43 protein-coding genes and 1 pseudogene (1 of these 44 cut by a window edge) are annotated in these 52468 nt (G+C 61.3%); 23 read left to right on the top strand and 21 right to left on the bottom strand.

Annotated elements, in window-relative coordinates; all coding sequences use genetic code 11:
• From AB4Y71_RS15685 to purU, 6 genes and pseudogenes are all read left to right on the top strand, one after another.
• Positions 1-249 (top strand): annotated as a pseudogene (locus AB4Y71_RS15685) (serine hydroxymethyltransferase); the annotation flags it as partial.
• A gap of 2 nt (positions 250-251) precedes the next feature.
• Positions 252-1469, top strand: a complete 1218-nt coding sequence (locus AB4Y71_RS15680; protein WP_013350045.1) for a sarcosine oxidase subunit beta family protein — start codon at positions 252-254, stop codon at positions 1467-1469.
• 11 nt (positions 1470-1480) lie between these two features.
• Complete coding sequence (locus AB4Y71_RS15675) at positions 1481-1780, top strand: sarcosine oxidase subunit delta (protein ID WP_013350044.1); 300 nt, start codon at positions 1481-1483, stop codon at positions 1778-1780.
• Complete coding sequence (locus AB4Y71_RS15670; RefSeq protein WP_441721788.1) at positions 1777-4674, top strand: sarcosine oxidase subunit alpha family protein; 2898 nt, start codon at positions 1777-1779, stop codon at positions 4672-4674. Before AB4Y71_RS15675 ends, AB4Y71_RS15670 begins: the two co-directional genes overlap by 4 nt.
• Positions 4667-5275, top strand: coding sequence for a sarcosine oxidase subunit gamma (locus AB4Y71_RS15665; RefSeq protein WP_441721785.1), 609 nt, complete (start codon positions 4667-4669; stop codon positions 5273-5275). Before AB4Y71_RS15670 ends, AB4Y71_RS15665 begins: the two co-directional genes overlap by 8 nt.
• A 180-nt stretch (positions 5276-5455) precedes the next feature.
• The gene (gene purU / locus AB4Y71_RS15660) at positions 5456-6316 is read left to right on the top strand and encodes a formyltetrahydrofolate deformylase (protein WP_193057963.1); all 861 of its coding nucleotides are present in this window, start codon (positions 5456-5458) and stop codon (positions 6314-6316) included.
• Here the strand turns inward: purU and AB4Y71_RS15655 are convergent.
• Both AB4Y71_RS15655 and AB4Y71_RS15650 read right to left on the bottom strand, forming a co-directional pair.
• Positions 6313-6546, bottom strand: a complete 234-nt coding sequence (locus AB4Y71_RS15655; RefSeq protein ID WP_134779510.1) for a hypothetical protein — start codon at positions 6544-6546, stop codon at positions 6313-6315. The two genes, purU and AB4Y71_RS15655, sit on opposite strands and share 4 nt — an antisense overlap.
• A gap of 4 nt (positions 6547-6550) precedes the next feature.
• The gene (locus AB4Y71_RS15650; protein ID WP_400289528.1) at positions 6551-7732 is read right to left on the bottom strand and encodes a S8 family serine peptidase; all 1182 of its coding nucleotides are present in this window, start codon (positions 7730-7732) and stop codon (positions 6551-6553) included.
• 257 nt (positions 7733-7989) lie between these two features.
• Here AB4Y71_RS15650 and AB4Y71_RS15645 point away from each other — a divergent pair, with 257 nt between their 5' ends.
• The 3 genes from AB4Y71_RS15645 to AB4Y71_RS15635 all read left to right on the top strand — a co-directional run bounded on the left by AB4Y71_RS15645 (position 7990) and on the right by AB4Y71_RS15635 (position 11702).
• Positions 7990-9873 (top strand): BCCT family transporter, encoded by a 1884-nt coding sequence (locus tag AB4Y71_RS15645; protein WP_441721781.1) that lies wholly within the window; start codon positions 7990-7992, stop codon positions 9871-9873.
• Positions 9874-9993: 120 nt separating this feature from the next.
• Entirely contained in the window at positions 9994-11205 is a 1212-nt protein-coding gene (locus AB4Y71_RS15640; RefSeq protein ID WP_402473519.1) for an NAD(P)/FAD-dependent oxidoreductase, read from the top strand.
• Between the two features lie 47 nt (positions 11206-11252).
• Positions 11253-11702, top strand: a complete 450-nt coding sequence (locus AB4Y71_RS15635; RefSeq protein ID WP_441721778.1) for a universal stress protein — start codon at positions 11253-11255, stop codon at positions 11700-11702.
• Here the strand turns inward: AB4Y71_RS15635 and AB4Y71_RS15630 are convergent.
• Positions 11699-12052, bottom strand: coding sequence for a CHY zinc finger protein (locus tag AB4Y71_RS15630; RefSeq protein WP_441721775.1), 354 nt, complete (start codon positions 12050-12052; stop codon positions 11699-11701). The two genes, AB4Y71_RS15635 and AB4Y71_RS15630, sit on opposite strands and share 4 nt — an antisense overlap.
• Positions 12053-12223: 171 nt before the next feature.
• Between AB4Y71_RS15630 and AB4Y71_RS15625 the strand changes: the two genes are divergently transcribed.
• Both AB4Y71_RS15625 and AB4Y71_RS15620 read left to right on the top strand, forming a co-directional pair.
• Positions 12224-13603: an MFS transporter gene (locus AB4Y71_RS15625; protein WP_441721772.1), complete on the top strand. Its 1380-nt coding sequence runs from the start codon at positions 12224-12226 to the stop codon at positions 13601-13603.
• A gap of 235 nt (positions 13604-13838) precedes the next feature.
• Positions 13839-14381, top strand: a complete 543-nt coding sequence (locus tag AB4Y71_RS15620) for a hypothetical protein (protein ID WP_441721769.1) — start codon at positions 13839-13841, stop codon at positions 14379-14381.
• 7 nt (positions 14382-14388) lie between these two features.
• Here the strand turns inward: AB4Y71_RS15620 and AB4Y71_RS15615 are convergent, their stop codons facing one another.
• Positions 14389-15318, bottom strand: coding sequence for a LysR family transcriptional regulator (locus AB4Y71_RS15615; RefSeq protein ID WP_134779517.1), 930 nt, complete (start codon positions 15316-15318; stop codon positions 14389-14391).
• Between the two features lie 141 nt (positions 15319-15459).
• Here AB4Y71_RS15615 and mmsB point away from each other — a divergent pair, with 141 nt between their 5' ends.
• From mmsB to AB4Y71_RS15590, 5 genes are all read left to right on the top strand, one after another.
• Positions 15460-16404, top strand: a complete 945-nt coding sequence (gene mmsB, locus AB4Y71_RS15610; RefSeq protein WP_441721765.1) for a 3-hydroxyisobutyrate dehydrogenase — start codon at positions 15460-15462, stop codon at positions 16402-16404.
• A gap of 2 nt (positions 16405-16406) precedes the next feature.
• Positions 16407-17504 (top strand): alcohol dehydrogenase catalytic domain-containing protein, encoded by a 1098-nt coding sequence (locus tag AB4Y71_RS15605; protein WP_441721762.1) that lies wholly within the window; start codon positions 16407-16409, stop codon positions 17502-17504.
• Between the two features lie 32 nt (positions 17505-17536).
• A complete protein-coding gene (locus AB4Y71_RS15600) occupies positions 17537-18601 on the top strand; it encodes an ROK family transcriptional regulator (RefSeq protein ID WP_441721759.1) in 1065 nt (354 codons plus the stop codon).
• Between the two features lie 72 nt (positions 18602-18673).
• On the top strand, positions 18674-19483 hold the full coding sequence (ppgK, locus tag AB4Y71_RS15595) for a polyphosphate--glucose phosphotransferase (protein WP_441721757.1): 810 nt from the start codon (positions 18674-18676) through the stop codon (positions 19481-19483).
• 7 nt (positions 19484-19490) lie between these two features.
• Positions 19491-20306 (top strand): HAD family hydrolase, encoded by an 816-nt coding sequence (locus tag AB4Y71_RS15590; RefSeq protein WP_013350027.1) that lies wholly within the window; start codon positions 19491-19493, stop codon positions 20304-20306.
• Positions 20307-20590: 284 nt separating this feature from the next.
• Here the strand turns inward: AB4Y71_RS15590 and AB4Y71_RS15585 are convergent, their stop codons facing one another.
• The 3 genes from AB4Y71_RS15585 to AB4Y71_RS15575 are packed head-to-tail and all read right to left on the bottom strand — an operon-like array spanning position 20591 to position 23286.
• Positions 20591-21799: an amidohydrolase gene (locus tag AB4Y71_RS15585; protein ID WP_441721755.1), complete on the bottom strand. Its 1209-nt coding sequence runs from the start codon at positions 21797-21799 to the stop codon at positions 20591-20593.
• 11 nt (positions 21800-21810) lie between these two features.
• A complete protein-coding gene (locus tag AB4Y71_RS15580; protein WP_013350025.1) occupies positions 21811-22530 on the bottom strand; it encodes a hypothetical protein in 720 nt (239 codons plus the stop codon).
• Between the two features lie 9 nt (positions 22531-22539).
• Positions 22540-23286, bottom strand: a complete 747-nt coding sequence (locus AB4Y71_RS15575; RefSeq protein WP_013350024.1) for a DUF5058 family protein — start codon at positions 23284-23286, stop codon at positions 22540-22542.
• A 241-nt stretch (positions 23287-23527) separates the two neighbouring features.
• Between AB4Y71_RS15575 and AB4Y71_RS15570 the strand changes: the two genes are divergently transcribed.
• Together AB4Y71_RS15570 and AB4Y71_RS15565 are read left to right on the top strand one after the other, a co-directional pair.
• Positions 23528-24481: an Lrp/AsnC family transcriptional regulator gene (locus AB4Y71_RS15570; protein ID WP_441721752.1), complete on the top strand. Its 954-nt coding sequence runs from the start codon at positions 23528-23530 to the stop codon at positions 24479-24481.
• A gap of 245 nt (positions 24482-24726) precedes the next feature.
• Complete coding sequence (locus tag AB4Y71_RS15565) at positions 24727-27459, top strand: aminotransferase class I/II-fold pyridoxal phosphate-dependent enzyme (RefSeq protein WP_441721749.1); 2733 nt, start codon at positions 24727-24729, stop codon at positions 27457-27459.
• Positions 27460-27547: 88 nt separating this feature from the next.
• Here the strand turns inward: AB4Y71_RS15565 and AB4Y71_RS15560 are convergent, their stop codons facing one another.
• The 5 genes from AB4Y71_RS15560 to AB4Y71_RS15540 all read right to left on the bottom strand — a co-directional run bounded on the left by AB4Y71_RS15560 (position 27548) and on the right by AB4Y71_RS15540 (position 34797).
• Positions 27548-28777 (bottom strand): serine hydrolase domain-containing protein, encoded by a 1230-nt coding sequence (locus AB4Y71_RS15560; protein ID WP_441721746.1) that lies wholly within the window; start codon positions 28775-28777, stop codon positions 27548-27550.
• Positions 28767-30392, bottom strand: coding sequence for a biotin carboxylase (locus AB4Y71_RS15555; RefSeq protein WP_441721743.1), 1626 nt, complete (start codon positions 30390-30392; stop codon positions 28767-28769). Before AB4Y71_RS15555 ends, AB4Y71_RS15560 begins: the two co-directional genes overlap by 11 nt.
• Positions 30393-30617: 225 nt before the next feature.
• On the bottom strand, positions 30618-32021 hold the full coding sequence (locus AB4Y71_RS15550; RefSeq protein ID WP_441688066.1) for an epimerase: 1404 nt from the start codon (positions 32019-32021) through the stop codon (positions 30618-30620).
• 172 nt (positions 32022-32193) lie between these two features.
• The gene (putP, locus tag AB4Y71_RS15545) at positions 32194-33699 is read right to left on the bottom strand and encodes a sodium/proline symporter PutP (RefSeq protein WP_441721740.1); all 1506 of its coding nucleotides are present in this window, start codon (positions 33697-33699) and stop codon (positions 32194-32196) included.
• A gap of 123 nt (positions 33700-33822) precedes the next feature.
• Positions 33823-34797 carry a LysR family transcriptional regulator gene (locus AB4Y71_RS15540; protein WP_417367022.1) on the bottom strand — a complete coding sequence of 325 codons (975 nt, stop codon included), beginning with the start codon at positions 34795-34797 and terminating at the stop codon, positions 33823-33825.
• A 235-nt stretch (positions 34798-35032) separates the two neighbouring features.
• Here AB4Y71_RS15540 and AB4Y71_RS15535 point away from each other — a divergent pair, with 235 nt between their 5' ends.
• Positions 35033-38551 (top strand): bifunctional proline dehydrogenase/L-glutamate gamma-semialdehyde dehydrogenase, encoded by a 3519-nt coding sequence (locus AB4Y71_RS15535; protein WP_441721736.1) that lies wholly within the window; start codon positions 35033-35035, stop codon positions 38549-38551.
• Positions 38552-38627: 76 nt separating this feature from the next.
• Here the strand turns inward: AB4Y71_RS15535 and AB4Y71_RS15530 are convergent, their stop codons facing one another.
• The 5 genes from AB4Y71_RS15530 to AB4Y71_RS15510 all read right to left on the bottom strand — a co-directional run bounded on the left by AB4Y71_RS15530 (position 38628) and on the right by AB4Y71_RS15510 (position 43451).
• Complete coding sequence (locus AB4Y71_RS15530) at positions 38628-39227, bottom strand: hypothetical protein (RefSeq protein WP_441721733.1); 600 nt, start codon at positions 39225-39227, stop codon at positions 38628-38630.
• 59 nt (positions 39228-39286) lie between these two features.
• A complete protein-coding gene (locus tag AB4Y71_RS15525; protein WP_134779533.1) occupies positions 39287-40459 on the bottom strand; it encodes an ABC transporter permease in 1173 nt (390 codons plus the stop codon).
• Positions 40456-41292: an ABC transporter ATP-binding protein gene (locus tag AB4Y71_RS15520; protein WP_322786086.1), complete on the bottom strand. Its 837-nt coding sequence runs from the start codon at positions 41290-41292 to the stop codon at positions 40456-40458. The genes AB4Y71_RS15525 and AB4Y71_RS15520 overlap by 4 nt, the downstream gene beginning before the upstream one ends.
• A 126-nt stretch (positions 41293-41418) precedes the next feature.
• Positions 41419-42084 carry a response regulator gene (locus AB4Y71_RS15515; RefSeq protein WP_013350013.1) on the bottom strand — a complete coding sequence of 222 codons (666 nt, stop codon included), beginning with the start codon at positions 42082-42084 and terminating at the stop codon, positions 41419-41421.
• The gene (locus AB4Y71_RS15510; protein ID WP_013350012.1) at positions 42081-43451 is read right to left on the bottom strand and encodes a sensor histidine kinase; all 1371 of its coding nucleotides are present in this window, start codon (positions 43449-43451) and stop codon (positions 42081-42083) included. The genes AB4Y71_RS15515 and AB4Y71_RS15510 overlap by 4 nt, the downstream gene beginning before the upstream one ends.
• Before the next feature lie 150 nt (positions 43452-43601).
• On the opposite strand from AB4Y71_RS15510, the gene AB4Y71_RS15505 reads away from it, so the two are divergent.
• On the top strand, positions 43602-44153 hold the full coding sequence (locus tag AB4Y71_RS15505) for an acyl-CoA thioesterase (RefSeq protein ID WP_134779535.1): 552 nt from the start codon (positions 43602-43604) through the stop codon (positions 44151-44153).
• A gap of 104 nt (positions 44154-44257) precedes the next feature.
• On the opposite strand, the gene AB4Y71_RS15500 is transcribed toward AB4Y71_RS15505, so the two are convergent.
• Both AB4Y71_RS15500 and AB4Y71_RS15495 read right to left on the bottom strand, forming a co-directional pair.
• On the bottom strand, positions 44258-44866 hold the full coding sequence (locus tag AB4Y71_RS15500) for a phosphoribosylanthranilate isomerase (protein WP_417367031.1): 609 nt from the start codon (positions 44864-44866) through the stop codon (positions 44258-44260).
• Positions 44863-45849: an acyl-CoA thioesterase gene (locus tag AB4Y71_RS15495; protein WP_441721728.1), complete on the bottom strand. Its 987-nt coding sequence runs from the start codon at positions 45847-45849 to the stop codon at positions 44863-44865. Before AB4Y71_RS15495 ends, AB4Y71_RS15500 begins: the two co-directional genes overlap by 4 nt.
• A gap of 118 nt (positions 45850-45967) precedes the next feature.
• On the opposite strand from AB4Y71_RS15495, the gene AB4Y71_RS15490 reads away from it, so the two are divergent.
• Genes AB4Y71_RS15490 through AB4Y71_RS15480 form a run of 3 tightly spaced genes read left to right on the top strand, consistent with a single transcriptional unit; the run spans position 45968 to position 51293 of the window.
• Positions 45968-47707 carry an ABC transporter ATP-binding protein/permease gene (locus tag AB4Y71_RS15490; RefSeq protein WP_441721725.1) on the top strand — a complete coding sequence of 580 codons (1740 nt, stop codon included), beginning with the start codon at positions 45968-45970 and terminating at the stop codon, positions 47705-47707.
• Positions 47707-49467: an amino acid ABC transporter ATP-binding/permease protein gene (locus AB4Y71_RS15485; protein WP_441721722.1), complete on the top strand. Its 1761-nt coding sequence runs from the start codon at positions 47707-47709 to the stop codon at positions 49465-49467. Before AB4Y71_RS15490 ends, AB4Y71_RS15485 begins: the two co-directional genes overlap by 1 nt.
• Before the next feature lie 59 nt (positions 49468-49526).
• Entirely contained in the window at positions 49527-51293 is a 1767-nt protein-coding gene (locus tag AB4Y71_RS15480) for an FMN-binding glutamate synthase family protein (protein ID WP_134779540.1), read from the top strand.
• Here the strand turns inward: AB4Y71_RS15480 and AB4Y71_RS15475 are convergent.
• Together AB4Y71_RS15475 and AB4Y71_RS15470 are read right to left on the bottom strand one after the other, a co-directional pair.
• The gene (locus tag AB4Y71_RS15475) at positions 51290-52354 is read right to left on the bottom strand and encodes an enoyl-CoA hydratase/isomerase family protein (protein WP_417367037.1); all 1065 of its coding nucleotides are present in this window, start codon (positions 52352-52354) and stop codon (positions 51290-51292) included. The two genes, AB4Y71_RS15480 and AB4Y71_RS15475, sit on opposite strands and share 4 nt — an antisense overlap.
• Before the next feature lie 59 nt (positions 52355-52413).
• Positions 52414-52468 carry the 3' portion of a LysR family transcriptional regulator gene (locus AB4Y71_RS15470; protein ID WP_441721717.1) on the bottom strand. It continues 851 nt past the right edge of the window, so 55 of the gene's 906 nt are visible here — the last part of the coding sequence; the start codon falls outside the window, past its right edge; it ends in the stop codon at positions 52414-52416.

Raw genomic sequence — 52468 nt, 5'->3', positions numbered from 1 at the left:
AACCGTAATTCGGTGCCGTTTGATCCTCGTCCGCCGATGGTGACTTCGGGTTTGCGTATTGGTACTCCTGCGTTGGCTACTCGTGGTTTCTCTGAGGCTGCGTTTGCTGAGGTTGCGGAGATCATTGCGCAGACGTTGATCGCCGGCGCCCAAGGCAACACCGAAAAACTTCCCGAACTCAAACAGCGCGTACTGGACCTGGCCCAGGCCCATCCGCTCTACCCGAACCTGAAGAAGATTGGAGAATAGCCATGGCTGATCTGCTGCCTGAGCACCCAGAATTCCTCTGGGCAAACCCGGAACCGAAGAAATCCTATGACGCCATCATCGTTGGCGGCGGCGGCCACGGCCTGGCCACCGCATACTTCCTGGCCAAGAACCACGGCATCACTAACGTCGCCGTCTTGGAAAAGGGCTGGCTGGCCGGTGGAAATATGGCCCGCAACACCACCATCATCCGCTCGAACTACCTCTGGGATGAGTCGGCCGGCATCTACGAAAAGTCGCTGAAGCTGTGGGAACAGCTGCCCGAGGACCTGGAATACGACTTCCTGTTCTCCCAGCGCGGCGTGCTGAACCTGGCCCACACCCTGGGAGATGTGCGCGAATCCGTGCGCCGCGTCGAAGCGAACAAGCTCAACGGCGTGGACGCCGAATGGCTGGACCCATCCCAGGTCAAGGAAGCCTGCCCGATCATCAATACCTCCGACGACATCCGCTACCCGGTCATGGGCGCCACCTGGCAGCCACGCGCCGGCATCGCCAAGCACGACCACGTAGCCTGGGCCTTCGCCCGCAAGGCCAACGAAATGGGCGTGGACATCATCCAGAACTGCGAAGTCACCGGCTTCATCAAGGATGGCGAGAAGGTCACCGGCGTGAAGACCACCCGCGGCACCATCCATGCCGGGAAGGTTGCGCTGGCCGGCGCAGGCCACTCCTCGGTGCTGGCAGAAATGGCCGGCTTCGAACTGCCGATCCAGTCCCACCCGCTGCAGGCTCTGGTTTCGGAACTCTTCGAACCGGTGCACCCGACAGTGGTCATGTCCAACCACATCCACGTCTACGTCTCCCAGGCCCACAAGGGTGAGCTGGTCATGGGCGCGGGCATCGACAGCTACAACGGCTACGGCCAGCGCGGTGCCTTCCACGTCATCCAGGAGCAGATGGCCGCGGCCGTGGAACTGTTCCCGATCTTCGCCCGGGCGCACGTGCTGCGCACCTGGGGCGGCATCGTGGACACCACCATGGACGCCTCGCCGATCATCTCCAAGACCCCGATCCAGAACCTGTACGTGAACTGCGGCTGGGGCACCGGCGGATTCAAGGGCACCCCGGGCGCCGGCTTCACCCTGGCGCACACCATCGCGAACGACGAGCCGCACGAGCTGAACAAGCCGTTCAGCCTCGAACGCTTCGAAACCGGCCACCTGATCGACGAACACGGCGCTGCCGCCGTCGCACACTAGGAGCAACCACCATGATGCTGATTGATTGCCCGAACTGCGGGCCACGAAATGAAAACGAATTCAAGTACGGGGGGGAAGCCCACGTGGCCTACCCCGCAGATCCCCACGCGCTGAGCGACAAGCAATGGTCCCGCTACCTGTTCTACCGCCAGAACAAGAAGGGCATCTTCGCCGAACGCTGGGTCCACGCCGCAGGCTGCCGCAAGTGGTTCAACGCCTTGCGCGACACCGTCACCTATGAATTCAAGGCCATCTACCCAGCCGGCGCACCACGTCCGGAAATCCACAGCGCCGAAGGAGGCACCCGATGAGCAAGCCACAACGCCTGAGCGCCGAGCAGAGCTCCCGCGCTCGCATCAACCGCGAGGAAGCACTTTCCCTCACCGTTGACGGGGCCAAGCTTTCCGCCTTCCGCGGCGACACCGTAGCCAGCGCACTGCTGGCCAATGGGGTGCGCAGGGCCGGCAACTCCCTGTACCTGGACCGCCCGCGCGGCATCTTCGCCGCCGGAGTGGAAGAGCCCAACGCGCTGGTTACCGTCAGTGCCCGCCACGAGCAGGACATCGATGAGTCGATGCTGCCAGCGACCACCGTCCCGGTCACCGAAGACTTGAACGCCACCTTGCTTTCCGGCCTGGGCGTACTGGATCCGACCAAGGATCCGGCCTACTACGACCACGTCCACGTGCACACCGATGTGCTCGTGGTCGGCGCCGGCCCGGCAGGCCTGGCCGCGGCCCGCGAAGCCTCGCGTTCCGGAGCCCGGGTGATGCTGCTCGATGAGCGCGCAGAAGCCGGAGGCACCTTGCTGGATACCGCCGGCGAGCAGATCGATGGCATGGACAGCAGCGCGTGGATCGAGCAGGTCACCAGCGAGCTGGCTGAAGCCGAGGAGACCACCCACCTGCAGCGCACCACCGTGTTCGGCTCCTACGATGCGAACTACCTGATCGCCGCGCAGCGCCGCACCGTGCACCTGGATGGCCCATCCGGCCCCGGCGTCTCCCGCGAACGCATCTGGCACATCCGTGCCAAGCAGGTAGTCCTGGCCACCGGCGCCCACGAACGTCCGATCGTCTTCGAGAACAACGACCGCCCGGGCATCATGCTCGCCGGCGCGGTGCGCAGCTATCTGAACCGCTACGGCGTACGTGCCGGAGCGAGGATCGCGGTAGCCACCACCAACGACTCGGCCTACGAGCTGGTGCGTGAACTGGCCGCCACCGGCGGAGTTGTTGCGGTCATCGATGCCCGCTCAAGCATTTCGGCCGCCGCCGCACAGGCTGTGGCTGACGGGGTCCAGGTCATCTCGGGCTCCGTAGTGGTGGACACCGAAGCCGATGAAAACGGCGAACTGTCGGCCATCGTGGTCGCAGAGCTCGATGAAGCACGCGAGCTGGGGGAAACCCAGCGCTTCGAAGCAGACGTGCTGGCCGTGGCCGGCGGCTTCAACCCGGTAGTGCACCTGCACTCCCAGCGCCAGGGCAAGCTGGATTGGGACACCACCATCCACGCCTTCGTCCCAGCCGATGCTGTGGCCAACCAGCACCTGGCCGGTGCGATGACCGGACGCCTGGATACCGCCAGCGCCCTGTCCACCGGCGCAGCTACCGGCGCCGCGGCAGCTACTGCCGCCGGCTTCGCCACCGTGGCCCGCACCCCGCAGGCCTTGGAAACCGCACTGGGCGAAACCCGGCCGGTCTGGCTGGTGCCATCGGTCAGCGGCGATGACGCAGTGAACTACAAGTTCCACTTCGTTGACCTGCAGCGCGACCAAACCGTAGCCGACGTATTGCGCGCCACCGGCGCCGGCATGAAGTCGGTGGAGCACATCAAGCGGTACACCTCGATCTCCACGGCCAATGACCAGGGCAAGACCTCGGGCGTGGCAGCGATCGGCGTGATCGCCGCGGTACTGGGCATCGAGAACCCGGCGGCAATCGGCACCACCACCTTCCGCGCACCATATACGCCGGTGGCCTTCGCAGCCCTGGCCGGACGCAACCGCGGGGACCAGCTGGACCCGGCACGCATCACCGCAATGCACTCCTGGCACCTGTCCCACGGCGCCGAATTCGAAGACGTCGGACAGTGGAAGCGCCCGTGGTACTACCCGCAGGCCGGGGAAACCATGGACCAGGCCGTCTACCGCGAATCCAAGGCCGTACGCGACTCGGTGGGCATGCTCGACGCCACCACGCTGGGCAAGATCGAGATCCGCGGCAAGGACGCGGCAGAGTTCCTGAACCGCATCTACACCAACGGCTACACCAAGCTCAAGGTGGGCATGGGACGCTACGGAGTGATGTGCAAGGCCGACGGCATGATCTTCGATGACGGCGTGACCCTGCGCCTGGCCGAAGACCGCTTCTTGCTGCACACCACCACCGGCGGCGCCGCCGACGTGCTGGACTGGCTGGAGGAATGGCTGCAGACCGAATGGCCTGACCTCGACGTCACCTGCACCTCGGTAACCGAGCAGCTGGCCACCGTAGCCGTGGTGGGACCGCGTTCGCGCGATGTCATCGCCAAGCTGGCCTCCACTGTGGACGTGTCCAACGAGGGCTTCAAGTTCATGGCCTTCAAGGACGTGGTGCTGGACTCCGGAATCGAAGCGCGCATCAGCCGCATTTCCTTCTCCGGCGAACTCGCCTTCGAAATCGCGGTCCCTGCCTGGCACGGGCTGCGCGTCTGGGAAGATGTGTACGCCGCCGGCGAGGAATTCAACATCACCCCGTACGGCACCGAAACCATGCACGTGCTGCGTGCCGAAAAGGGCTTCATCATCGTCGGCCAAGACACCGACGGTACGGTGACCCCGCAGGATGCCGGCATGGAATGGGTTGTTTCCAAGCTCAAGGACTTCATCGGCAACCGCTCCTACTCCCGGGCCGATAACGCCCGCGAGGACCGCAAGCAGCTGGTCTCGGTACTGCCGGTGGACAAGTCCCTGCGATTGCCAGAAGGCGCCGCGCTGGTGGCCTCGGATGCTCTGGCAAGCGAAGGCATCACCCCGATGGAAGGCTGGGTCACCAGCTCCTACGATTCGCCGAATCTGGGCCGCACCTTCGGCCTGGCGCTGATCAAGAACGGGCGCAACCGCATCGGTGAAGTGCTCAAGACCCCGGTCGGCGACCAGCTGGTCGACGTCGTAGTCTCCGAAACCGTCCTCTATGACCCGGAAGGAAGCCGTCGAGATGGCTAACAACACCTTGATTGAAACCCCGCTGCGCCATTCACCAGCAGAACACCTGGATACGGTCATGGACGCAGCCAGCGTAGCCGGACGTGTGGAACTGCGCGAAATCGCGTTCACCACCCAGATCTCGGTGCGTTGCGCACCGGGCACGCAGGCCCATGCGGCATTGGCCGCGGCCACCGGCGCAGGCTTGCCAGCGAAGGTGGGCGAAGTTGCCGGCGAGGCACAAAGCACCGCGGTGCTATGGCTGGCTCCGGATGAATTCCTGGCCACCAGCGCGGAGAACACCGAACTGGGTGGCGTGCTCAGCGCGGCGCTGGGCGATGCACCGGGACAGGTCGTTGACCTCTCGGCTAACCGCAGCGTGCTGGAACTGACCGGACCGGATGCGCCGCTGGTGCTGCGCAAGAGCTGCCCGGCGGATCTGCACCCGCGTGCCTTTGCAGTGAACCAGGCGATTGTCACCTCGGTGGCGAACATCCCGGTATTGCTGTGGCGTACCGGCGAGCAGGCCTGGCGGATCATGCCTCGCGCATCGTTCACCGAGCACACCGTGCATTGGCTGGTTGATGCCATGTCCGAGTTCGCCTCGGAAGCAGTGATCTAGCCCAGCTTCGCTAGAGCACCTTGAGCACAGTTCCGGCCCCGCCCTGATCTTTGGGGCGGGGCCGGAACTGGCCAAGAATGCAAAGGCAGGCTAAGCAATATTCTGTCCAGTTCATGGTGGTAGGCCGCATACTCCGGCACCGTGCTACATAGGCCGTCCACTCACAGAAAAGAAGGACTCATGAGCGAGCAAATCCGTCACGTCTTGACCCTGCAATGCCCCGAAGGAATGGGGATCGTGAATGCGGTCACCGGATTCCTGGTTAAGCATGAACGCACCATCGTGGAACTCAAGCAGTTCGACGACATGAGCGCCGGACGCTTGTTCCTGCGCGTGGAATTCTCTGGGGAGGCCGAAGAGAATCTGCTGGCTGAGCTGCGCGAGGAATTCACCGCCATCGCTGCCAAATTCGAGATGGACTGGCAGCTGCGCGAACGCGGGCAGAAGACCAGGGTACTGATCATGGTCTCCAAGTACGACCACTGCCTCAATGACCTGCTTTTTCGCTCGCGCACCGGCGAACTGCCCATCGAGATCGTTGCGGTGGCCTCGAATCACGAAGACAGCCGCGACCTGGTCCAGTGGCATGGCATCGAATACCACCACATCCCGATCAGCAAGGAAACCAAACCGCAGGCCGAAGCGAAGCTGCTGGAACTGATTTCCCAGACCGGCGCCGAATTGGTAGTCCTGGCCCGCTACATGCAAGTTCTCTCAGACCATCTGGCCACGGAGCTGACCGGCAAGACCATCAACATCCACCACTCGTTCCTGCCCTCCTTCAAGGGCGCCAAGCCGTACCACCAGGCTTGGGAGCGCGGCGTGAAGACCGTGGGCGCGACCGCCCACTACGTGAACTCCGAGCTGGATGAAGGGCCGATCATCGCCCAGCAGGTCGTGGAAGTGGACCACACCTTCGGGCCATCGGAGCTGATCGCCGCCGGACGCGACTCCGAATGCAGGGCGCTGTCCAACGCGGTGCGCTGGCACTGCGAAGGTCGAGTCTTCCTCTACGGAAACCGCACGGTCATCCTGCGCTAGGCATCATCATCCAAGGCCCGGTATTGCTGCTGGGCATCAACTGATTCCACCGCCGATAAGCCGCGCAGCTTCTCGGCAACCTCCTCGCTGCCCTCGCCAATCACCTGGCCGAGGGCGGCGAGCACCTGCTTAACCTGCAATCCGCGGGACTGCAGTTCGCTGACCACCGGTTCCAGCGGGTGCTGGGTGGAAATGGTGATGACATAGACGTGCACTTCGGCGCCGGACATGCCGCTACGCTTCCTGTGAGGCCGGGGCCTGGACCAGCCCGGCTCCGGCATCCATGGCCGGCAGGGAGACATCTCGGGAAGTTGCCACCAGCTTGTCCCACAGCTGCTGGGAGCGCAGGCCGGTGGATTCGGCCAGCAGCGCTGCCACGCCGGCCACATGCGGGGTGGCCATGGATGTTCCGCTGATGGTGTTGTACCGCTTGGCGCCGGGCCACGAAGAGTAGATGCCAACGCCTGGTCCGGCAATATCCACCTCGCCGCCCTCGGTGTCCAACGCCTGGGCCGAGAAGTCCGCCACGGCCAGCTTCGAGTCCAAAGCCGCTACAGCCATGATGTACGGGCTGTTGGCCGGTGCGCCGACGAATCCCGGGTTCCCGGCAGAGCGCTGTGCATTATTTCCGGCGGCCGCCACGATCAAGGAGCCCAGCTCCAAGGCGCGGCGTCCGGCAGTGACATAGGGCGGGTGCACAGTTCTCACATCAGCACCCAGCGACATGGAGATGACCTCGCACTTGTTTTCCAGTGCCCAGTTGATGCCGGCCAGGATCGTGGAGTCCGAACCTGAGCCATCGGCGCCCAGCACCTTTCCAGCGAAGATATTGGCTTCCGAGGCGACCCCGTAGCCCGGACCCTGCTGCGGTTCGCGCGGACCGCAGGCGCTGCCGATGCAGTGGGTTCCATGTCCATGGCCGTCAGTGGCGTCCTCGCCTGCGACAAAGGACTTGGCGGTCACCGTGCGGCCTGCGAAGTCCGGATGCGCACTGTCAAAACCGGTATCCAAGACGGCCACGTTGATGCCCTTGCCGGTGTAGCCCGAAAGCGAAGCGCCTACGGCCTGCAGGCCCCAGGTGAATTGGCCGGTGTCCGCATAGGAGTCCGTGGCGGCCGGGGCATCGGGCAGGATCCGGTAAACCAGCTCGGGTACCACCGAGGCTGGCAGCTTGTGCCCGGCGCAGCGCTGGCGGAAGTCCTCAAGCTGGTCAGCCGAGCTGGTGACCACAGCGATGCCCAGCATCGGGAAGTACTCGGTACTGGAATAGCCCTGTTCAGCCAGTAGCTGCGGAAGTTCTGATTCGCGCTGGGCTGCTGCGATGCCCGGGGCTCCGGATTCCTGCCGGTCGAAGACCAAGACGTAGCGGTTGGGAATTTCGGCGACGGTTGCGTGACGGGTCTGGTTGCTGTACATGACGGGGCTCCTTGCTGGTTCCGAGAGACTTTCATGCCAAGGCCTACGAGGTACCTCGCACTGTACCCGGTGGCATGGACAAACTGCCATGCCTGGCAACAAGCACCTATGCAGCGCACAGCAACCGCGGCGCACTGCCCGGCGATGCCCGACTGGCAGAAAGAAGCCACTATTCTTCGCTGGCCACTTGAATCTTCGCGGCGAAAGAACAAGGGTGGAAGTCCTAGGGCATTTCTCTGAGTGAAGGAGCCTGGACCATGACGAAGAACATTGACGAAGTTGAACCTCCCGAAGCAGATAATGGGCAGCACGCAAATGCTGCGCTGGAAGCATCCCCGCATACCGCGCCGATCCCGGTGCACATGCACATTGCCGAGGACGACACCGACGAGCAGATCACCGCGAAGCTGCGCCGGCAGGGCGTGCGCCTAGGCAAGGGCGGGATCGCCCCTGCGGTCTTCTGGCCGGCGCTGCTGGTGATCCTGGCTGTGGCGGTCTTCGCGATCCTCGCGCCCAACGCGGCGGACACGACTTTCAACGCCGTGCAGAACTGGATCGTAGCCAACCTGGGCTGGTACTACATGCTGATCATCGGCGGCTTTGTGGCGCTGGTGATCGCCATCGGCTTCTCCAAGCTCGGCCGGATCACCTTGGGCAATGACGGAGAGAAACCCGAATTCGGCCTGTTCAGCTGGTTCGCGATGCTCTTCGCCGCCGGCATGGGCATCGGCCTGGTCTTCTACGGGGTCGGCGAACCTCTGATGTACGCCACCGTGGATCCGAAGCCGGGTTGGGAAGGCAGCGAATCGGAGCTGGCCGGACTGGCCATGGCGCAGACCTTCATCCACTGGGGCCTGCACCCGTGGGCCATCTACGCGGTGATCGGCTTGGCTTTGGCCTACGCGATCCACCGCCGCGGCCGCCCGGTGTCCATCCGCTGGGCGCTGGAACCGATCCTGGGAGATCGGGTCAAGGGCTGGCTGGGAGATGTGATTGATGTACTGGCCATCTTCGGCACGGTGTTCGGCGTGGCCACCTCGCTGGGCTTGGGCGTGCAGCAGATCAGCTCGGGCATGAAAGCGATCGGACTGGTCGGTTCGGTGGATAACACGCTGCTGGTCATCCTGATCGTGGTCATCACGTTCCTGGCCACCATGAGCGTGGTCAGCGGCCTGGGCGCCGGGATCAAGTGGCTGTCGAACATCAACCTGTCCATGGCAGGCCTGCTGATGATCAGCGTGCTGCTGCTGGGCCCGACGCTGTTCCTGTTCCAGAATTTCGTGCAGTCCCTGGGCGTGTACCTGGCCAACTTCATGAACATGACCTTCGACGTGGGCGCCTTCCAGCAGGGTGAGGAATCGTCCACCTGGTTCTCCAGTTGGACGGTCTTCTACTGGGGCTGGTGGATCGCCTGGGCACCGTTCGTGGGCATCTTCATTGCCCGCATTTCGCGCGGGCGTACCGTGCGCCAGTTCGTCACCGGCGTGCTGCTGGTGCCGACCATAGTCGGTTTCCTCTGGTTCTCGGTCATGGGCGGGTCGGGGCTGTTCCGCCAGTTCTTCGGCGCCGGGGACATGGTCCAGGACGGGGCGGTCTCCGCGGAGGGCTCGCTGTTCCAGGTGCTTGAAGCCTTGCCGCTGGGTTCGATCCTGTCGGTGGTGGCGATCTTGCTGGTCGCGATCTTCTTCATCACCTCCTCGGACTCCGGCTCGCTGGTGGTCGACATGCTCGCCTCCGGCGGGCACCCGAACCCGCCGACCTGGTCCAGGGTGCTGTGGGCGGTGCTCGAAGGCGTGCTGGCCGCTGCCTTGCTGGTGGCCGGCGGGCTGCAGACGCTGCAGGCCGGTTCGCTGGCCACGGCCTTGCCATTCAGCATCATCATGATCATGATGTCGGTGGCCACGATCAAGGGGTTGCGCCATGAAAGCCGGGCCTTGGAAGTCATCGAGCAGAAGCGCCGGCTGGCGCGGGTCACCGAGCACGTCTCCGATGAGCTGTGGGGCGCCTTGGACGAGCAGCCCGAACTGCGCCGCTACGTCGATGACCGTATCGACTACCGGGTCTCGCGCACGCGCGGGATCTTCGGCAAGCGCGTGGAATCAGAAGCAAAATCCCGGCACGTGAAGCCAAGTGACGACTAGGTCCGGGACCTGACCCCCGATGCCTTGCCAAGCAGGGCATCGGGGTGTGAGGATCAAGGTGACAAGCACTATCCACTGGCCGCGGGCCGTCACCGCGGCGGGAAGCAGAGGGGTTGTTCCATGGACCAGGAGTCGATAGTCATCGTTGGTGCCGGGCTTGCCGCCGCCAGTACGGTGGCAGCACTACGCGAGCGGGGACATGCCGGCCCGATCACCCTGATTGGCGAGGAATCGCACCTGCCCTATGAGCGTCCGCCCCTGTCCAAGGGCTTCTTGCAGGGCAATGACAAGCCAGAAGACTTCACCGTGCATGACGCGCAGTGGTACGCAGCGCAGGAGGTCACCCTCCGGCTGGGAACCGCCGCAATCAGCGTGGAGACCGGCAAGCAGCAGGTGATGCTGGCCGATGGCACCGCCGTGGATTACGGGCAACTGGTGCTGGCCACCGGTTCGCGGGCCAGCGTGGGCGGGGACTCGCCAATGCCCGGTTATGACCTGCCCGGGGTGCATGTGCTGCGCACGCTGGAAGATGCCCAGTCGCTGCGCGAAAAACTGGTCGAGGGTGCCCAAGTGGCCGTGGTCGGCTCGGGCTGGATCGGCATGGAAGTGGCCGCCACAGCCCGCCAACGCGGAGCCCGGGTCACCGTCTATTCACCGTCCGAGGTGCCGTTGGCCAAGGTTTTCGGAGAACGCTTCGGAAACCACCTGCTGGAGCTGCACCAGTCCAATGGAGTGGATGTGCGCACCGCACGCGTGCAGGGCATCGAGCAGGTCGACGGGCACCTGCAAGTGCTTTCGGATGCCGGCTCATCGCGTGCCGATGTGGTGCTGCTGGCTATTGGTGCCAAACCCAATCTGCAACTGGCCGAGACTGCCGGGCTGGCAGTGGATCACGGGGTGGTGGTCGATGCGTCGCTGCGCAGCAGCAACTCCAAGATTCTGGCCATCGGGGATATCGCCCAGGCGTTCAATACCAAGCTGCGCGCCCAATTGCGCGTGGAGCACTGGGACAACGCGATCCGCCAGGGCAAGCTGGCGGCCGCGACGCTCACCGGTGCCGACGCATCCTATGACTGGTTGCCGTATTTCTTCACGGACCAATTCGATCTGGGAATGGAATATGTGGGGCATAATTCCCCAGATGACGTCTCGGTAGTCCGCGGCAGCATGGAAAGCGGAGAATTCTTGTTGTTCTGGCAAGATGGCGAGAAGATCACCGCGGCGGCAAACGTGAATATCTGGGACGTCAATGATCGCCTGCGTGAGCTGGTGGGCAAGACGGTGCCAGCCGCCTCGCTGGCGGATCCGGATATCGACCTCGGTGATTTATAGGATTTTACTAAGCAGCAAGTGACCCTCCAAGAAAGTAGGAATAGCTGATGAGCATCATGGTCATGGGCGTGGAGCCGGGGATGTCCCCGGCAGTATTGGCCGCGGCGGCTTCGCTGGCGCGCGGCCTGGATGCGAAATTGGTGTGCATCCATGCCGACTCCGGACGTTTCGTCACCGACAAGCTTGCCGAAGGAAACCTGCTGGCTTCGGCTGCTCCGCTCTCCGAGGAACTCGCCTGGGAAATCAACTCGGTGATTACCGGTGTCGAGCTTGAAAGCTACACGGTGGCCGGCGACCCGGCCAAGGTGCTCGCTGCCGTTGCCGAACAGCTCGATGCGCAGATGATCGTCGTGGGCACCCGGCGTCCGGGGATCCGCAATAAGATGGCTCAGCTGGTCGAGGGATCAATCGCCGTGGCGCTGGCCCATAAGCAGCACCGCCCGGTCCTGGTGATTCCACAGCAACCTTCCGAAGACAACGAACTGCCCTGGGACTAGGCGGCTGACTTCATCTCGAAGTACAAGTCCAGATGCAGTTTGCAGCCCGGATTGAACAGTGCCTGGCAGTTCGGGCAGGAACTGGTTTCCAGATATTCTGCGGGGCTCAGCTGCGTGCTGCAGACTCCGCAGAGTACCGCCGGTTCATCGAACCTGCCTGCCGGCCACAGCTCTGCCTGGTGATCGGCGAGCTCGGCATGGCAAAGGTGGCAGGGGTAGAAGGTCGCGCAGCAATCGTGCTTCAGCGCGATCACATCGAAGAGCGAGTGGTAGTGGGCGCACCGAGTTTGCCCATCCATGCGCACGCCTCGCAATGCTGCAGGGTGCGCCGGGTTTCCCCATTTCTTCATATGGATCCTTTCAGATAACCGTGATCGGGTGTGCAAATATGCACGCCGAATGTGCACAATCCGTGTCCCACTATGCCTCGTTTTGCCTATCTTTCGCGATGTGATCTAGGCCATACTCGCTGATGAAGCTGGTTCCAAAGGGGGTACTGGCGTGGGCGGAAGGAACGCACAGTGGCAAGCGAAACGTCATCGAAGGCCGAGCGCAAGGGATTGCGCCGGGTCGTAGCAGCCTCCATGGCTGGCACCGTCGTCGAATGGTATGAATTCTTCCTCTACGCGACGGCGGCGACGCTGGTCTTCAACAAGATCTTCTTCCCGGATACGGGCAACGATCTGGATAACATCATCAAGGCCTTCCTGACCTACGCGGTCGGATTCATCGCCCGCCCGATCGGCGGCATCGTCTTCGGCCACTTCGGTGACAAGTACGGACGCAAGCACCTATTGCAGGTTGCCATCGTTCTCGTTGGCGCAACCACGTTCCTGATGGGCTGCCTGCCCACCTTCGACTCCATCGGCTACGCCGCGCCGGTACTGCTGATCGTGCTGCGCTTCGCCCAGGGCTTCGCGGTAGGCGGGGAATGGGGCGGCGCGGTGCTGCTGGTTGCAGAGCACGCACCAAACAAGGAACGCGGATTCTGGTCTTCCTGGCCGCAGGCAGCAGTGCCGGTGGGCAACCTGCTGGCCACCGTGGTGCTGCTGGTGCTTTCGGCGACGCTCAGCGACGCTGCCTTCCTGGCCTGGGGCTGGCGCATCGGCTTCTGGCTCTCGGTGGTCATTGTGGTGGTTGGCTACTATATCCGCACCCGGGTTTCTGATGCACCGATCTTCAAGGAAGCCAAGGCCGAGCTGGAGCAGAATGCCGCTGCCGGATACGGCGTAGGCGAAGTCTTCAAGCGCTACCCACGCGGCGTGTTCACCGCGATGGGCCTGCGCTTTGGCGAGAACATCATGTACTACATGGTGGTGACCTTCTCCATCACCTACATGGCCACCCAGCTGAAGATGGACACCTCCACCATCCTGGGCCTGATGCTCATTGCACACGTCTTCCACGCCATCATGGTTCCAATCATCGGGCGCTTCACAGACAGCCGCGGACGCCGTCCGGTTTACGCCACGGGCGTGGTGCTCATGGCCGTATGGGGCGTGGCGGCCTTCCCGATGTTCAACACCGGCAACGATGCCGTCATCCTGCCCACCATCATGCTGGGACTGTTCGTCCACGGCCTGATGTACGCCGGACAGCCGGCCATCATGGCAGAGATGTTCCCGACGCGCATGCGCTACTCCGGCGTCTCGCTGGGCTACCAGGTCACCTCGATCGTGGCCGGTTCGATGGCTCCGATCATCGCCACCTTCCTGCTCAAGGTCTACGGATCCTGGGTTCCAGTGGCCGGCTACATCGTGTTCGCCGCGCTGGTCACCCTGGTGGCCGTGTACTTCATGAAGGAAACCAAGGGCGTTGACCTGGGAGCCATCGACGAGGCCGACCGTTTGGCCACCAGCGGCGAGGCAGCCGTTGCCAACAGGCTGAAGGTCCGGAAGTAGCCGCAGGGCTTCCTGGCAACGCCAAGGCCGGCTCCGTGGTCCGGAGCCGGCCTTCGGCGTGCGCCCTTCGCACGCAGCAGGGCGCGTTCGCCCAGGACGGTGGCGTCCTTGCAACATGTACACCGCGCACTGCAGGTGGAATCCTTCTAAGCAGCAGGGGAGGCCATCGACCATTTGCTGCCGGTGGCATGGGGTCGATGCCTGGCCCGCGAAGCGAGGAGGGGGAGTACCGGCGATGCAACCATGCCGACTGCAGATCTTCGGTGCCAGCGGGAGCGGCACCACCACCCTCGCGCGTGCCGTTGCCGACGCCTGGTCGGTGCCGCATGCCGATAGCGATGACTACTTCTGGATCCCGACCGATCCTCCCTACTCCAAGCAGCGTGCGCCAGCTGACCGGAGCAGGCTCATGAACGAGGTCTTTGTTCCGCGCAAGGCCTGGGTGCTGTCCGGATCAATCCAGGGCTGGGGAGACGACGTACTGGCCCACGTCGACGCTTTCGTTTTCCTGACACTGGATCCCGAAGTGCGCATGCGCCGGCTTGCAGAGCGCGAGACGCTGCGCTTATCCAGAGATTATTTGGAACCCGGAGCCATGGACGAGTTCATGGCTTGGGCCGGTGGCTACGACGACCCGGAATTCAGCGGACGCAGCCGTGCCGGGCATGAGAAGTGGCTGAAGACAGAAGAGCGTCCGGTGCTCCGCCTGGACAGCGCTCAGCCGATGGCGCAAATGTGCCAGGCCATCGTGGACTGGGAGCCGTCCTGGCTGAGGTGAATGGCACCTAGCCTCGGGACAGGTCATACGCCGGGAAAGGCGGGATGAACCAGTCGCCTGTGGTGGCCGCGTCGTTCAACGCACGCACAGTTTCCTGCACGGCGCGGCTGCGCAAGGCTTCTTCCCGGCCCACCAGCCAGTATTCGGAGTGGTAGGTGAACTGGTCATGGAGCACCGGAATCATATTCGGGTAATGCTCCGAGAGGAACGTGGGGAGCAACCCGATGCCTGCATGGTTCATGGTGGCCGCATATTGCACCGCGATGCTCGTTGACGAGATCGCGCGTTGCATCGGGGGCAAGACGCTGGTGGCCTCATCGAGCTTGTCCACCGTCAACGCGGTGTCGATGTAGTAGTTCAGGCGGTGCCCGGCCAGGTCCTCAAGCGCAACTGGCGTGCCGTGGGCTTCGAGGTATTCGGCTGTGGCATAAAGCCGCAACTCGTAATCCATGAGTTTCGTAGAGGCGGCCTTGCGGACATTGGGCTCGCCAATGACGATTTCCAGATCCATGCCGGTACGCGTCTGCCGGGCACGGGTGGTTTCCGAAACGATCTCGAACACCAGCTGCGGATGCTTCGCCTGCAACTTGGCCAAAGCCGGAGCCGCCAGATGCGCGCTGAAGGCATCCGGCGCGGCCACCCGCACATGCCCGGACAGGGTGCCGGAGTCCTCCTCGGAGCCGATGGCCGCGACCGCCTGCTCGATCGCTTCGGCACTGGCCATGGCCCGCCGGCCCAGATCGGTCAGTTCCCAGCCATTGGGGGAGCGCGTGAGCAGGTGGCCTCCCATGGCTTTTTGCAGCGCATCGATGCGCCGGGAAATGGTCGAGTGGTTCACCCCGAGGACATTCGCCGCAGCGGTGTAGCGGCCCAAGCGTGCAACAGTCAGCAAGGCTATGAGGGATTCGAGATGGCGGTAATCGATCTGGCGCTCCATAGAACACAGTCTGCCATGAGCAGTGTGCGCTAGCGCACACTAGCCCTGCGCAATTAGCGTGCCGAAGTGCATTGAGTCTGCCGCGCCGGGCACCCTACGCTGGCCTGAGAAGGACAATACTCAACGATGAGGGGTGTGCACATGAGCACGTACGCATGGATTGGCCTAGGCAACATGGGCGGACCGATGACCGCGAACCTGGTGGCCGCCGGGCACACCGTGCGCGGCTACGACCTGGACGCAGAAGCCTGCAAGACAGCAGCAACCGACGGGGTGCAGATTGCCGGCTCGATCGCCGAAGCCATGGACCAGGCCGATGCAGTGTTCACCATGCTGCCCAAGGGCGAGCACGTGCGTTCGGTCTATGAAGCCGACGACGGAATCTGGGCCAACGCGACCAACCACATGCTGCTGGCAGATTCCTCCACCGTGGACATCGAAACCTCCCGGGCCATCCACGCAGGTTCCCAAGAACGCGGACTGAACTTCATCGACGCCCCGGTCTCCGGCGGCATCTCCGGTGCCGCAGCTGGAACCCTGGCCTTCATGCTCGGCGGAGCACCGGAGCTGATGGAACGGGCCACCGAATTCATCGCACCGATGAGCGGCAAGACCATCGTTGCCGGGGGCCCCTCCATGGGCATCGCCGCCAAGATCTGCAACAACATGATGCTGTTCATCGACCTGATGGCCAGCGCCGAAGGCTCCCAGCTGGCTGAAGCACTGGGCCTGGACCCCGAGGTGTTCTGGCAGATCGCCTCGGTATCCTCGGGACGCTCCTGGGCGCAGCAGACCTGGTACCCGGTGCCCGGCATCATCGACACTGCGGCGGCGAACAACAACTTCGAGGCAACCTTCCGCACCGATCTTGCCCGCAAAGACATCGGACTGGCACTGGATGCCGGGCAAAGCACCGGCGTGCAGCTGCCAGCAGCCAGCTTGGCTCGCGAGCACTTCGACGAGCTGATCAGACAAGGGCTGGGGGATAAGGACTGCTCGCTGATCGTGAAGAACCTGTTGCCAGATGGCGTGGTGCGCGGCTGGAACCCGAAGGAAACCGAGTCCGCTCCGAGCGCTGCGAGCTGATCATGCGCCAGATCCAAGCCGCAGTGCTTGAGCACGCACAGAACCAGAAACCCTACGCCGAGCACCAGCCGCTGGTGATCCGCCAGCTGCAGCTGGAGGAACCCGGGCCTGGCGAAGTGCTGGTTCGCATCACCGCGGCTGGCCTGTGCCATTCTGACCTGTCGGTCATCGACGGGAACCGTCCGCGGCCCCTGCCGATGGTTCTGGGCCACGAATCAGCCGGGATCGTTGAACAGGTGGGCCGGGGCGTGGATCTGGCAATCGGCCAGCAAGTGATCTCCGTCTTCCTGCCGCGCTGCGAAAAATGCGATGCCTGCGCCACCGGCGGCAAGCTGCCGTGCAGCGCCGGAAGCCAGTCCAATGCCGAGGGCACACTGCTAGGTGGCGCTCGCCGGCTGTTTCTGGACGGAACCCCGGTGCACCACCACCTCGGTGTTTCCGCCTTCGCCAGCCATGCGGTGATGGATGCGCGCAGCCTCATCCCGGTAGGAGCAGACGTTCCTGCTCCGGTAGCGGCCGTGCTGGGCTGTGCCGTGCTGACCGGAGGAGGAGCGTTGCGCAACGCCGCGAAGGCAACCGGTGACCAGGACATTGCCATCGTTGGCCTTGGTGGAGTGGGCATGGCCGCCTTGCTGGTAGCTGCGGGCCAGCGAACCACCGGGAAGATCTTGGCAATCGACGCCAATGAAGAAAAACTGGCCATCGCCAGGGAACTTGGCGCCGATGATGCCCGCACCCCGCAGCAAGCAGAAGGACGCACCGCGCAGATTGTCATCGAAGCAGCCGGTCACCCGCGGGCCTTCGAAACCGCAATGCAGGTCAGTGCCGTGGGGTCCACCGTGGTGACCGTGGGGTTGCCAGCTCCCGGGGCGATGAGCAGCATCGAGCCATTGGCGCTGACCGCGGGGGCGCGTACGGTGATCGGCAGCTATATGGGTTCGGCCTTGCCGGCGCGGGACATTCCCTATTATGAGCAGCTTTGGCGTGAAGGCAAGCTTCCACTGGAAAAGCTCGTGAAGACCAGAGCGCTGGCTGAAATCAATCAGGCGCTGGATGAGTTGGCGGAAGGCCGTTCGGTGCGCCAGGTGCTTTTGGCCTGAAGAAAAGGGCGGAAAGACAGTAGAGTTGAGCAGTGACTGATTCCACTGCGGGGCCTCGTGCCCTGGCTACCCTGACCGACATCCGGGTATTCGACTACCTGTGCCAAGCTCCAGCGACGCGTACTCGGATTGCAGCGGAGCTGGGCATTTCCAAGCCCACCGCATCGCAGGCCATTTCCCGCCTTCAGGAGAACGGGCTGGCCGTATCCATTGAACGGGCTAACGAGCCCAAGCGCGGACGCGTGCCCGAGCACTATGCGTTGGACAGCAGCTTCGGCCACCTGCTTGCACTGTGCTTGCAGGCCGAATACCTGCAGGTGCGCGCCACCGATTTGAGCGGCAAGACCTTGGTAGACCGCCTGTACCCGCTCACTGCGCACACCAGTGCAACCGAAGTGGAGCAGATGGCAGCGCGCGAAGTAGCCCGCGTAGCCGGCGAACTCAAATCCCCTCTGCTGGCCGGTGCGGTCAGCCAGTCGGCCCCGGTGCTTCGCGAGGGGAATCCGCGCGTACGCCCCACCCCGATTTTCCCTTCCTCCGGCGCGAACCTCGCGGGGGCCTTCCCCGGCGGGATTGAAGTACTGCTGGACAATGACGTGAACTGGATGGCGGTGGCCGAAGCCGGCCAGAGCAACCAGTCGCTGATGATGCTCTACATCGGTTCGGGCCTCGGTGCCGGACTGGTGATCGACGGACAGCTGCACAGGGGCAAGCACGGCACCGCCGGCGAATTGGAAACCCAGCTGATAGGCGATTCGAACCTGCGTGAGGCGCTGGGTGCGGCAGGCATGTTCCAGACCCGCGTGCTCTGGGAGAAGCTGGCCGACAAGCGCAACTGGCCAGACTTTTTCGCCCCGCTAAGCCAGGTGCTCTCGAACCTCATTGGGTTTGTGGATCCCGAACGCGTGGTGGCCATCGGCCCGGGTCTGACCCCTGAAATGTGCCTTGACTTGGAGCGTGAACTGAACCAGAAACTCTTGGAGCCCGTGCAGATCCAGCTTTCCACGCTGGGTACCGACGCCGCGGCGCGCGGAGCGTTGGCCGGTGCCCGAGAATTGGCGTTGGATCACTTGTGGGAAAACTACCGGGTACGTTGACCAAAGTGACCTGAGTTATATATTGTAAAGAGTCCTTAAAATTTTTATTTGTTATCACCGGGGAGAACTCTGATGGCATTATCCGACGCATCGGCATCCACGTCGCAGTTCGCTGCCATCGGCCTTGATCTAGGTGGATCGTCGATTAAATACGGTTTGATCGGCACCGGCGGAAAGCTTGTCGAAGAGACCTTCAGCCAGGCCACCACCCCAGAAGGCGCACATCCAGATGATGTTGCGCAGGTAATGGCCCGGATCATTTCCCAGCTGCAGCAGCTTACCGGTGATGAACTGGCAGATATTCCTGTGGGCATCACCGTGCCGGGTATTGTCATTGACGGCGTGGTGCACTCGGCAGCAAATATCGACAAGGCCTGGGTCGGGTTGGATGCCACCGCCAAATTCAGCGCGCTGCTGGGCCGCGAAGTCTCTGTGCTCAATGATGCTGACGCGGCGGGCGTAGCAGAAGTCTATGCAGGGGCCGGCGCCGTGAACGGACAGCCGATCAAAGGCAGCACCATGCTGCTGACCCTGGGCACCGGCATCGGGTCGGCGTTCTTCCGCGATGGCGTGCTCTTCCCGAATGTTGAATTCGGCCACCTGGAGATCGACGGCTTCAACGCAGAAAGCAAAGCAGCCGCCCGCGTCATGCGCGAAGAGAACCTGACCTGGGAGCAATACATCGCCCGGTTGCAACGCTACCTGTCCCATGTGGAATTCCTCTGCAGCCCGGATTTGATCATCATCGGCGGGGCGATCTCCGAAGACCACGAAAAGTTCCTGCCACAGCTGGACCTGCGTGCCAAGATCGTTCCTGCCAAATTCAACAACGCCGCCGGAGTCCTGGGTGCCGCACAGCGCGCCCTGCATCCTGGCAATTAGGAACCACATGCACACGATTGACCCGAACGCCCAGATCAAGCTCGTCGCCGTAGATATGGACGGTACCTTCCTGGACGGCCAGGGCAAGATCCCAGAAGCAGCATGGGCTCTGATCGACCAGCTTCAAGCTCGCGGGATCAAGTTCGTGCCGGCATCGGGACGCCAATTCGCTACCCTGCGCGAGCAGTTCGCGCAGTTGGGAGACATTGCCATCATTGCCGAAAACGGCACCGTGGTGATGAACGGCGAAAAAGAGATCTACTCGAACATCATTGATCCGGCAGCGGTAGCCTCGGTCATCCAAGCGGTGCAAGGGCAATCCTCGCTTGATGCAGGGCTGGTGCTGTGCGGACGACGCACCGCATATGTGGAGCGCAGCGATGAAGCCTTCACCGCAGCAGTTGCTCCGTACTACCGTGCCGTGCAGGTAGTTGAGGACCTGTCCCAGGTTGAGGACGAGATCATCAAAATGGCCATCAACGTGGGAACTGGTGCGGTCAAGGAGATGGCAGCAGCGTTGGATGTGCCATTGCAAGTGGTCATTTCCGGCAGCCACTGGGTCGATGCCATGAACCATGGCGTGCACAAGGGCTTGGCTTTGAATGCTTTGCAGGAGAAGCTGGGCATCACTGCCGATGAAACGGCAGTCTTCGGCGATTACCCCAATGATCTGGAAATGATCAAGGCCGCAACCTACTCATTTGCGATGGCCAATGCGCATCCGGTGGTTGCTGAAGCCGCGAACTTCACTGCCCCATCTAACCTCGAGCACGGCGTGCTGCAGGTGCTGGGCGCTTATCTCGACGGGCGCGAACAGCTCTAGCGCAACGGAGCAAGATCCCTCCTCAGGTCGATGCGGGGGCTCAAAGAGCGTTGGTACGCTTCGAATATCCAGCGGGCCATCCAGGCTCCATGCCGATACGGAGGGATCAATTTTGGAATCGTCAGCAGCCATCATGGGCTCCGTGATCGTGCTCGTAGCCTTGATCGGTTGCGGAATCTTTGGTCGCAAGTCCAAGCGGTAGATCCCGGCAGCCACGGCAAATGCTTCAGGGCCTGGGTGGAAGAAAAATTCTTCCACCCAGGCCCTGGGCCTACCTGCCGGGTCTAGGCGCCCAAGTAATGGCGGATCCCGGCCAACGCGGCGCGTACGCCGGAATCCAGCGCACCGCGGTATTCAGGCAGGAAGAACGGGGAGTGGTTCCCTGCCGGTGCCGGATCTTCAGGATCCGCTCCGCCGAACATCCAGAACACATTGGGCACGCCGATGGCATCGCCCAAGGCACCGAAGTCTTCCGAGCCCATCAGCGGCGGCATCAGTCGAACCTGTTCCGCGCCGAACTCTTCACTTAGTGCCCCGAAGACATTGTTTGTCTGTTCCGGGTCGTTGTACAGGCGCGGGAAGCGGTACAACTCGGTGATCTTCGGTGCCGGTGCGCCCGAAGCGACTGCCTCGGCATCGATGATCCGGGTGATCGCCTTGAGCACCTGGTCTCGGACCGGTTCGGTCAGGGTCCGCACGTTCAGCGTGAATACGGCGGTGTCCGGAATGATGTTTTCCTTCAGCCCCGAGTGGAACGAACCGCAGGTCACTACGGCTGAATCCAGCGGGTGCAGTTCACGCGAGGTGATGGTCTGCAACCGGGTGATGATGTTGGCACCCAACACGATCGGGTCAATGGAATCCTGGGGCTGGGATCCATGGGCCTGCTTGCCATAGAGGGTGACCTCCAGCGAGTTGGCCATTGCCATGGCCGATTCCGGGGTGAGGTGGATATTGCCGGTGGCGAAGGGGAAAACATGCTGGCCCAGGACCACGGTGGGCCGCGGCGCCTGGTCCCACAGTCCATCAGCCACCATGGAGGCTGCCCCGGCGCTGGTCTCCTCGCCGGGCTGGAAGATGAATACCACCGTGCCGGCCCATGACTCGGTGCTGCGTGCCAAAACCCGAGCCGCACCCAAGGCGCTGGCCACGTGGGTGTCGTGGCCGCAACCATGCATCACCGGAACTTCGGTGCCGTCGGCGAGCACGCCTCGGGCGGTGGAAGCATAGTCCACCTTGGTGTCTTCAGCGATTGGCAGGCCGTCGCTGTCGGCGCGGAAGGCCACGGTGGGCCCCTGGCCATTGCGCAGGATGCCCACCACTCCGGTGCCGCCGCAACGGAAATGCTCGATGCCCAGCTCGCTGAGCTTGGATTCGATGAAGGCCGCGGTGTTGTGCTCCTGCATGGACAGCTCCGGATTGCGGTGCAGATGCAGGTAGTCCTCGTGAAGGGACTGGGTTTCGGTATCGGTCAGCCCGAAGGTGGTAGGCATGGAATGATCCTCTAGCTTTCTGCTGTGTAGATTTTCTTGCGGTCTCGCAGGACCCAGGAGAAGACGATGGAGCTGATGACGACGATCGCAGTTGCGAACATGCCCAGGTTCGGTGCCACTGGCATGACCACGAAGTTCATGATCAAGGCCAGAACCAGTGCGATAACCGTTGGCCGCAGTGACTTCATGGCCACGATGCTCTGTACCAATACCGCGCCCATCAGCGAAGGCAGGATGTACAGGCGGGCTACCTCGATGACCTCCAGGGGAATCATCGAAACCAGCCACGTGCCCAGCACGCCGACGAACAGCAGCAGGCTGGTCAGGTGGACGGTCGCCGCGCCGCAGATGGCCATGACCGCTGCGAGGTCCCCGCGCTTGGTGCCGGGCTTCGCGCCGATGGTGGACTGCGCGACGATCGCTGCAGGCAGGAGCTTGTTGGAGATGTTGCCGATCATGAAGGCCTGGTACATGGCCGCGGAACCAAGGATCGGGAAGTAGGTCAGCGGTTCAACGAGCCACAGCACGCCGAAGGTCGCACCCACTGCGATGAATGCCACCCAGATCATCGACGGGTCGATATCCAGGCCGCTGAAGAACGCGATGTAGATCGGGCCAATCAGCGAGAACGCCAGGCCAATGCTCATGGTGATCGAACCATAGCGTGAAGTCTGCTTCTCGAATCGCGCCATTGACGCATCGGCGCCGGTCAGTTGAGGTGTCGTAGTCATGAGAGGTCCTTAGGCGGTGTGCAGGAAGTAGGCGGCGACAATGGAGACGATGATGGAAATGCCCAACGCCCATTCCTTGAGCCATTTCAGATTCAAGGTCTTGGACAGCAGCAGGCACAAGCCCATGCAGGCTGCCGAAATGCCCACCAGAATTGCGTGGATGCTCGACTTAGGCAGTTCGGCAACGGTCAGTGCGGCGAATGCGCCGAGCAGGGCTGCGGTGGGGATCAGTGCCATCATTGCCGGGTTGCGCTTGGACATCGAGGCGCCGCCCTTTTTCATCAGCGGGGTCAAGATCAAGGTGGAGATCATCCACATCGCCCCGGACAGGCTCATTGCCATGAAGGCCACGCCAAAGACCTGCTGGGTGTAGGTGTCTCCGCCAAGTTCGGCACCCATGGTGCTTGCGGCGATGCTCGCTGATCCGGTTTCTGCTGCGGCAGAACCAATCAGGCCAATGCGGACCAATACAGCTGGTGTGCCGAACAGAGCCAGAAGAGCGATGGCTACGAGGACCACGGCCAGGGACGGTCCGACCGAGGCGACCATGCCAGCGCGGAAGGATTCCTTGACTTCGTTCAACGGCATATCTACGTGCGGTGCGGCTTTCTTCGCTGCACGCGAGTACAAGACGCACTGCACGAAGATGACGGCGAAGACGCCAAGAGCACAGATCCAAAGAACTGGGGAATTGGCCAGGGCCCAGATATCAGTTGAATTAGGATCACCCGCTGCCATGATGATTTGGGGATTCATGTGTGCTCCTAGCGCCGAAATGAATGATTGTGAGGTGGGTCTCTTTCATGTTCAACGATCCGTGATTACACTGTCTCTGGCAAGATATGGATTGATTAGACATATTTCTGGCCAAATCCTCCAAATGGACCGATGAAAGCACCTCGTAATCGAGGATCTGGTCGAAATAATCTGAACTTTTTCCATATAGATCACAGGAGCACCGGCGGCCGATGGTGATTATGGCCTGAAAGCGGGAATAATGTCCGATTTAAACACCCTCAGTGACCTGGAACGGCAAATTATCGTCGCATTGCAGGTTGACGGTCGTGCGACTTGGCGCAAGATTGCCCGGGTGATTGGTGAACCGGAGCGCACCGTTGCCCGCTACGGCTCCGCGCTGCTTGAACAAGGCAAAGTGAAGATCGCGGCGATCGTCCATCGTACGGGAGCAGTGATCGCGTCGGTGAGCTGCGCTCCGGGAACGATCCCAGTAGCCAGCCAAGCGCTGTCCGCGCGAACAGACACCAGCTTCACTTACATGGTCACCGGCGAAAGTGACGTCGTCAGCGAACTGCACTACGACGGCGGGTTGCAGGACATCCTGACGCTGCAGCTTCCGGCCACCCCAGGCCTGAGCAATATCCAGATCTACCCGATCCTCAAATACTTCAAGACCATTCGCGCCTGGCGTGGCGGGGAACTGAGCGAAGCGCAGGAAACGGCACTGGCGCCCAGTGCCGGAGGAGAGCTGACGACCTGGAACCCCGCCGGGGAGCTAGGGGAGAGCGACCATCTCATTATCGAGGTGCTGCGCAAGGACGGCAGGGCAAGTATTGGGACCATTTCGCGCCAAGTGCGGATGAGCGAAACCTCGGTGTCCCGCCGGCTTGACGGACTGCTGCGCGGCGAACACATCAGTATTCGTGCGTTGGTTGACCCGGCGCTGATGGGGTTCAAGGTTGAAGCACTGCTCTGGGTCCAAGTCTCGCCAGCCCACGTGGACGCATTGGGAACCTTGCTCTCCAGCTTGCCGCAGGTGAGGTATGTGGCCGCCGTGGCCGGCGATGCCCAATTGCTCGTGGACGTCACCGTGCCGTCCCAGCGGGATCTTTACGAATTCATCGCCAAGACGAACTGGGGCGAAATGGTCCAGCTGCGCACCTCAATGGTGCTCGGAGCCCGCAAGCGTGGTGGGCAGCCGGCCGGGGATTGAACAAGTCGCCAGACAAAGAATTCAGTAACAATTCACCGGATCCAGGTAACCCGTACCGGTTGATGCCCGCGTAGGTAAACGGCGGGTGAAAACTTGCCTACGGTACCAAAATAATGCGTAATATCGAGAAAATGGTTCGGCGCAACCTGCGAAGTGGCATAGTCTCACGGTACCGAGCGGAGTTCTGTGCGCTCATGCTGTTAACAATCGGTTAACGCTGCAGGGTGAAAGGAATACCGGCAACCGTGAGCAAGAGGTTGACCTTTGGGACGAACCAAGGAACAGCTACGCCTGAAAGTGCGTGGCGTAAACGCAAAGACGCGTGGGAACACTTGGGTTATGTGCTCAGCGAGATTTCTTCGGAGTACCAAGAAGAGAATCGGCGTCAAGAGCATGAGCTGGAGGCAGGACGGTTACTAGGCCTGCTGGCGGCCATTGAACCGTACTGGGCGAATCCCGGCATTGAATACTTCAACGAAGTATCCAGGCTGATGTCCGGCGGACAGTACGAAGACGCCATGAAGCTGGTGTACCAAGCGAACCAGACCTTCAGGACACTGACCCAATACGTAGATCTTGAGGGACACGAAGGAGCTGAAACGGACTCGTTGGAGTCCGGAGCAGCCAGCGTATCCAAGGGCAAGCCCTATATCCCCATGGTTGAAATCCTCTTGGTGGATAACGGGCCGACTGAAGAGATTGAGCGTTTCAAGGAAGAAATCGCTGAACAACGCCAGCACACTGATCCCTTCCACTACAACTTCGTGGTGGTGCCCAGCGTGGAAGATGCGCTGGCAGCCATCCTGATCAACCCGAGCATCCAGGCAGTGGTGCTCACCGCCCGCTTCGATACCTGCACGCGCAGGCGCCTGTCCTCGACACTGAAGAATTTCATTGCCCGCCGCATGAATGGCTTCTTCGGATCCACCAAGCAGATCCAAGGCTTGCTGGATCTGGAGAACATCCTCGATGACCTGCGCCCAGAAATACCGGTGTACCTGATCGCCGGGGTGGCGCTGGAATCCATTGCCCACGAAATCACCGGACGCTTCCGCCGGATCTTCTCGCGCAACGACCGGATGGATCTGCACCTGTCCATTGTGTCCGAGGTGCTCGAACGCTACCAGACACCGTTCTTCAACGCGTTGCAGAAGTACGCCAAGCGCCCCGGCGGGGTCTTCCACGCCATGCCGATTTCCCGGGCCGGGTCGGTGCAGAACTCGCCGTGGGCCCGGGATCTGGTGGACTTCTACGGCAAGAACCTGCTGCTGGCCGAAACCTCGGCCACCTCCGGCGGGCTCGACTCGCTGCTCGATCCGCAAAGCTCCATCAAGAAGGCCCACGAACTGGCCGCCCGCGGTTTCGGAAGCCACCGCACCTACTTCGTCACCAATGGCACCTCCACGGCCAACAAGATCGTGCACCAGTCGATCCTGGCCCCAGGGGATATCGTGCTGGTGGACCGCAACTGCCACAAGTCCCACCACTATTCCCTGGTGATGGCCGGAGCGAACGTGAGCTACCTGGAAGCCTACCCGCTCAACGAGCACTCCATGTACGGTGCGGTGCCTCTGGAAGAGATCAAGGGGCGGCTGCTGCAACTGCGCCGCGAAGGCCTGCTGCACAAGGTCAAGATGCTCACCTTGACCAATTGCACCTTCGACGGAATCATCTACGACCCGCGCCGGGTGATGGAAGAATGCCTGGCCATCAAGCCGGATCTGGTCTTTTTGTGGGATGAGGCATGGTTTGCGTTCGCCGGCTTCCACCCGGTCTACCGCCAGCGCACCGCCATGACGGTGGCCGCAAGGTTGGAAGAAGAACTGGAAAACGAAGAATACGCCCAGCGCTACGCAGCCCAGAAGGCCGCACTGCCTGAACCGGGAACCGCGGATCAACCGGAAAATGACCAGGCGTGGCTGGAGACCAGGTTGCTTCCAGACCCGGAGAAGGTCCGGTTGCGGGTGTACTCCACCCAATCCACGCACAAGACCCTGACCTCCTTGCGCCAGGGATCGATGATCCACATCTATGACCAGGACTTCGCGTTGCGCAACCTCAATGCTTTCCGCGAGGCCTACATGACCCACACCTCCACCTCGCCGAACTACCAGATCCTGGCTTCCTTGGATATCGGACGCCGCCAGGCTGAACTTGAAGGCTATGCTCTGGTGCAGCGCCAGGTGGACCTGGCCCAATCGGTGTGCCGGGCCATGGCCCGCAACGAGCTGCTGGGCAAGTACTTCAAGATCTTGAATTCGGATGAGCTCATTCCAAGCAAATACCGCGAATCCACGTCGGCGAATCCGGTGCGCGATGGACTGGCGGCCTGGGATGAAGCCTGGCAGAACGATGAGTTCGTGGTGGACCCATCGCGGCTGACACTGGACATCAGCCGGACCGGTGTGGACGGGGATACCTTCAAGCACGAGTACCTGATGGACGGGCATTCGATCCAGGTCAACAAGACCAGCCGCACCTCGGTGCTGCTGATGACCAATATCGGAACCACCCGTTCGGCAGTGGCGCACCTGATAGAGGTGCTGGTGAAGATCGCCGAGGAGCTGGAGCGCAAGCGCCGGCTTGATGGACGCGTGCTGGCCATGGGCAAGAAGAGCGCAAAAGAACTGATCCCCTTGCCGGACTTCAGTTCCTTCGCTCCGGAATTCTCTGGCGGTGGAGGCAGCGGAGACATGCATGCGGCGTACTACCTGACCTATCAGGACCCGGCCACGCACTTCCTGTCCTCTGCGCAGATCCGCTCCGAGCTGATGGAGGGTCAGCGGATCGTCTCGGCCGTGTTCGTCACCCCTTACCCGCCAGGCTTCCCGGTGCTGGTCCCCGGGCAGCTGGTGACCTTGGGCATCTTGGATTACATGGATCGCCTGGACACGCGTGAGATCCACGGCTACCACCAGGATCTGGGTTACCAGGTCTTCACGCATGAGGCGATGGCTCAGCTGCAGCCGCGCAAGTAGCGGCCCTAAGCCGCCAAAAACTAACGCCCTGGCTGGACCATCGTGGTCCTGCCAGGGCGTTTGCCGTGCAGCGTGCGCTGCGCTGCTGCTATTTCGTGGCCAAGTAGGCGGAAACCGCTTCAAAAGCACGGATAGTCGGGAACAGCTTGGAAGCATCCTGCGGCAGCGGCCAGCTCGAAAGCTTGACCGCCACCATCTTGGTGGCCGGATCCATGTAGATCATCTGGCCATGGATCCCCAAGGCCACCGCGGCATTGGTGGCGGGGTTCGGGAACCAGATCTGGTTGCGGTAGCGCCCGCCGGGCATCATGTTATCCCCGGGGGACTGGGCGAAGGCCTGGGCCAGCAGCGGGTCGGCGCCGAAGGTCTGCGCAACCCAATCCTCGGAGAGCACCTGCTTGCCCGTCAGCGCCCGGCCGCCGTTGACATACATGTGCCCGAAGCGCGCCAGATCGCGCAGGCAGGCGTTGAAGCCGCCATCGAACATGCCGGTGCCGAACTGGTCCACACCCATCACCAGGTCCTGCTGCGCCCCGATCTTTGACCAGATGTACTTGGAGAGCAGCTCCTGCATGGGAGCGCCCCCGGCCGATTCCAGCACCCAGCCCAGCGCATCGGTTTCACACGAACGGTATTCGAAGGGTCCGCCGTGCGGACCTTTGGCCTGCAAGGTCAAGAGGAACTCGTACATGCCGATCGGTCCGATCGCTCCGCGCGCCGGCGCCCACCCGATGGCTTCTTCCATCAGGCGCACTTCCGCGGTGGGATCCAGATACTCCTCGGAGAACTTGATGCCAGAGCGCATGTCCAGCAGGTCGCGTACCCGTGCTCCGGCGTAGCCGCTGCGGGCCAGCGCCGGGACGTAGGAGTCGACCGGGCATTCGACGTCGAGCAGCCCGGCATCGCACAGCGCGCCGGCCACCGAGCCGACCAGGGTCTTGCTGACGGACATCAGCAGATGGTCGGTCAGCGAAGTCATGGTGTTGTTGTACTTTTCCCAGAGGATTCGTCCGTTGTGCATGACCAGCACAGCGTCGGTGTTCGTCGCATGCATGACCCCGCGCACGGTCAACGCCGGGTCGGTGATGCTCGCTTTGGCCACTTCCAGCTTGCCCAGCTTCTCTTCGGCCAGGTGGAGCTTGACGATGGGCCCATCGCCTCGGGAAACCTTGATGGTGGGGTGGATCCGGGCAATGTTCTGGAAAGAGCGCTTGATGTTCTGCGGGTACTGCCAGGTGGCGATGTTCAGCGCGTTGCTGGCAGTTGGCGCAGTTCGTGCCGCGGTGGTTCCGGCGGCATCGGTGGCCTCAGTTGCCATGCTCTGCTGGAGGAACGTCAATTCCCTTGTATTGGGAGCGGATGGAGGAGATGAAGTGCTTGGCGTCGATGCTGAGCTTGGTCTTCTTCTTGCCCTCGTACTGAAGCTTGGATTTGGTGACCAGGACCCCAAGATCAGCTCCCTTCCATCGGTAGTCTTCTACCCCGTAAATGCGCAGGAAGAATGCTTCCTTGTGGTTCTGCAGCTGGTGCCAGTCCAAGGCGGAGCGGGAGAACTGCAACTTCCCGCGTGAGTCCAAGAAGTACTTGCCCGTGCGCGGGGCGTGGGTGATGTACTGGAGGATGTCATCGGTTTCCTTGATGATCATATGGCTCCAGATATCGGCCCCGCTCATCTCCTCCCAGCGGGCGTTGATCTCGTCAACGTCCAGTTCGAATTCCACGTCAAGGAATTCGAGCAGGTGGAAGAGGAACAGTGGTACATCGGCATAGGCGCCGGCGGTGACGTTGGTGATGGCGCTGGCCCCGGAGATTCGGGGGTTCAGCTCGCCCAGATAGACTTCGTCGGTGTCGGTATCCACCAGCACGTCCACTTCGAAGAAGCCACGGTAACCGGTGTTCTCCAATCCGTTGCCCACCTTGCGGACCAGGTCGATAGCGCGCGAACGCTGTGAATCGGTGAGTACATCCGGGTGCATTTCGTTGCCGCACCAGCCGCCCTTGTAGGGGGTCAGTTCCTTGTAGCCGGCCAGTTCGGTCAGGATCGGGCCCACGACGGTGCCGCATCCGGTCAACACTGCTTCTACCGCTACATGCTGGTTGTTGATGCGTTTCATGATCTTCAGCTGTTCGCCGATGATGTTCTTCGAGTGGGCCTTGAATCCGGCCTTGGAATCGATGAAGAACGTGGTCTTCCCCGAATCGCCGTACGGGGTCTGCACCACTAGGTCATCGCCCAGGCCAGCTTCATTGGCCAGTTCCATCAGCTCGTCGTAGCTGTCGGCGGTGCCAAGTACGTTGGGCACCGAAGGGGCGCCGGCGGCGTTGCCCAGCTGGGTGGTGACAATCTTTGAATCCAGCTCATTGCGCAGGGCGGCCGAGGGCAAGATCAGGTCGTAGCCCAGTTCCTCGCAGATCGCTTCGGTTTCCTCGTCGAAGAAGACCATGGCAATTTTCGGGCGCGGACCGCCGGGGGTGCACTGGGAATCGATGTATTCGCGGACTTCGGGGTTTTCCAGCAGCCAGTTGTTGATTTCTTCGGCGCTCTGAAAATCGACGTAGGGCTTTTCAGCCGGGGTGAAGACCCGCGGGTGGTGCCCATCCCAACCGTCGTAGTAGGTGATGTAGCTGAATTTCCGGACCCATCGGTCCAATCCCAAGAGGTTGACCGGGGTGGCGCCGAGGAAGAAGATCGAGGTTTTGTTGGTGCGGAAGAAATGGCGTACTTCGCTCATGTTCTTCAGCTTGCGTTCGAAGGGCAGGATCTTGGAAGAGACTTCGTCGGGCAGCTGCTCGTTGTAGGCGGCATCAACGGCGACGTTGGCGCTGAGCTGGTCGGTGGGGGTGTGCGCCTTGCGGCGGAGCTTGTCCAAGTCGCTGGGCTTGGGCATGCGGTGGCGAGAAGCCGGGGCGTGGGCTTCAAGAAGGTTGGCCATGATGTGGTGATGTCCTTTGAAACTGTCCGAGGATGAGTATGGGCACGGCACAAGGCGTGACAGTTTCATGCTCAGCGTTCAGTGTAAGCACCAGGGCTCTTTGCGATTAATGCACGGTGAACATTGCACCTGGCCCCGCCGCATATGCCTGTGACGTGGCATAAACGACGGGGTCTGGGATTCAAGGTAAATCAAAGGTTACCGACTGTTGCGTTGTAAGTACCGCTAGCTGGAGACCGTGGAGGCGAAATCCACCTCATGGAATTCAAATCCGGCCTGCTCCAGCACCTGGCTGGTGACCTTCCGGCCGGTCAACGCAACACGGGCATTGGAACCCATGAAGGCGGCACCGATCTTGGGCAGGACCGAACCGGTGGGCAGACCTGGCAGCCCGGCGATGGAACGCAGCGCCGACATGACCTCGGAGTTGCGCAACGGGTTCGGGCTGGTCGCGTGCACCAGCCCTGCAGGAATTTTCGGCTCTTCGAAGCCCAGCAGGCAGCGGACCAGGCGCAGCCAGTCTTCCAAGCCGATCCAGCTGAACCATTGCTTGCCATCACCCATCGCGCCGCCCATGCCGGTATTCACCAGTAGGTTCAGTGGTCCGAGCAGCGGAGCATCCGGGTGCATGACCAGCGAGGTGCGCAGCAGGTAGCGCTGTGCGGCGTTGACCTCGGCTTCGGTGAAGGCCTGCTCCCAGGCGGCGGCCACACCGGTCATTTCGGGCAGGGCCCGGTGGTCGGTGGGGATCGGGCTGGATTCGGTCAGTTCCGCTTCGCCGGCATCGCCGAAGATCGCGGTGGTGCTGGCCTGGATCCAGGTCGCCAGTTGCGGGGCGCCGGCCGCGGCTTCTGCCAAGGTCTGGGTGGAGGTCACGCGCGAATCGGTGAGCGCGGCGATATTCTCCGGGGTGTTGCGCTTGTCCACGCGTTCACCGGCCAGGTTGATCAGGTGTACCGGGTGTTCGCTGGCCAGTGCGCTAGCCCATGGGCCCTGATGCACGCCGTCCCAGGAGAACTGTTCCGCCGGGAAATCCGTTTCGGGGGAGCGGGTGAGCACTGCGACCGAAATGCCGCGGCAGACCAGGTCCGCCACCAGATTGCGGCCCAGGAAGCCGCGCCCGCCGGAAATGACCACATGGGCATCGCGCTTGTGGTGGGCGGTGGGAGCGATGATCTTGTAGAGCCGGGCGGCTGCCAGCGCGAAGTCCTTGCACAGGGCATTGGCCACAGTGAACTTGAACGCGGCGGTACCTGGCCCGTGCAGCTCTACGGTGAAGTGCAGCAGCGAGCCTTGCTGGTGCTCATCGACCTGCCAGCGCAGAACCATTTCACCGGCTGGCTGCGGCTGGGTGAATTCGACCATGCGGGTGGCCTGGTTGCGGCGGGTGATGGACCCAGAGGGCGCCGTGTTGCGGTGCAGGGCCCCGAAGAGCTTGCCCGGCGGCAGCAGATCCACCTTGGTGCCCACCCCTCGCTGGTCATCGTGCACCACGAAGCCATCGAAGCTCTTCATCCATTCACCGGTCTGCGACAAGTTGCCGACGATGGAGTAGACCGCCTTGGGGTCTGCGGCGAGGAACTGGGATTCGGTGCGCTGCCAGTGCGTGAATTTATTCTGGGTGCTCATCTTGAGGGAATTCCTTCCAGCTCGGGTCCGCGGCATAGCTCAAGGCTACTGCGCCTGGCTGTGTACTGCAGTCACGACATCGGTGCTCACACCGAACTGTTACATCTGTGGTGGAAAAGGGAAAGCTCCCCTGATCCGTGCGGATCAAGGGAGCTTTGGCTGAAGCGGGGACCTAGGCGGTTACCTTGGAACCAACTTCTGCTTCCATTTCGGAGAACTCGGCGTCGATGGTCGGGTTCAGGCGGTGGGTCGCCTTGGAAACCACGATTGCGACAACCAGTGCCACGATGAAGCCTGGAACGATCTCGTACATCGAACCGGTCAGGGCATCGATGTTGCCCCAGATGAAGACGACGACAGCGCCGGAGACCATGCCGGCGAAACCGCCAACGGCGGTCAGCTTGCGCCAGTACAGGGACAGCAGCACGATCGGACCGAAGGCTGCGCCGAAGCCGGCCCACGCGAACGCCACCAGATCCAGGATCGAGGAGTTCGGGTTCAGTGCCAGCAGTGCGGCGACGATTGCGACCAGCAGCACGCCGGCACGGCCGAGCATGACCAGGGCCTTTGGCGAAGCCTTGCGTCCGGTGATGTTGTAGAGGTCCTCCACCAGTGCCGAAGAGCAAACGATCAGCTGCGAAGACATGGTGGACATGATGGCTGCCAGCACCGCGGCCAGTACCAAACCGGCGATCAGCGGGTGGAAGAAGACCTGGCTCAGCAGCAGGAAGACGGTCTCGCTGCTTGCCTTATCCAATGGCTCGTCAGCGAAGTAGGCGATACCGATCAGAGCGGTCAAAACCGCACCGATGGTCGAAACCAGCATCCAGCCCACGCCGATGCGGCGGGCAACCTTGGCTTCGCCAGGGGTGCGCAGCGCCATGAAGCGCACGATGATGTGCGGCTGGCCAAAGTAGCCCAGGCCCCAGGCGGCAGCCGAGATGATGGCCAGCAGGGCAACGCCTGCACCGTTTTCAGTGAATGAGGAGAACAGGTTGAATGCTTCCGGGTTCACATCGGTGATGCGGGTAGCCAGGGTGGAAGGATCGCCGATGCGGATGACTGCGACGATCGGCACGGCGATCAGTGCAATGACCATCAGCACGCCCTGGACCATGTCGGTCAGCGAAGCTCCGAGGAATCCGCCGAACAGGGTGTAGAGCAAGGTGATGACGGCAACGAAGCCCATGCCGGCCAGGTACTGCCAGCCGAAGGAAGCCTCGAAGAACTTGCCAGCGGCAACCATGCCCGAGGAGACATAGAAGGTGAAGAAGACCAAGATGATCACTGCGCAAGCGATGCGCAGCAGGTGCTTGGAATCTTTCAGGCGCTTCTCGAAGTAGCTCGGGATGGTGATGGCGTTCTGCGAGATCGCAGTGTAGGAGCGCAGTCGTGGAGCGACGAACTTCCAGTTCAGCCAGGCGCCGACCAGCAGGCCGATGCCGATCCACGATTCGTGCATGCCGCCGAGGTAGATAGCGCCAGGCAGGCCCATCAGCAGCCAGCCGGACATATCGGAGGCGCCGGCCGAAAGCGCGGCGACCCATGGCTTCAGGCCACGGTCGGCCAACATGTAGTCGTCAATATTGTTGGTGCGGCGATATGCGATATAGCCGATGCCAAGCATCGCAGCCATATAAATTGCAATCGCAATCATCTGGAAAGTCTGGTCGGACATTTTTCCTCATTACCGTTTGTGCCTGGGACTCCGAAGAATCAACCGAGGCGCGGATTTATGTGGTGCGAGTCACCACTATGGCACTAATTGCGCGGTTTGTCGCACGTGCCTTTTGGTCTGTGATCATTTCGTTACGTACTCGACCGTATCGAAGTCTGCCGGTGTAGCCAAAATCGCCAAGTTGCTTGCGTCACTCATTCCGGGCTGCGCGTGCAGTGATTTGCGCACCGCGCGGATGGCGGGGGACTGGAGAGAAGAATGCCTCATGGCGGTGAAAATTGTGCGCTTGGGAGCGCCTGGAAGATCCACCGTGCGCAAGCTGTCCCGGTGGTCGCGCAGCACTAGCTCTGGAAGCATTGCCACGGCGTTGCCTGAAGCGACTAACTGCACGTGAGCCTGCAAATCCGCGGTTTCATAACGGAGGTCCGGCTCGAAGCCGGCCAGTCGGCAAGCCTGCAGTGCCCAGTGCCTGCTGGCGGCCCCTTCTGGCTCCACTACCCAGGGCAAGGACTTGGCATGTTCCAAGTTGCGCACCCGGTCGAATCCAGCGTTCCCCTCGGCGCCTCGTGCTGGCAAGGCCAAGCGGATCGGATCGTGAGTCAGAACACGTCGATCAAGGTTTCCGTAATGTGGTGCAGAATGCCCCGAATATTGTTCTGCGACGACCAGATCGAAGGTTCGGCTGCTGGTTTCGTTCAGCGCATCGGCCGGTTCCTGCTGGCTCATCTCCACCCTCAGCGCCGGATATTCTTCGCGCAGCTCGCGCAGTACCGGCGGCATCAGGGCCAGCATGGCGGTCTGGAAAACTGCTAGTCGCACGGTTCCGGAGACCGTTGACATGGTGGCGGCCAGATCCGCTTCGGCGCGTTCCATGGAATCGAGCAGCTCTTCGGTGTGGGCAACCAGAATCTGGGCCTGCGGGGTCAGTTTCAAGGTGCGTCCGGTACGCCGAAGCAGCTCCACTCCGGTTTCGGATTCCAGCTGGCTTAGCTGCTGGGAAACGGATGAGGGTGAATAGCTCAGTGCATCGGCTACTTCAGCGATGGTTCCGCGGATATTCAGTTCGCGTAGTAAACGCAATCGTCTCAACTCAAGCACGGGTTTTCCGCCGTTCAGTTAATGGGTATTTACGCAGTGCAAATACATCGGCAAAACCGAACGATCTACTTCGGTTTTGTTCACTTTTGCTTAAGACAATATAGGTTCATACTCGATCTTGCACACAGCTTTTACTAGCGGTTGACTGACCACAGAAGACAACTAGATTAGCCATAACGACATCAGCGTTCGGTGCCGAACCACAAGTTACGAATAGCATCGAAGGGACCCATTAGTGTCTTCTCTCTCCACACAGCACGTAGTTCCCGCAGCACTGGATGCTGAGGGCAACCCGCTCACCGCTCCGGCGGACCTCGCAGAGGATGTCATCCAGCTGGTCCGCCGCTGGCTTACCGAGGCCGCAGACTATCCTGTGGATGCTGCCGCCGCCCGCCTGGCCGGCCTGCTCAAGGACCCCAAGGGACTGGACTTTGCCGTCGGCTTCGTCGACGAAGTCATCCGCCCCGAAGACCTGCGCGTCGCAGCGATCAACCTGAAGAAGCTTGCCCCCAAGGTGCCAGGCTTCCTTCCTTGGTACATGCGAAAGGCCGTGGGCCTTGGCGGAACCATGGCCCCTGTGCTTCCGCAGGTCGTCGTGCCCATTGCCCGCAAGGTTCTGCGCGAAATGGTGGGGCACCTGATCATCGACGCCTCGCCGACCAAGCTGGGCTCAGCTATCTCGAAGATCAAGCGCGATGGCGTTAACCTGAACGTCAACCTGCTCGGCGAAGCCATCCTGGGTGAAAAGGAAGCAGAACGCCGCCTGGAAGGCACCGCGAAGCTGCTGGATCGCGATGACGTGGACTACGTGTCCATCAAGGTTTCTTCCACCGTCGCTCCGCACAACCACTGGGCCTTCGACGAAGCAGTGGAGAACATCGTAGAGAAGCTGCGCCCGCTCTACGAAAAGGCCGCACGCAGCCCCAAGAAGAAGTTCATCAACCTGGACATGGAAGAATACAAGGACCTGGAGCTGACCATCGCGGTCTTCACCAAGATCCTGTCCATTGATGAATTCAAGGACCTGCCAGCAGGCATCGTGCTGCAGGCTTACCTGCCAGATGCCCTGTCGGCCATGATCGAGCTTCAGGAATTCTCCGCGGCCCGCGTGGCAGCAGGCGGCGCACCAATCAAGGTGCGCGTGGTCAAGGGCGCCAACCTGCCGATGGAAATCATGGAAGCCGACATCCACGGCTGGCCACTGGCTACCTGGCACACCAAGCAGGATTCGGACACCAGCTACAAGTCCGTACTGGACTACGCGCTGCGCCCAGACCACGTGAAGAACGTGCGCATCGGCATCGCCGGCCACAACCTCTTCGATGTGGCACTGGCCTGGCTGCTGGCCAAGGCCCGCAAGGTCACCGACGGCATCGAATTCGAAATGCTGCTGGGCATGGCTACCGGCCAGGCCGAAGCGGTGCGCAAGGACGTCGGCTCGCTGCTGCTCTACACCCCAGTGGTGCACCCGGCAGAATTCGACGTGGCCATCGCCTACCTGATCCGCCGCCTGGAAGAAGGCGCCAGCCAGGAAAACTTCATGTCCGCTGTCTTCGAGCTGTCCAAGAACGAGCAGCTGTTCGAACGCGAGAAGAACCGCTTCCTGGCCTCGCTGGAATCCCTGGATAACACCATCCCGGTGCCGCACCGCGTGCAGAACCGCCAGGTCCAGGACCCGGCGCTCACCGAACGCGTTGCAGGATTCGCCGACGGCTCCACCAACTTCTTCAACACCCCGGATACCGATCCGGATCTGGAGCAGAACCGTGCGTGGGGACGGGAAATCCTGTCCAAGATGGAACACTCGCCATTGGGCAAGGAACTGGTCAAGAACAACACCTTGAACAGCGCCGGTGAACTCGATGAATCCATCGCCATGGGCGTGGATGCCTCCGCATCCTGGCAGGCACTGGGCTCGGCCAAGCGCGCGGAGATCCTGCACCGCGCCGGCCTGCTCTTCGAAGAGCGCCGCGCCACCTTGCTTGAGGTCCTGGGCTCCGAATGCGGCAAGACCATTGACCAGGGCGACGTGGAAATTTCCGAAGCCATCGACTTTGCGCACTACTACGCAGAACTGGGCCGCGAACTGGATGCCGTAGATGGTGCGAAGTTCGTTCCATCGAAGCTGACCGTGGTGACCCCGCCATGGAACTTCCCAATGGCCATCCCTGCCGGTTCCACGCTCTCGGCACTGGCCGCCGGTTCCTCGGTGATCATCAAGCCTGCCTCCCAGGCCGCCCGCGTGGGTTCGGTCATGGTGCAGTGCCTGTGGGATGCCGGGGTACCTAAGGACGTACTGCAGCTGGTCTTCGTGGGCGACCGTTCCCTGGGCCAGCAGCTGGTTTCCGACGAGCGCGTTGACCGCCTGATCCTCACCGGCGGCTACGAGACCGCTGAACTGTTCCGCTCCTTCCGCAAGGACCTGCCGCTGCTGGCCGAGACCTCGGGCAAGAACGCCACCATCGTCAGCCCGCACGCTGACCTTGACCTGGCTGCCCGCGACGTCGTGCAGTCCGCCTTCGGCCACGCTGGCCAGAAGTGCTCGGCGTCCTCGCTGGTCGTGCTGGTGGGCTCGGTGGCAGAATCCCGCCGCTTCCACAGCCAGCTGATCGACGCGGTGAAGTCGCTGAAGGTCGGCTACCCGTGGAACCCTGAATCGCAGATGGGCCCATTGATCGGCCAGCCAGGCGAAAAGCTCAAGCGCGGCCTGACCACCCTGGGTGCCGGCGAAACCTGGGCCATCGAGCCACAGCAGCTCGATGACTCGGGCAAGCTGTATTCGCCAGGCGTGCGCTACGGCGTGCAGCGCGGCAGCGAATACCACAAGACCGAATACTTCGGCCCGATCCTGGGCGTAATGACCGCAAAAACCCTGGAAGAAGCGGTAGAGATCGTCAACGAGGTGGACTACGGTCTAACCTCGGGCCTGCACTCCTTGGACAAGGACGAGCTGTCGTACTGGATGGAAAACATCCAGGCCGGCAACATCTACGTGAACCGCGGCATCACCGGTGCCATCGTTCAGCGCCAGCCATTTGGCGGGTGGAAGAAGTCGGCCATTGGTGCAGGCACCAAGGCCGGCGGCCCGAACTACCTGATCGGCATGGGCTCCTGGACCGATGCCCCGGCTAAGCAGGGCGCAGCGCTCTCGACCTTCGACGAGCGTTTGCTGAACACCGCACAGCTGGATGGCGAGCAGACTGAATGGCTCGGCGCAGCCCTGGCAAGCGACAAGCTGTGGTGGAACACCGAGTTCAACCAGGCCAAGGACCGCTCGGGCCTGAAGGCAGAACGCAACATTTTCCGCTACCGTGCAGTTGATGTCACCGTGCGCTTCGAAGAAGCCACCAGCGGCCACGGCCTGGCCGAGGCGCTGCGCGTCGTGGCCGCCGGTGTGACCGCAGGCTCGCGTGTCATCTTCTCCGCAGATGTGCAGCTGCCTTTGGGCGTACGCAACCTGTTGGCCGAGAACTCGGTGACCGTGGTGCGAGAAGACGCTGATGCATTCGCTGCCCGTGCAGCGAAGCTGGCAGCTAAGACCGGACCAGAATCAGCTGCCCGCATCCGCCTGATCGGCGGATCATTGAAGGCAGTTGCCGAGGCGACCAACGGCAAGCCGGATGTAGCCATCTACGCTTCGCCGGTGACCGCAGCCGGCCGGGTTGAACTGCTTCCGTTCCTGCACGAACAGGCAGTCTCGATCACCGCACACCGCTTCGGTACTCCGAATCACCTCACCGACGACCTGATCTAATCAGCCAGTCGTAAAAGGCAGTGGCCAGCATCCATATTTTTGGATGCTGGCCACTGCCTTTTGTTCTTTAATTCTGTTACTTCTTACCGGCCTTGAGCTTGATAACCACTGCATCAGCAGCGGCAGAAAGGATGGCTGGAAGGATATAGCGGGCCAAGGTCACCAGGGTGAAGAGGATCATCGAACCGCTAGCCGAACCGGCTACCGACAGGGTCACAAATCCCATGCCCAGCGCCGAGCCAAGCCCGACGAGCCAGCCCGCAAGCTTGCGTGGACGCAGCACAAACCAGCCAGCCAGAGAAAGCACTGGCAATAGCAGGCCCCACACCGTGAAGTAGCCGGTGTACATCCCGGTCAGATCCAGTCCTGAGACCAAGAACCAATCGCCGTACTCCACGGTGTCCAGCACCGGCAGCTTGAGCAGGATGTCCAGGACCAGTGAGAGCAAGACCAGCAGCATGGCGAAGATCTTGGTGTCCTTGCGGGCTTCGAACAACCAGAAGCTTCCAATGGCCACGAGCCGGACCACCCACAGCGCGACCAGGGAGAGCAGGCTTCCTCCGGTGACAAAGTCGGCGGTGGTAATCAGTGTGGATCCGGTGATGCCGATGGTCAGCACCAGCCAAACAATGATCAGGCGGGCAGGCAGCTGCAACAGGGGTTTTTCTTCGTTCACTTGGCCAAGTCTAGTGATGCTAGCTGTGCAATTCGTTTCCCTGATCTGCGCAATCACGCTTAGATCTCTAGTTTCAGCGCCTTGCGCAGCGTGAGCGCGCCACCGGTGTGCATCACTGCCCGTCGGTAGATCTTCTCTGCGAACAGCAGCATCGCCCAGCATGAAGCCAAGAGGATCGCCAAGGAAAGTATCGGCTCCCAGATCGCTACCTCGCCGGATAGCAACCGGATAGGCATCGCTGCCGAAGAGACAATGGGGATGTATGAGGCGACTACCAAGAAGCTGCCCTTGGCGTACATGCCAATGAACAAGACAGCCATCAAGAGCCCTACCACTGGGCCGCTGGACTGCTGCAAATCCTCGGTGCGGGTAGCCAGCGAGCCCAAGGTGGCCCAAACCCCGGCGAGGAGCAAGAAGCCGCCAAAGAAGAACACCACGAACCAACCAGCGACCTGGGTGACAATGCCAAGGAATGGTATTTGGATTGGGGAGAGGTAGGCAGCGAGCAGTCCGATGCTCAAGAATGCCAACAGCTGGATCATTGCAAGAATGACATTTCCAATGATTTTCCCTGCCAGCAGCTCGCGCAAGCGGATTGCGCTGGCCAGGATCTCGACTACACGGTTCTGCTTTTCCTCAATCACCGAGTTGGCAATGGGCATGCCAAAGAGGAACGCCGCCATGTAGAAGAGGAATGAGAAGACCAAGGCCATGACGCGGACCATCGCGGCCTGTTCGGTGTCGCCATGAAGCTGGTCCAGCACCAGATTGTCATTGCTTGGAAGGCTGGTTGCATCAAGTCCGGCCCGGGCCAGCAGCTGATCAGCCATCACGGTTTTCATCGATTCGCGCACCAAGGAACCTAGCTCCTGGTCCACCTCGTTGAAACCGGTGAGCGTGAATTCCTGCGCATCATCCGAACTGGATAGGGACGCATCCAGCCGCTCTTCTGCAAGTTCCTGCTTGGCCTGGCCGGAGTCGAGCCTTGAAATCGTCAGCTCTAGATTGTCGGGCAGGTCTTCCCGGGCTTGTTCCATTACCTTGTAACTGGTCGCATCGGTGGCTGCCACCGAGAAGTGCGCAGTGCGGGTGGCGAAGAAGCTCGTGACAACAACGGAACCAATGATGAACAGGACCGTGACGATGGTGCTGATGATGAAGGCTTTATCGCGCAGCTTGGTCTCAACCTCGCGTAGCGCAACGATGAGCCAAGGGGCTGTAGAAGTATTCACTTGATGATCTCCCGGTAGATGTCAGCCAGCGACGGGCGGTGGACCGCGAACTCCGCGACAGGACCACGGCTGAGGGCAGTGGCGAGCACGCGCTGCGCATCAGTTTCGGTTTCGAAACTCACTAGCGCGTCCGGGCCCGAAATATCAATCACGCTGACCCCGGGCTCATCGCGCAGCCACCCAGTGTCGGATCCCAAGGACAGGCGGTGTCGTGAAGCCTGGGTTCTACGAAGCTGATCAGCTGGCGAATTGGCAAGAATTTTGCCGTTCTGGATGATCACCAGATGATCCACCAACACATCGAGCAGGTCCAGCTGATGCGAAGAGAAAAGCACCGGAACCCCACGTGCTGCGTAATCGCGCAAGATTGAGCTCATCGCATCTACCGCGATCGGGTCGAGGCCGCTGAACGGTTCGTCGAGGATCAGCACATCGGGTTCATGCAGCAAGGAAGCCGTGACCTGAACGCGCTGCTGGTTACCCAATGATAGGGACTCGAGCTTGGATTTGGCGCGGCCATCCAGCCCGAAGCGGGCCAGTAATTCCATGGACCGCTTGCGTGCGCCCGAACGGGTCAGGCCATGCAGTTGTCCGAGATAGATCAGCTGGTCGATCACCGGCTGCTTGGGATACAGGCCGCGCTCTTCGGGCATGTATCCGAAGTTCGGCCGGGTATCTGACTCCAGGCGCTGGCCGTTGAGCGTAATCGAGCCGGAATTTGCGCTGAGCAGACCCATGATGATGCGCATGGTGGTGGTTTTGCCGGCACCGTTGGCACCGACAAAACCGGTCAGCGCCCCGCTAGGGACAGTGAAGCTGATGTCGTCGAGCACCAAATGTTCTGCAAATGACCGTGATATATGGTGTAGCTCAAGCATGATTTCCTCTGCTGAAGTATTTCTTTCTGCTTATCAGCATAGGAAAAGTTGCTTCGGCTGTGCTCCGCCTGAAGGCTGAAACTATTGGATGAGTCCGGCACGGTGGGCAAAGAGAACGCCCTGTACCCGGTCACGCAGGTGCAGCTTGGCCAACAGGTTGGACAGGTGGGTTTTCACCGTGGCTTCGGATAAGCCCAGCACTGCGGCGATTTCCTGGTTGTTCTTGCCGGTGGCCAGTTCGCCCAGTACCTGCCGTTCGCGTTCGGTCAGGGCCTCAAGCAGCTGGGCTTCGGCGGTGGCGGCAGCTGAGGGAGTGCTTTGCGCGGCACCGGTATTGCGCTGGATGAGTTTGAGCGTGACTTCGGGGGAGAGCAGCCCGTTGCCGGCTGCGACCTGATGCACTGCGGTGGCCAGCAATTCCGGTTCCGCATTTTTCAGCAGGAATCCGCTGGCGCCGGCATCCATGGCGTCGAAGAGGTAGTCGTCGCGGTTGAAGGTGGTCAGCACAATGACCTTGGTCTGCGTGGTGCTGGCAATGAGCTTGGTTGCTTCGATGCCGTCCATTTGCGGCATCTGGATATCCATCAGTGCCACCGTGGGGTTCAGCTCGCGAACCATCTCTAGGCCCGCCTGGCCATTTGAAGCGGTGCCGATGACGTGGATGTGCGGATCAGTCTCCAAGATCAACTTCAATGAGGAGAGGATCAAAGGCTGATCGTCGCAGATCACCACGGTAATTTTGGTCATGAGACCAGCTTAGTTGCCGCATCGGAGACCACGCGCAGACGTGCGCGGGTACGCCATCCGTGAGGCACGCGGGGACCGATTTCGACGACGCCGTGATGCAGGTTGGCGCGTTCGCGTATACCGCGCAGGCCAAATCCTCCGCCACCGGAATCAGGTCGCGGGCGTCCACTATCGGTGACCTCGACTTCAACCCAAGTGCCGTCATGTCCGGTTCCCGAACGCAGTGACAGCACGGCTGTGCGGGCAGTGGAATGCGCACGGACATTGGCCAGAGCCTCGCCACAGATGCGGTAGAGCGCCAGTGATAAGCCAGCTGGCAAGGTATCGATGAAGCCGGGCTGATGTTCATCGGTAGAAAGCTGGACGCTTAGTCCTTGGCGCTTGTTGGCGGCAAGCAGCTCTTCAAGCTGTGCCATGGAAGGTTCTGGGTTGCGTGATCCGCCGGAAGAATCCGCAGCTGACTCGGGACCGTCATGTTCACGTAATACGCCCAGCAGGGCGCGTGTTTCACCCACAGCACTGCGCGCCGAGTCTTCAATTCCGCGCATCAGCTCGATGGATTGCGCCGGATCGCGGTCATGGACCATGCGAGCCGCGGAAGCTTGGACGCCCACCGAAGCAATGTGGTGGGCAATTACATCGTGCAGTTCGCGGGCGATGCGCAGCCGTTCCTCATTGACCGCGCGGTCAGCCAGCTGCTGAGCCTGGTCGGCAATGCGCTGGGCCTGGACCTTCATGATTTGCGTGCCATAGGCATTGGTCCAGCTGACCATGCCTAAGAAGATCGCGCCGCCGAAGTACATCAGGTTCATCAGCAGGTTGTAGAGGATGAACGCAGAGCTGGCCGGCAACACCCCTGCTGGATCCTTGACCATCGAGGTGCCCGCGGCCTCGAAAAGGTCTGAAGCGAAGAAGGAGGCAATGACCCATGTGGCCATGAACAGCAGCACGACGCTCATGGCCGTCCACAGGCCGCGGCGATTCTTGGACCAGGTGACGGCCGTGTAGATCCCGATGAAGTAGGCAAGCTGGGCGCACAGCTCCATGCCTACCCGATAGGTGCTTTCGCTGCCAGCACTCACAAAGGCCGCCGAACCGATGAGCATCATCGTGATGGGCCAGCGTCGGCGGAACATCAACGGCAGGACTAACGCGGACAGCACGAGATACGCAAGAATCCGGTCAGGCGCGTCTTTCCGCTCGGTCAAGGACATGGACAGCTCGTGCATAATGAGTGCCAGAGCCAGGAAGCCCAGCGCAACGTAGATATCGCGGCGCAAGCCCTTCTTGTCTGGAGAGGGGCGTTCCCAATCCACCGGAGGCAGCGAGGGCAAGCGCCGGTGTACTAGTTCAGGGAGTCGACGCATGATGTTCCTTGATCAATTTGTGGGTCATACCTAGCCTCTGACATTACCGTTTCGTGGTTTTCAAAGCATGAGCCTGAAGGCTTACGCCAAACGTTGAGATAAGAAGTGGGGGAACTAGGCATATAGGTTACTTAGCAGTAATGTGATGGTATGCACATGATTTTCCGAATCCTCATGGTTTACCTGAACAGCAAGAAAGCTTCCAAGCTGTCCATGTTTGATATCAGCTCAGTGAAGATGCGCGCCACGCTGACCGATATCGACTTTGCCGGTCACATCAACAACGGCATGTACTTCTCCATTTTTGATCTCGGACGCTTTGACTTGATGTTCCGCTCCGGTGTCTGGGACATCATGTCCAAGAACAAATGGGTCCCGGTGGTGCAGACCGAGACCATCACGTTCCGCAAGTCCGTCCGGCTGGGAACCAAGTTCTCCCAAGAGACCCGGCTGATCGGCATGGATGACAAGTGCATCTTCTTCGAACAGCGCATTGTCGTGAAGGGCGAGATTTACGCTCGCGCCTATATCGCCACCCGCATGACCTCGAAAAAGGGTGCGGTGTCGAATGAAGAAATCCTGGCCGCGGTTGGCTTGGAGCTTCCAGCCGACATGGTGCTGCCCGAATGGCTGCACCAGTGGCGCGAAGACGGTGCGTTGCCCAGCACCCGCAAGCCTGCCCCGCACAATTGGATCCGCTGAATCATTCCAAGCGCGGATCAGCATGCCGAATAATGGCGTGCTGATCCGCGCTTTGTCCTGTGACAGCCGGGCAGAGCCTTGGCGTGCCGGACGACTGGAACTTTCTAGGCCTTGAGTGCGTCAATGAATTCGGCGATCAGCTTCGGATCCTTGATTCCGCGAGAAGATTCCACGCCAGAAGAAACATCTGCGCCCCACGCGCCCGCAGTATCCACTGCTTCCACCACGTTTTGTGGCGAGAGCCCACCGGCCACCAACCAGTGCCGGCCAGCGGCCAGATCCTTCACCGCCGCATAGTCCCAGCTTTCGCCACTGCCGGGAACTGACGCATCGATGAGCAGCAGGTCTTCGCCCCAATCGGCAAACTGCTCCTGCGAGTCGTTGCGCCGCACCGCACGGATGACCTTGAACCCGGCCTCATGGGCGGTAGCTACATCAGCTTGGGTACGCTGCCCATGCAGCTGCACCCAGCTCACGCCAGCCTGCGTCGCACGCTGAAGGACCGTTTGGATATCCTCACTGCGGAACACCGCAACCGTGGCGATGGCTTCATCAATAGCCTTCACTAATTCGGCGGCCTGCTGCGGGGAAATCTCACGCACGCTGGAAGTCAGCACGAACCCGATCGCGTCAGCGCCATGGGCTACGGCAACCTGGACATCTTGTGCGGTGGACAGCCCGCACACCTTGACGAAGGGCTTGGATGCACTCACTTGGCGCTCTCCTTGGCCATATGAATCGGGGTATAGCCGCCGGGAGCGTTGGCGCGGATGGCCAACAGATCGCGGGCATGCTGCCAGAGGCGCTTGTCTTCCGCGCTGACCGGAATCCACGGCTTGACCGGAACCGCGGTACCGGTTTCATCGCGGGTCACCATCACCGTCAGGCAGTATGTCGTCAGCTGCATCTCGCCGGTTTTCGGATCGCCCGAACGCACATGCACGGCAACGTGCATCCCCTTGTTTCCGGTGTACACCAGGCGGGCTTCGACCTCCACCAGATGGCCGATCAGCAATGGGCGGTAGAACCGCACGCCGCCGGAAAACACCGCTACGGTTTCCTGCTGGCAGTAGCGGGCCGCGCAAAGTTCAGCGGCATCATCGATCCACTTCATCACGATGCCGCCGTGGACCTTGCCACCCCAGTTCACATCGGTCGGAGCAGCTAGAAAGCGCAGGGTCACGCGTTCGGCAGTACCCTCATCGGTGTATACCTGGTCATTCATGGACGCGACAATCTGCTCGCGGATTTCAATGCGTGCCAGCGCGTTCTCACGCATGGTGATTTCCTTGGCCGTGCCCGGGGTGAAGGGTGGAACCGGGGTTGGCTTGCCGTCTTCGTCGACGGCCACGAAAATCACCAGGCAGCTGCTGGATTTCACCGGGCGCAATTCGCGCGGATCACTGAAGGAGACTTCGGTGTGGATGTGCATGGAGCTCGTTCCGGTGTACACCACCGAAGCGGTGACCTCCACCAGATCGCCGGAGTGGATCGGGTCTTCGAAGTGGATGTTCCCCACGTAGGCGGTCACGCAATAGCTGGAGGACCATCCCACTGCCGCAGCGTAGGCGGCCTTATCAACCCATTCCAGGACGCTGCCTGCCGGAACTATCCCGGTGACATCGACGTCGGTCGGTGCGGCCAGGAATCGCAGGGTCACAGAATGTGGACGTTGTTTTAGCTCCGGAGTGCTCATGCACTCCAGTTTCGCGTATATGGCTCGTCACGGGCAATGTGTGACGCATCCAGGGCGCCGGCGCCACGAAGCGACCATGGCTAGGGGCTGGTCGGAGGCTCTGGCCTAGGATAGGAGGGTGCGTAGGGTCTTTGGAATTTTCTCGGCTTCAACAGCCATTGTGGTAGCGCTGAGCCTGATTGCCGCGGCGGGAACCGCCGGACTGGTGATCGTGCTCGGCGAAGGGCTCGATGAGCTGATGGCCGGACGCCGGTTGGGCGCCCCATGGTATTTCAGTGCCTTCGGCGAGCTGCTGATCACTACCGTCGCGACTTTCTTGATCCCAGTCGTGATCTCGCACCACACCCAAGAACTCACCGAGCACCATCGCACGAAGCTGCTCAAGCACTATCTTTCCATCGGTCCGCTGGCGGTACGCAACGCCGGGGAAGGCGAGCTGGTGCACGCCGCCATGGACTCGGTGGAACGTTCTGTGAAGTACCGGTCCAGCTTCATTGGGCCAGCGGTCTCCGCGGTAGCCACCCCGGTGCTGATCCTGTGCTTCATTGCCTTTGCAATTGATCCGCTCAGTGCACTTCTGATGCTGATCCCTACCGTTCTGGTACCGGTCATTGTGCTCGGATTCCAACAGCGCTTTGGCTCCTCCAACGGTGAGTACCGTCGAGCGCAAGGCATCTTGTCGGCGACCTTCCTTGATGCGCTGCGCTCATTGGGCATGCTCAAGCTCAACGGCGGCAGCCAGTGGATGGGCAAGCGCGTCAGGCAAGCAACCGAAAGAGTACGCCAGCAAGTGATGAAGCTGCTGGCCCGCAATCAACTGATTCTGCTGGTCATCGATTCCAGTTTCGCTGTGTTGCTGCTTTCCAGCGCCGCTCTGCTGGCCTGGTGGCGAGCCGGCACCGGAGCCATCACCCCGGGCGCTGCGATGTCCCTGGTGATTCTGAGCTTCTTGATGCTCGCCCCGGTGAACTATGTCGGCAGCTTCTTCTACATCGGGATGACCGGCAAGGCCGCCGAGAAGAAATTGGCAGAAATCGCCGAAATTCCGATGCACCGCTCCATGGCCAACCCGCTGCACGTGGACTTGCGCCACCGCGACTTGATCCTGGACAAGGTCAGCGCCAGCTACGACAACGAACACCATGCGCTATCCGGGGTCACCTGGCATTTCCCCGCAGGTTCGCGCACAGCCATTATCGGCCCCTCGGGCAGCGGCAAGACCACCTTGCTGCGTGTGCTGCAAGGCCAGCTCGAAGCCACAGGCGGTAGCATCCGCGATGCGCGCCAAGCCATGGGTTCGGCAACCTTGAAGGCCAATACAGCCGTAGTGGAGCAGCAGGCAACTCTCTTCGGGCTGAGCCTGCGTGAGAACCTCTTGCTGGGTGCGCCCAAGGCTGGCGATGAAGACCTCATCGAAGCGCTGCAGGAAGTCGGCATGGGATCCTGGCTGGCACAACAGCCCGGGGGATTGGATGAACGCCTGGGCGAAAGCGGGGCCCGCGTATCTGGCGGCCAAGCCCAACGCATCTCCCTGGCCCGGGCCCTGCTGGCGCAGCGTCCAATCCTGCTGCTCGATGAGCCCACCAGCGCCTTGGACGTGCAGACCGAAGAGGAAGTGCTCCAAACCTTGCGTGCGATCAACCGCAGCACCACGGTCATCACTGTCACCCACCGGCTGGGGCTGCTGGCGGACTATGACTACGTGCTGGTCATGGATCAGGGGCAGCTGATCCAGGCCGGAGACCGAGAAGAACTTTTGGCTGCCGAGGGCTATCTGAAAGAAGCCATGGATGGATTTCGCCAGCGCACTGCTGCGCTGCACACCAGCAGCCCGGCACAGCCAGGGGAGGAGAACTAATGCCAACGCAGAAAATTTCCACCCTTAAAACGGTCAACTGGCTGATCGGCAGCACCAAAGATCTGCTCCCGCCTCTCTTGCTGGCCTGCATCTTGGCCTGCGCCACCCGCATCGCATCCTTGGGGATCTATCTGGTTGCCGGCATAGGACTTCTCAAGGTCTTGCAGGTGGACCAGGCAGAACTGCTAGCCGGCCTTAGCTGGGGTGTGCTGGTGGCCCTGATTATCTTCCTTGGACTGCTCAAGGGAGTAGTGCGCTACTTGGAGCAATATATCGGACATCGGGTGGCGTTCCTTTCCCTGGCACGGTTGCGCAACCGCATGTATGAGGCTTTCGAACGCCAAGCGCCCTTTGCCGCCGACAGCAAGAACTCCGGCGGAATGCTTGCCAAGGCAACCAGCGACATTGACAAGGTGGAGGTGTTCTTCGCACACACCCTGCCACCGGCTGTGGCCGCGGTAGTGCTCAGCGGCTTGGCAACCTGGGGCACATGGGCCGTATTCGGTATTCAACCTGCAGTGGTGATGCTCGCCGGCTATGTGCTCATTGGCTTGGTCATTCCCGCCTTGGGCGTTGGCACGCTGCGCCGCAGCGCAAGGGACGCAGCCAAGGCGCGGGGAACCCAGAATCAGATGCTCGCCGATGTCTTGGGCGGCATCGACGTGATCCACGGATTCAATGCCGGCAAACCAGTCATCGAAGACATGCAGCACAGCCTGCAGCACGCCAGGAGTGCCGGACTGGCCACCGGAAAGCTCAGCGCCATCCGGGCCGCACTGACGCAGCTGGTGCTCTGGGGCAGCTTGATTGCGCTCTTTGTCGTGCTTGGAACCGCGCAGCAGTTCGGTGCCTTGATCATACTTTGCTGCGCATTGATCCCCTCCTATGAAGCGATGCGTGCGGTGGATGGCTTCATCATCGGGTTGCAAGATTCATTGGCCAGCGCTCGCCGACTATATGCCACCGCGATCCAAAAGCACCCGGTGAGCGAATCGGCCAACCCGCTCCCGCTGCCAATCAGCGGAACCCTGCGCGTGGCTGACCTTGAGGTCAACTATGGAAACCAGCTGGTGGTCCAAGACGTCTGCTTTGAACTAGAACCAGGATCCTTGCTGGCCTTGGTGGGCGAAAGCGGATCCGGCAAGTCATCGGTTGCCGCGGCGCTGGTGCGCTCGGTCCCAGCCTCTGGTACCGCAACCTTCGGGCAGGTTCCGCTGGTCGATGCGAGCCTGGAAGAACTGCGCCGCCGAATATCCCTGGTACCCCAAGAAGCGGTAATGGTCCGCGGCACGCTGCGCGAGAACCTCCTGTTAGGCGCCGAAGGCATCAGCGATGAAGCGATGGAAGAAGTCCTGGAAGAACTGGGACTCGGAGCGTGGCTGCGCAAGCAGAAGCAAGGTCTGCAGACCCGCTTGGGAGATCGATTCACCAGGCTTTCAGGAGGTCAGCGCCAACGTCTGGCCCTAGCCCGAGCCCTGCTGCGCAACCCCGCGGTATTGATCCTTGATGAATCCACCAGTGCCCTGGATGCGCGCAGCGAACAGCTGGTCCTTCAAGCAGTGGCTGCCCGACGCAGGGAAGGGATGGCGGTGCTGATGATCAGCCACCGGCTGTCGATCCTTGAACAGGCGCAGGAAATCCTGGTGATGCACGAAGGAAAGGTCGTTGAACGCGGAGCGGCGCAAGCGTTGCTGCGCGATGAGGATTCCTTGTTCTCACGCATGGCCGTGCGTGAAGCGGACCGGATTCTCCCAGGCTAAGCCACCGGCGCAAGCGTGATTAACCTGACAAGTGAACTGGCAAGTACTAGGCTCGCATCATGATGCGAATAGTGGTTCTTCTGTTCCTGGCCGTCCTATTCAGTGGCTTCGTGGTGACCGCGATCCTTGCCGGCACCTCCGGTGAATGGGTGTGGTGGATCCTGGTCGTGCTCACCGGTTTGCTGGTGCTGCTGGGCATTCGCGATCTGTTGCAGAAGAAGCACGCGATCCTGCGCAACTTCCCGATTGTCGGCCATGCCCGTTATCTGTTCGAATTCATCCGTCCTGAGATCCAGCAGTATTTCATTGAACGCAATACCGATGGCCGTCCGTTCAATCGCGACACCCGCTCGCTGATTTATGCACGCGCTAAAGGCGCCGATAGCCACAAGGCTTTCGGTACCGAGCTGAACGTCAACGAAGTCGGCCATGAGTATCTCTTGCATTCGGCAGCTCCGGTTGCCCCGGCCACGACCCAGCACCGTGTCCGTGTCGGTTCCAGCCAGTGCACCCAGCCCTATGAGATTTCACTGATGAACATCTCCTCGATGAGTTTCGGTTCGCTCTCTGCCAACGCCGTTCTTGCGATGAACAAGGGCGCGCAGATGGGCGAGTTCGTCCATGAGACTGGAGAGGGCGGGCTGACCAAGTACCACTTGGAATACGGTGCAGACCTGTTCTGGGAAATCGGCTCAGGCTACTTCGGTTGCCGTACCGCGGAAGGCCGCTTCAACCCTGAAACCTTCGCCGCCAAGGCGAAACATGAGAACGTCAAAGGCATCACCATCAAGCTCTCCCAGGGTGCCAAGCCAGGTTTGGGCGGCGTGCTTCCAGCCGCCAAGGTCACCGAGGAAATTTCCGCGGCCCGCGATGTGCCAATGGGCGTGGATTGCATTTCCCCAGCCAGCCACGCCGAATTCTCCACCCCGCGCGAATTGATGCATTTCGTCGCGAAGCTTCGCGAGCTCTCCGGTGGAAAGCCGGTGGGCATCAAATTCTGTGTCGGTTCACGCACCGACGTCATGGCCATTTGCAAGGGCATGCTGGATACCGGCATCCTGGTCGACTTCATCACCATCGATGGCGCTGAAGGCGGAACCGGTGCCGCCCCGCTGGAATACGAGGACCATGTCGGTGCCCCGCTGACCGAGGGGCTGATGCTGGTGCACAACACCCTGGTTGGTGCTGGGCTGCGCGATGAGATTCGCCTCGCCGCTGCAGGCAAGGTAGCCAATGGATCTGACATCATCAAACGTCTGATCCAGGGTGCGGACTTCACCTTCTCGGCACGTTCGATGATGATGGCCACCGGCTGCATTCAGGCCCAGCAGTGCCATACCAACCACTGCCCAGTGGGCGTGGCCACGCAGAACAAGCGCCTGATGCGTGCCTTGGATGTAGAAGACAAGGGCCACCGCGTCTACAACTACCACCGCTTAACCGTCACCGAATGCGCACAGATCATGGCCTCAATGGGGTTGACCAGCCCGGAGCAGCTGAACACCCAAATGCTGCGCCGTCGAGTGAACCTGCAGTCCACCCGTTCCTACGCTTCGCTGTTCCAGTGGTTGCGCCCCGGCGAACTGCTTGAAGGTACGCCAATCTCGTGGAAGGAAGACTGGGATGAGGCGGATGCTGATCACTTCGGTGAGCATGCGGCGCTGGAATACCAAACTCCCAAGGGTGTGGGAATCGTCCCGGCAACCGTTCACGAACCAGAAGATGCCGTAGACGCACCGCGGATTGAACCCAAGGATTCCGCGAAGGTCCACCCGGTGCATGCAGATGTCACTCGCCCAGAAGGCCGGCCAGGAGCCGAAAGCTAGTCTTCTGTCCCTTCAGCTAAAGACCGCAATGCTGCGTGATCCACTTCTTCCAAGGAAGCTGGACTCCACGTAGGGTTGCGGTCTTTGTCTATGACCTGGGCGCGGATGCCTTCAGCCAGATCCGGCCGGTACATCAAGTACCGGGCCAGCCGCAGCTCGCGGTCTAATGCTGAACGCAAATCCTGCTCTTCACGTGCTGCACGCACGTTGTAGAACGCGCTGGCCACACTGGTCGGGGAGTTGGCTGCCAGCTGCTGGGCGGCGCGCTGAGCAGATGGGTGAACCATGTGCTGAAGGCGATCGAAGACTTCTTGCGGAGTGTCGGCTCCGAAAGCGTGATCGATCCAGCCCTGATCCATTTCCAACGCGAAAGACTCAGGTGCACCGTGCATCACCTCGATGGCCGCGGCGATTTCACCGGCGTTCAGTCCCACGAACTCATCGAGCTCGTCGAGGATATTCTCGGCGAAGCCCTCGGTGACCACGACATCGGCGAAGCCCAGCAACACCGCATCAGCTCCGGTGAACGATTGCGCGCTCATGGCATAGTATTCGCCGAAGTGGCCCGGTGCGCTGGCCAGCAGGTGGCTCCCGCCCACATCAGGGGTGTAGCCGATCTTCGCTTCGGGCATGCCCATCGTGGCATTCGCAGTTACCAGGCGTACCGGTGCATGGGAGGCCAGGCCGATGCCGCCGCCCATGGTAATCCCATGTGCCAAGCTGATCAACGGCTTGGGGTAGGTGGAGATCAGATAATCCAGATCAAACTCGGTGGCCAGCAGGTTGGCAAAGTCTTGATGCCGGCCGGTGGTGATCGCCGCATGGAAATCTGCAATATCTCCGCCGGCGCAGAAGGCACGCTGTCCACGGCCGGTGAGCAATACCAGAGAAATCGAGGAGTCCTGGGCCCAGGCACGCAGCACCCGGCTCAGCTCATTGAGCATGTCCAGATTCAACGCATTGAGCTTCGCATCGCGATTCAACTCGATATGTCCGATAGGACCGTGCACGGTTGAGATGATCTGGCTCGGGGCAGCAGTTGCAGGACTTTGGTTCTCCACCAGTGATTTCCTCTTTCTAGGTACAGCTACTGAAACGACGGTGTGGTTCAGGAAGCGCCCTACTGGGCGAGTACCTGGGCCAGTCGATCCAAGACCAATGCGGCTTTTGGCTTC

The sequence above is a fragment of the Glutamicibacter sp. MCAF14 genome, from assembly GCF_052114325.1.
GTDB lineage: Bacteria > Actinomycetota > Actinomycetes > Actinomycetales > Micrococcaceae > Glutamicibacter > Glutamicibacter arilaitensis.
This window is presented reverse-complemented; position numbering and strand designations above follow the sequence as displayed.

Excerpts from the sequence above, each read along its gene's own strand:
- AB4Y71_RS15680 (WP_013350045.1), top strand. The coding sequence starts at position 252 with ATGGCTGATCTGCTGCCTGAGCACCCAGAATTCCTCTGGGCAAACCCG.
- AB4Y71_RS15675 (WP_013350044.1), top strand. The coding sequence starts at position 1,481 with ATGATGCTGATTGATTGCCCGAACTGCGGGCCACGAAATGAAAACGAA.
- AB4Y71_RS15670 (WP_441721788.1), top strand. The coding sequence starts at position 1,777 with ATGAGCAAGCCACAACGCCTGAGCGCCGAGCAGAGCTCCCGCGCTCGC.
- AB4Y71_RS15665 (WP_441721785.1), top strand. The coding sequence starts at position 4,667 with ATGGCTAACAACACCTTGATTGAAACCCCGCTGCGCCATTCACCAGCA.
- purU (WP_193057963.1), top strand. The coding sequence starts at position 5,456 with ATGAGCGAGCAAATCCGTCACGTCTTGACCCTGCAATGCCCCGAAGGA.
- AB4Y71_RS15655 (WP_134779510.1), bottom strand. The coding sequence starts at position 6,546 with ATGTCCGGCGCCGAAGTGCACGTCTATGTCATCACCATTTCCACCCAG.
- AB4Y71_RS15650 (WP_400289528.1), bottom strand. The coding sequence starts at position 7,732 with ATGTACAGCAACCAGACCCGTCACGCAACCGTCGCCGAAATTCCCAAC.
- AB4Y71_RS15645 (WP_441721781.1), top strand. The coding sequence starts at position 7,990 with ATGACGAAGAACATTGACGAAGTTGAACCTCCCGAAGCAGATAATGGG.
- AB4Y71_RS15640 (WP_402473519.1), top strand. The coding sequence starts at position 9,994 with ATGGACCAGGAGTCGATAGTCATCGTTGGTGCCGGGCTTGCCGCCGCC.
- AB4Y71_RS15635 (WP_441721778.1), top strand. The coding sequence starts at position 11,253 with ATGAGCATCATGGTCATGGGCGTGGAGCCGGGGATGTCCCCGGCAGTA.
- AB4Y71_RS15630 (WP_441721775.1), bottom strand. The coding sequence starts at position 12,052 with ATGAAGAAATGGGGAAACCCGGCGCACCCTGCAGCATTGCGAGGCGTG.
- AB4Y71_RS15620 (WP_441721769.1), top strand. The coding sequence starts at position 13,839 with ATGCAACCATGCCGACTGCAGATCTTCGGTGCCAGCGGGAGCGGCACC.
- AB4Y71_RS15615 (WP_134779517.1), bottom strand. The coding sequence starts at position 15,318 with ATGGAGCGCCAGATCGATTACCGCCATCTCGAATCCCTCATAGCCTTG.
- mmsB (WP_441721765.1), top strand. The coding sequence starts at position 15,460 with ATGAGCACGTACGCATGGATTGGCCTAGGCAACATGGGCGGACCGATG.
- AB4Y71_RS15605 (WP_441721762.1), top strand. The coding sequence starts at position 16,407 with ATGCGCCAGATCCAAGCCGCAGTGCTTGAGCACGCACAGAACCAGAAA.
- ppgK (WP_441721757.1), top strand. The coding sequence starts at position 18,674 with ATGGCATTATCCGACGCATCGGCATCCACGTCGCAGTTCGCTGCCATC.
- AB4Y71_RS15590 (WP_013350027.1), top strand. The coding sequence starts at position 19,491 with ATGCACACGATTGACCCGAACGCCCAGATCAAGCTCGTCGCCGTAGAT.
- AB4Y71_RS15585 (WP_441721755.1), bottom strand. The coding sequence starts at position 21,799 with ATGCCTACCACCTTCGGGCTGACCGATACCGAAACCCAGTCCCTTCAC.
- AB4Y71_RS15580 (WP_013350025.1), bottom strand. The coding sequence starts at position 22,530 with ATGACTACGACACCTCAACTGACCGGCGCCGATGCGTCAATGGCGCGA.
- AB4Y71_RS15575 (WP_013350024.1), bottom strand. The coding sequence starts at position 23,286 with ATGAATCCCCAAATCATCATGGCAGCGGGTGATCCTAATTCAACTGAT.
- AB4Y71_RS15570 (WP_441721752.1), top strand. The coding sequence starts at position 23,528 with ATGTCCGATTTAAACACCCTCAGTGACCTGGAACGGCAAATTATCGTC.
- AB4Y71_RS15560 (WP_441721746.1), bottom strand. The coding sequence starts at position 28,777 with ATGGCAACTGAGGCCACCGATGCCGCCGGAACCACCGCGGCACGAACT.
- AB4Y71_RS15555 (WP_441721743.1), bottom strand. The coding sequence starts at position 30,392 with ATGGCCAACCTTCTTGAAGCCCACGCCCCGGCTTCTCGCCACCGCATG.
- AB4Y71_RS15550 (WP_441688066.1), bottom strand. The coding sequence starts at position 32,021 with ATGAGCACCCAGAATAAATTCACGCACTGGCAGCGCACCGAATCCCAG.
- putP (WP_441721740.1), bottom strand. The coding sequence starts at position 33,699 with ATGTCCGACCAGACTTTCCAGATGATTGCGATTGCAATTTATATGGCT.
- AB4Y71_RS15515 (WP_013350013.1), bottom strand. The coding sequence starts at position 42,084 with ATGACCAAAATTACCGTGGTGATCTGCGACGATCAGCCTTTGATCCTC.
- AB4Y71_RS15510 (WP_013350012.1), bottom strand. The coding sequence starts at position 43,451 with ATGCGTCGACTCCCTGAACTAGTACACCGGCGCTTGCCCTCGCTGCCT.
- AB4Y71_RS15505 (WP_134779535.1), top strand. The coding sequence starts at position 43,602 with ATGCACATGATTTTCCGAATCCTCATGGTTTACCTGAACAGCAAGAAA.
- AB4Y71_RS15495 (WP_441721728.1), bottom strand. The coding sequence starts at position 45,849 with ATGAGCACTCCGGAGCTAAAACAACGTCCACATTCTGTGACCCTGCGA.
- AB4Y71_RS15485 (WP_441721722.1), top strand. The coding sequence starts at position 47,707 with ATGCCAACGCAGAAAATTTCCACCCTTAAAACGGTCAACTGGCTGATC.
- AB4Y71_RS15480 (WP_134779540.1), top strand. The coding sequence starts at position 49,527 with ATGATGCGAATAGTGGTTCTTCTGTTCCTGGCCGTCCTATTCAGTGGC.